This is a genomic window from Kitasatospora sp. NPDC059646, from assembly GCF_042734615.1.
GTDB lineage: Bacteria > Actinomycetota > Actinomycetes > Streptomycetales > Streptomycetaceae > Kitasatospora.
In genome coordinates this window covers 104,517-151,627 of sequence record NZ_JBHWDS010000017.1, presented here as the reverse complement: position 1 = coordinate 151,627, position 47,111 = coordinate 104,517, and the positions used below count along the sequence as shown (strand labels likewise).

At 74.2% G+C, this 47,111-nt stretch carries 40 protein-coding genes and 2 pseudogenes; 24 read left to right on the top strand and 18 right to left on the bottom strand.

The window, feature by feature from the left end:
- Positions 1-108: 108 nt before the first annotated feature.
- The 3 genes from ACFV1L_RS15175 to ACFV1L_RS15165 all read right to left on the bottom strand — a co-directional run bounded on the left by ACFV1L_RS15175 (position 109) and on the right by ACFV1L_RS15165 (position 2,550).
- Positions 109-909, bottom strand: a complete 801-nt coding sequence (locus ACFV1L_RS15175) for a family 1 encapsulin nanocompartment shell protein (protein ID WP_380365999.1) — start codon at positions 907-909, stop codon at positions 109-111.
- A complete protein-coding gene (locus ACFV1L_RS15170) occupies positions 906-1,964 on the bottom strand; it encodes a Dyp-type peroxidase (protein ID WP_380365997.1) in 1,059 nt (352 codons plus the stop codon). The genes ACFV1L_RS15175 and ACFV1L_RS15170 overlap by 4 nt, the downstream gene beginning before the upstream one ends.
- A gap of 109 nt (positions 1,965-2,073) precedes the next feature.
- A complete protein-coding gene (locus tag ACFV1L_RS15165) occupies positions 2,074-2,550 on the bottom strand; it encodes a MarR family winged helix-turn-helix transcriptional regulator (RefSeq protein ID WP_380365996.1) in 477 nt (158 codons plus the stop codon).
- A gap of 132 nt (positions 2,551-2,682) precedes the next feature.
- Here ACFV1L_RS15165 and ACFV1L_RS15160 point away from each other — a divergent pair, with 132 nt between their 5' ends.
- The gene (locus tag ACFV1L_RS15160) at positions 2,683-4,737 is read left to right on the top strand and encodes an MMPL family transporter (protein WP_380365994.1); all 2,055 of its coding nucleotides are present in this window, start codon (positions 2,683-2,685) and stop codon (positions 4,735-4,737) included.
- A gap of 7 nt (positions 4,738-4,744) precedes the next feature.
- Here ACFV1L_RS15160 and ACFV1L_RS15155 read toward each other — a convergent pair whose 3' ends face one another.
- From ACFV1L_RS15155 to ACFV1L_RS15145, 3 genes are all read right to left on the bottom strand, one after another.
- On the bottom strand, positions 4,745-5,245 hold the full coding sequence (locus ACFV1L_RS15155; protein WP_380365993.1) for a hypothetical protein: 501 nt from the start codon (positions 5,243-5,245) through the stop codon (positions 4,745-4,747).
- Between the two features lie 23 nt (positions 5,246-5,268).
- Positions 5,269-5,733 (bottom strand): hypothetical protein, encoded by a 465-nt coding sequence (locus ACFV1L_RS15150; protein ID WP_380365991.1) that lies wholly within the window; start codon positions 5,731-5,733, stop codon positions 5,269-5,271.
- Between the two features lie 70 nt (positions 5,734-5,803).
- The gene (locus tag ACFV1L_RS15145; RefSeq protein ID WP_380365990.1) at positions 5,804-8,692 is read right to left on the bottom strand and encodes a hypothetical protein; all 2,889 of its coding nucleotides are present in this window, start codon (positions 8,690-8,692) and stop codon (positions 5,804-5,806) included.
- Positions 8,693-8,833: 141 nt separating this feature from the next.
- Here ACFV1L_RS15145 and ACFV1L_RS15140 point away from each other — a divergent pair, with 141 nt between their 5' ends.
- The 3 genes and pseudogenes from ACFV1L_RS15140 to ACFV1L_RS15130 all read left to right on the top strand — a co-directional run bounded on the left by ACFV1L_RS15140 (position 8,834) and on the right by ACFV1L_RS15130 (position 9,936).
- The gene (locus ACFV1L_RS15140; RefSeq protein WP_380365988.1) at positions 8,834-9,070 is read left to right on the top strand and encodes a dTMP kinase; all 237 of its coding nucleotides are present in this window, start codon (positions 8,834-8,836) and stop codon (positions 9,068-9,070) included.
- A gap of 47 nt (positions 9,071-9,117) precedes the next feature.
- A pseudogene (locus ACFV1L_RS15135) lies at positions 9,118-9,459 on the top strand (STAS domain-containing protein); the annotation flags it as partial.
- A gap of 21 nt (positions 9,460-9,480) precedes the next feature.
- Positions 9,481-9,936, top strand: coding sequence for an STAS domain-containing protein (locus tag ACFV1L_RS15130; protein ID WP_380366009.1), 456 nt, complete (start codon positions 9,481-9,483; stop codon positions 9,934-9,936).
- Here ACFV1L_RS15130 and ACFV1L_RS15125 read toward each other — a convergent pair.
- On the bottom strand, positions 9,933-10,109 hold the full coding sequence (locus ACFV1L_RS15125; protein ID WP_380365986.1) for a hypothetical protein: 177 nt from the start codon (positions 10,107-10,109) through the stop codon (positions 9,933-9,935). The genes ACFV1L_RS15130 and ACFV1L_RS15125 overlap by 4 nt on opposite strands.
- 117 nt (positions 10,110-10,226) lie before the next feature.
- Positions 10,227-10,586, bottom strand: a pseudogene (locus ACFV1L_RS15120) (winged helix-turn-helix transcriptional regulator); the annotation flags it as partial.
- Between the two features lie 99 nt (positions 10,587-10,685).
- Here ACFV1L_RS15120 and ACFV1L_RS15115 point away from each other — a divergent pair.
- On the top strand, positions 10,686-11,897 hold the full coding sequence (locus ACFV1L_RS15115; protein ID WP_380365984.1) for a pyridoxal phosphate-dependent aminotransferase: 1,212 nt from the start codon (positions 10,686-10,688) through the stop codon (positions 11,895-11,897).
- Between the two features lie 261 nt (positions 11,898-12,158).
- Entirely contained in the window at positions 12,159-12,623 is a 465-nt protein-coding gene (locus ACFV1L_RS15110; protein ID WP_380365982.1) for a hypothetical protein, read from the top strand.
- Between the two features lie 154 nt (positions 12,624-12,777).
- Here ACFV1L_RS15110 and ACFV1L_RS15105 read toward each other — a convergent pair whose 3' ends face one another.
- The 3 genes from ACFV1L_RS15105 to ACFV1L_RS15095 all read right to left on the bottom strand — a co-directional run bounded on the left by ACFV1L_RS15105 (position 12,778) and on the right by ACFV1L_RS15095 (position 15,866).
- The gene (locus tag ACFV1L_RS15105; RefSeq protein WP_380365981.1) at positions 12,778-13,110 is read right to left on the bottom strand and encodes a YnfA family protein; all 333 of its coding nucleotides are present in this window, start codon (positions 13,108-13,110) and stop codon (positions 12,778-12,780) included.
- A gap of 154 nt (positions 13,111-13,264) precedes the next feature.
- Positions 13,265-14,887 carry a purple acid phosphatase family protein gene (locus tag ACFV1L_RS15100; RefSeq protein ID WP_380365979.1) on the bottom strand — a complete coding sequence of 541 codons (1,623 nt, stop codon included), beginning with the start codon at positions 14,885-14,887 and terminating at the stop codon, positions 13,265-13,267.
- Positions 14,888-15,086: 199 nt separating this feature from the next.
- Positions 15,087-15,866 carry an aminotransferase class IV gene (locus tag ACFV1L_RS15095; RefSeq protein ID WP_380366007.1) on the bottom strand — a complete coding sequence of 260 codons (780 nt, stop codon included), beginning with the start codon at positions 15,864-15,866 and terminating at the stop codon, positions 15,087-15,089.
- A gap of 130 nt (positions 15,867-15,996) precedes the next feature.
- On the opposite strand from ACFV1L_RS15095, the gene ACFV1L_RS15090 reads away from it, so the two are divergent.
- Complete coding sequence (locus ACFV1L_RS15090) at positions 15,997-16,497, top strand: DinB family protein (RefSeq protein WP_380365977.1); 501 nt, start codon at positions 15,997-15,999, stop codon at positions 16,495-16,497.
- Positions 16,498-16,510: 13 nt separating this feature from the next.
- Here the strand turns inward: ACFV1L_RS15090 and ACFV1L_RS15085 are convergent, their stop codons facing one another.
- From ACFV1L_RS15085 to ACFV1L_RS15075, 3 genes are all read right to left on the bottom strand, one after another.
- A complete protein-coding gene (locus ACFV1L_RS15085) occupies positions 16,511-18,169 on the bottom strand; it encodes an FAD-binding dehydrogenase (protein WP_380365975.1) in 1,659 nt (552 codons plus the stop codon).
- Positions 18,170-18,302: 133 nt separating this feature from the next.
- Positions 18,303-20,741: an endonuclease/exonuclease/phosphatase family protein gene (locus tag ACFV1L_RS15080; protein ID WP_380365974.1), complete on the bottom strand. Its 2,439-nt coding sequence runs from the start codon at positions 20,739-20,741 to the stop codon at positions 18,303-18,305.
- A gap of 329 nt (positions 20,742-21,070) precedes the next feature.
- Complete coding sequence (locus ACFV1L_RS15075; RefSeq protein WP_380365973.1) at positions 21,071-22,162, bottom strand: HoxN/HupN/NixA family nickel/cobalt transporter; 1,092 nt, start codon at positions 22,160-22,162, stop codon at positions 21,071-21,073.
- Between the two features lie 311 nt (positions 22,163-22,473).
- Here ACFV1L_RS15075 and ACFV1L_RS15070 point away from each other — a divergent pair, with 311 nt between their 5' ends.
- The 3 genes from ACFV1L_RS15070 (at position 22,474) to ACFV1L_RS15060 (ending at position 28,517) form a co-directional block, all read left to right on the top strand.
- Positions 22,474-24,786, top strand: a complete 2,313-nt coding sequence (locus tag ACFV1L_RS15070; RefSeq protein WP_380365971.1) for a glycosyl hydrolase family 18 protein — start codon at positions 22,474-22,476, stop codon at positions 24,784-24,786.
- Between the two features lie 195 nt (positions 24,787-24,981).
- Positions 24,982-26,115: an alpha/beta hydrolase gene (locus tag ACFV1L_RS15065; protein ID WP_380365970.1), complete on the top strand. Its 1,134-nt coding sequence runs from the start codon at positions 24,982-24,984 to the stop codon at positions 26,113-26,115.
- 95 nt (positions 26,116-26,210) lie between these two features.
- Positions 26,211-28,517: a glycosyltransferase family 39 protein gene (locus ACFV1L_RS15060; protein ID WP_380365968.1), complete on the top strand. Its 2,307-nt coding sequence runs from the start codon at positions 26,211-26,213 to the stop codon at positions 28,515-28,517.
- A 90-nt stretch (positions 28,518-28,607) separates the two neighbouring features.
- Here ACFV1L_RS15060 and ACFV1L_RS15055 read toward each other — a convergent pair whose 3' ends face one another.
- Positions 28,608-29,357 carry an HNH endonuclease family protein gene (locus ACFV1L_RS15055; RefSeq protein WP_380365966.1) on the bottom strand — a complete coding sequence of 250 codons (750 nt, stop codon included), beginning with the start codon at positions 29,355-29,357 and terminating at the stop codon, positions 28,608-28,610.
- 172 nt (positions 29,358-29,529) lie between these two features.
- On the opposite strand from ACFV1L_RS15055, the gene ACFV1L_RS15050 reads away from it, so the two are divergent.
- From ACFV1L_RS15050 to ACFV1L_RS15030, 5 genes are all read left to right on the top strand, one after another.
- Entirely contained in the window at positions 29,530-30,120 is a 591-nt protein-coding gene (locus ACFV1L_RS15050; protein ID WP_380365964.1) for an NTP transferase domain-containing protein, read from the top strand.
- 163 nt (positions 30,121-30,283) lie between these two features.
- Positions 30,284-31,111, top strand: a complete 828-nt coding sequence (locus ACFV1L_RS15045; protein ID WP_380365963.1) for a hypothetical protein — start codon at positions 30,284-30,286, stop codon at positions 31,109-31,111.
- A gap of 195 nt (positions 31,112-31,306) precedes the next feature.
- The gene (locus tag ACFV1L_RS15040) at positions 31,307-32,086 is read left to right on the top strand and encodes a hypothetical protein (protein WP_380365961.1); all 780 of its coding nucleotides are present in this window, start codon (positions 31,307-31,309) and stop codon (positions 32,084-32,086) included.
- 95 nt (positions 32,087-32,181) lie between these two features.
- Positions 32,182-32,988 carry a (2Fe-2S)-binding protein gene (locus tag ACFV1L_RS15035; RefSeq protein ID WP_380365959.1) on the top strand — a complete coding sequence of 269 codons (807 nt, stop codon included), beginning with the start codon at positions 32,182-32,184 and terminating at the stop codon, positions 32,986-32,988.
- A 134-nt stretch (positions 32,989-33,122) separates the two neighbouring features.
- Positions 33,123-34,115, top strand: a complete 993-nt coding sequence (locus ACFV1L_RS15030; protein WP_380365957.1) for a DUF2637 domain-containing protein — start codon at positions 33,123-33,125, stop codon at positions 34,113-34,115.
- Between the two features lie 50 nt (positions 34,116-34,165).
- Here the strand turns inward: ACFV1L_RS15030 and ACFV1L_RS15025 are convergent, their stop codons facing one another.
- Positions 34,166-36,349 (bottom strand): SpoIIE family protein phosphatase, encoded by a 2,184-nt coding sequence (locus ACFV1L_RS15025; RefSeq protein ID WP_380365955.1) that lies wholly within the window; start codon positions 36,347-36,349, stop codon positions 34,166-34,168.
- Positions 36,350-36,597: 248 nt separating this feature from the next.
- Entirely contained in the window at positions 36,598-37,131 is a 534-nt protein-coding gene (locus ACFV1L_RS15020) for an ATP-binding protein (RefSeq protein ID WP_380365953.1), read from the bottom strand.
- A gap of 475 nt (positions 37,132-37,606) precedes the next feature.
- On the opposite strand from ACFV1L_RS15020, the gene ACFV1L_RS15015 reads away from it, so the two are divergent.
- From ACFV1L_RS15015 to ACFV1L_RS14990, 6 genes are all read left to right on the top strand, one after another.
- Complete coding sequence (locus ACFV1L_RS15015; protein WP_380365952.1) at positions 37,607-38,317, top strand: urease subunit gamma; 711 nt, start codon at positions 37,607-37,609, stop codon at positions 38,315-38,317.
- Between the two features lie 34 nt (positions 38,318-38,351).
- The gene (locus tag ACFV1L_RS15010) at positions 38,352-40,073 is read left to right on the top strand and encodes an urease subunit alpha (protein ID WP_380365950.1); all 1,722 of its coding nucleotides are present in this window, start codon (positions 38,352-38,354) and stop codon (positions 40,071-40,073) included.
- Between the two features lie 31 nt (positions 40,074-40,104).
- The gene (locus ACFV1L_RS15005; protein WP_380365949.1) at positions 40,105-41,148 is read left to right on the top strand and encodes an agmatine/peptidylarginine deiminase; all 1,044 of its coding nucleotides are present in this window, start codon (positions 40,105-40,107) and stop codon (positions 41,146-41,148) included.
- Between the two features lie 174 nt (positions 41,149-41,322).
- Positions 41,323-42,228, top strand: coding sequence for a spherulation-specific family 4 protein (locus ACFV1L_RS15000; protein ID WP_380365947.1), 906 nt, complete (start codon positions 41,323-41,325; stop codon positions 42,226-42,228).
- Positions 42,229-42,307: 79 nt separating this feature from the next.
- Positions 42,308-42,469 carry a hypothetical protein gene (locus tag ACFV1L_RS14995; protein ID WP_380365945.1) on the top strand — a complete coding sequence of 54 codons (162 nt, stop codon included), beginning with the start codon at positions 42,308-42,310 and terminating at the stop codon, positions 42,467-42,469.
- Between the two features lie 71 nt (positions 42,470-42,540).
- Positions 42,541-43,161 (top strand): TetR/AcrR family transcriptional regulator, encoded by a 621-nt coding sequence (locus ACFV1L_RS14990; protein WP_380365943.1) that lies wholly within the window; start codon positions 42,541-42,543, stop codon positions 43,159-43,161.
- Positions 43,162-43,168: 7 nt separating this feature from the next.
- Here ACFV1L_RS14990 and ACFV1L_RS14985 read toward each other — a convergent pair whose 3' ends face one another.
- Entirely contained in the window at positions 43,169-44,611 is a 1,443-nt protein-coding gene (locus ACFV1L_RS14985; protein WP_380365941.1) for a hypothetical protein, read from the bottom strand.
- 231 nt (positions 44,612-44,842) lie between these two features.
- On the opposite strand from ACFV1L_RS14985, the gene ACFV1L_RS14980 reads away from it, so the two are divergent.
- From ACFV1L_RS14980 to ACFV1L_RS14970, 3 genes are all read left to right on the top strand, one after another.
- Positions 44,843-45,346: a hypothetical protein gene (locus ACFV1L_RS14980; protein ID WP_380365939.1), complete on the top strand. Its 504-nt coding sequence runs from the start codon at positions 44,843-44,845 to the stop codon at positions 45,344-45,346.
- A 111-nt stretch (positions 45,347-45,457) separates the two neighbouring features.
- Entirely contained in the window at positions 45,458-46,150 is a 693-nt protein-coding gene (locus ACFV1L_RS14975) for a DUF3105 domain-containing protein (RefSeq protein ID WP_380365937.1), read from the top strand.
- Positions 46,147-46,818 carry a DUF305 domain-containing protein gene (locus ACFV1L_RS14970; protein WP_380365936.1) on the top strand — a complete coding sequence of 224 codons (672 nt, stop codon included), beginning with the start codon at positions 46,147-46,149 and terminating at the stop codon, positions 46,816-46,818. The genes ACFV1L_RS14975 and ACFV1L_RS14970 overlap by 4 nt, the downstream gene beginning before the upstream one ends.
- Positions 46,819-47,111: the final 293 nt, after the last annotated feature.

Genomic DNA, 47,111 nt, shown 5'->3' with positions numbered 1-47,111 from the left:
TGGTCTTTACTGATCCGGCGACCAGCGAGATCTACCCGACCTTTGTGGTCGGCAGCGTCAGCTGTGTTTACGCGTGAGGGCCCGTCCCGGCCGCGCGGGCCTGCCGGGTCAGTGCGAAGTGAGGGCCACCGAGGCCTCGGCGGTGTGCAGTTGGAAGGTGAGGGACTCCTGCAGGTACAGGTGCACGGTGGTGTCGTCGTGCGAGAGGTAGCCGATGGACAGGTCCTCGCCGAGGTGCAGTTCGAAGTCGCCGCCGCGGGCGGAGAGCAGCACGGCGCCCTCGACGGCGGGGGCCCAGATGATCTCGCCGTCGAGCAGCCGGGCCAGGTGGTTGTGGACCGGGTAGCCGTGGTCGGAGGTCTCGTTGACGGCCGTGTAGGTGTCGGCGCCGAGCAGCAGCGAGTAGGGGCCGCCGACGCCGGCCAGGCGCAGCGCGGTGAGGGCGCGGCTGACGGCGTTGGGGTAGTCGCGGACGTCCTCGGGGAGGGCGACGGGGTGGTTGCTGGAGCCGTCCCGGATGCCGGTGATGCCGGCGGCGGCGTAGCCGTCGAAGATGGCGCGGTCCTCGGCGAGGGCGATGGTGCGGGCGGCGTCCTTGACCGGGTCCCAGTCGGAGTCCTTGGAGCCGCGTTCGACGTCGTCCACGGCGGCCCGGGTGACGGTGAACGGGACGCGGAGTTCGACCAGCGCCCGGCACTCCCGGGCGCGGGCCCGGATGCCGTTGCCGGGGGCGGCGATGTCGGCGAGGTGGCCGGTGCCGACCGCGGCGAGCTCCGGGCCGTCGGGGCCGAGCAGGTCGACGACCCGGCGGCCGGCCAGGTGCAGGGTGAAGGTGCGCCGGGCCTCTTCCTCGATCTCGGCCCAGGCGGCGGTGGAGACGGGCGCCAGTTCGCGGTGCAGGTTGTTCACGGTGCGGTACTCCTCTTCAGGCTGCCGATGCGGAGACTGCCGTCCCGGGCCGGCGGGGGTGCGGGCGGGGCCGGTGGCTGCGGCGCCGGCGGGGCGTCGTGCCGGGCGCGGGCGGCGGCGGTGCCGGGCGCGGGCGGCGGGTCGTCCAGGAAGTCCGCGCTGGGGACGTGGAAGAAGGTGCCGGTGACGGCGGTGGAGAAGTCCAGCAGCCGGTCGTGGGCGGCTGGCCCGCGGCCGAGGAACATGTTGCGCAGCATCTCCTCGGTGACCCCCGGGTCGCGGGCGTAGCCGATGAAGTAGGTGCCGCACTCGCCGCCTTCGGTGAACGAGCCGAACGGCATGTTGAGCCGCCAGATGTCGCGTCCCTCGCCGTCCGGGCCGGTGACGGTGTTCAGGGCGACGTGCGAGTCGGCGGGCTTGGCGGCGTCGTCGAGTTCGATGTTGTCGAGCTTGGTGCGGCCGATCACGAGTTCCTGGCGCTCGGTGCTCAGCGCGTTCCACTCGGCCATGTCGTGCAGGTACTTCTGCACGATGACGTAGGAGCCGCCGGCGAAGGCCGGGTCCTCGTCGCCGATCAGCACGGCGTCGGCGGCGTCCTGGCCGTCCGGGTTCTCGGTGCCGTCGACGAAGCCGATCAGGTCGCGGCAGTCGAAGTACCGGAAGCCGTGGGTCTCGTCGACCACGCCGACCGCGGGGCCGAGCCGGCCGGTGATCTTCGTGGCGAGTTCGAAGCAGAGGTCCATGCGTTCGGCGCGGACGTGCAGCAGCAGGTCGCCGGGGGTGGCGGGGGCGAGGTGCCGGGGGCCGGCCAGCTCCTGGAACGGGTGCAGCTGGGCGGGCCGGGGGCCGGCGAACAGGCGGTCCCAGGCGTCCGATCCGATGCCGACCACCAGGGCCAGCCCGTCGTGCGGGGCGCGGCTGCTCACCGAGCGGGTCAGCCCTGCGAGGTCGGGCAGCAGGTCGCGGACGGCCTGCTCGCCGCCCTCCTCCAGGGCGAGCACCAGGAACACGGCGGCCCCGGTCAGATTGGTGAGGACCGGTTGGGGCTGCGGCATGGAGAGGGCTCCCAGGGGCTGCCGGGACGTGCGGACGCCCGCCGACCATACCCGGCAAAAGGGTCGAGATCCTGCCACAGCGCCCGAATCGGGCGTGTCTCCGGGCAGGTCAGCGGGGCTGCTGCTGCCGGCGCTCGTGCCGCAACTGCTCCAGCTCCTCGGTCATCCGGGTCAGGAACCGCACCACGGTGGCGACTTCCTCGGCCCGGAACTCGGACCGCACCCGGTCGGTGCAGTGCGCGACCGGCGTGAACCAGTCGAACGCCAGCCGGGCGGCGTCCGGGTGGTAGTGCACGTGCACCTGCCGCCGGTCGGCGGCGTCCCGGGTGCGGTGGACGTGCCCGGCGCGCTCCAGCCGGTCCAGCACGGCCGTCACCGCACCGGAGGTGAGGCCGAGTTCGGCCCGCAGCCGCCCCGGCGTGACGCCCGGCGGGTCGGCGGCCCGCAGCACCGCCAGGAGCGCCTGCACGTCGGTGGCGTGCAGGCCCTGGGCGGCCGCGAAGTCGTGCCCGAGCAGGTTCATCTCGGACGCCAGCCCCTGCAGCAGCCGCCCGAACTCCCGGTCGCCGTCCCGCTGCGCCACCACCTGCGCTCCTCACTCCGTGTCCTGCGGCCCGCCCCACGACCCCGGTTCCGTCTTCGGACCCCCGCCTGCCCAGACCCTAGCGCCACCGGCACACCGTCGAGATCTCTCAATCATTGAGATATCCTCCCGCCCATGCCGACCTCCCCGCGCCGCGCCCGGTTCCTGCTCCCGCTCGCCCTGCTGCTGGTCTGGCTGGCGCTCGGCGGCGCGTTCGGCCCGTTCGCCGGACGCCTCGGCGAGGTGTCCGCCAATGACGGGGCGTCATTCCTGCCGCGCAGCGCGGAATCCACCCGGGTGACCGAGCTGGAGCGGGCGTTCCGCACCGGGAGCACGCTGCCGGTGGTGCTGGTCTGGGAGGCGCAGGACGGTCCGGTCGGCGACCGGCTGCGGGCCGACGCCGGCCGCGCGCTGGCCGACGCCGCCGCGGTGCCGGGCGCCACCGGGCAGGCCTCGCCGCTGCTGCCCTCCGCGGACGGGCGCGCCCTGGAGGCGGTGGTGCAGCTGCGTGCCGACCTCGGCCCGGACACCAAGGCCGCGGTCCGGGAGATCCGGGAACGGGTCCGCGTGGCGGGCGCGACCGGCGGGGTGGCCGGGCCGGCGGCCGTCCTGGCCGACCTGTCCGGGGCGTTCGCCGGCATCGACGGCCTGCTGCTGGGGGTGGCGCTCGGCGTGGTGCTGCTGATCCTGCTGCTGGTGTACCGGGCGGTGCTGCTGCCGCTGCTGGTGATCGCCGGCGCGGTGTTCGCCCTCGCGGTGGCGTGCGCGGTCGTCTACGCGCTGGCCCGGCACGGCGTGGTGCGGGTGGACGGGCAGGTGCAGGGCCTGCTGTCGATCCTGGTGATCGGCGCGGCCACCGACTACGGCCTGCTGGTGTCCGCCCGCTTTCGGGAGGAACTCGCCGCCGGCCGCGACCGGTTCGACGCCGCCCGCACTGCGCTGCGCCGCTCCGCGGAGCCGGTCGCCGCCTCGGGCCTGACGGTCGGGCTGGGCCTGCTGGTGCTGCTGCTCTCGGACCTGACGAACAATCGGGCGCTCGGCCCGGTCGGCGCGATCGGCATCGCCTGCGCCGTCCTCGCCGCGCTGACGTTCCTCCCCGCGGTGCTGGCGCTGTGCGGCCGGGCCGCGTTCTGGCCGGCCCGACCCACCGCGGCGGGCGGCTCCGGCCGGCTGTGGCAGCGGGTCGCCGACCTGGTGGCCCGCCGCCCGCGCGCGCTGTGGGTGGGCTCGGTCGCGGTGCTGGCGGCGCTCGCCGCGTGCTCCCCGCTGCTGGACGCCCGCGGCGTGCCGCAGTCCGAACTCTTCACCACCGCCCAGCCGTCGGTGGCCGCGCAGCGCCTGCTGTCGGCGCACTTCCCGGGCGGCTCCGGCAACCCGGCGGTGATCGTCGCGGACGCCGGCCGGGCCGAGGAGGTGGCCGCGGCGGCGGCGCGGGTGCCCGGCGTGGCCTCGGTGCGCCCGTACACCGGCGGCGCGCCGTCCGACCCGCCGCTGGTCGCGGACGGGCGGGTCCGGCTGGACGCGACGCTCGCCGACCCGGCCGACAGCGACCCGGCGCTGGCCGCGGTCGGCCGGCTGCGGACGGCGGTGCACGCCGTGGACGGGGCGCACGCCCTGGTCGGCGGGTACTCGGCGCAGCAGGCCGACATCCGGCTGACGGCCCGTCACGACCGGGCGCTGATCATGCCGGTGGTGCTGCTGTGCATCCTGGCGGTGCTGGTGCTGCTGCTGCGCTCGGTGCTGGCGCCGGTGCTGCTGGCGGCGACGGTGGCACTGTCCTACCTGGCGACGCTGGGCGTCTCGGCGCTGGTGTTCCCGCACGTGTTCGGCTTCTCGGCGACCGATCCCTCGGTGCCGCTGTACGGGTTCGTGTTCCTGGTGGCGCTGGGCGTGGACTACAACATCTTCCTGATGACCCGGGTCCGCGAGGAGAGCGCCCGGCTCGGCACCCGGGCAGGGGTGCTGCGGGGGCTGACCGCGACGGGCGGGGTGATCACTTCGGCGGGCGTGGTCCTCGCCGCGACCTTCGCCGCCCTCGGCGTGATCCCGCTGGCGTTCCTGGCCCAGATCGCCTTCATCGTGGCGTTCGGCGTCCTCCTCGACACCCTGCTGGTCCGCTCCCTGCTGGTGCCCGCCCTGGTCCACGACCTCGGCGGCCGGGTCTGGTGGCCGGCCCGCCGGACGGACTGACGCCGGATCAGCCGGACGCGGCGACCACGGCGACGGTCAGCGCCAGCAGGGCGAGCAGGGCGCCGTGGACGGCGAGGTGGAAGCTGCGGCCGCGGCCGGCGAACCGGAGCCAGTGGCGGCCCGGCTCCGCGACCGGCTCGCCGGCCGGCGCCCCGAACACCGCGCCGAACAGCAGCACGCCCAGCAGGACGCCGAGCAGCAGCGGGCCGGGGCGCCGCTCCCCCGCGGAGTCCCCGCCGACGACGGCGGCGTCCACGGCGAGCAGCAGGAACAGCAGCAGCGCGGCCGGCAGCGCGGGCCGCCGGTTCACCGGCCGCCGGTCCCGGCGCGTCCGCAGGGTGGCGCCCGCCGGGAGGAGCGTCACGAGGACCGGGTCGGACGGGAAGCCGCCGTCGCCGAACAGCGCCATGGCGCCCCAGGCCGACAGCAGGACCGCCAGTCCGAGGCCCGCGCCGAGCGCCGCCCCGAGCAGCCCGGCGACCGCGCGCAACCGGTCGCCCCCCGCCATGCTCGCCCCCAACTGTCCCGGCACTACTGGGCGTTGAGTACCGCGATACCCGATTCCCCGTCCTCGAACCGGGCGAACAACTCCTCCAGCGAGCCGACCGGTCCGAGGTGGTCGATCAGCAGGACGGCCTGCTTCTCGCCGTCCTGCTCGGCGGGTTCGAAGTCGGTGACCAGTTCGCGGCGGAGCAGCGTCACCCACCCGTCCTCGTCCGACTGCGGCGGCGCCTCGGTCCGTTCCTCGTCGAGCACGGCCCGCGCCGCGACCAGCGTGACGGCCAGCCGGTCGCCGGTGCGGCTGTAGCGGGCGGCGAGGTCGAAGGGCAGCAGGTGGAACACGCCCTCCTCCCCCTCGTGGCCGCGGTCCAGCAGTCGGCAGGCGAGGCGTTCGCCCGGGTCGGTGGAGCCGGTGTCCACCGAGAGCAGCACCCCGACGTCGTCCGGCCCGAACGGCGGCACGGCGGTGATCCACATGCGCGAGGAGTCGTCCATGGCGGCCAGCCAAGCACACGCCGCCGACGGCGCCGGGCGGTTCCGGCGGCACCGCCCGGCCGCAGCGGCGTCAGGCCTGCCAGGGCCGGAGGACGTCGGCCCGGGCGGCGGGCCGGCCGGCGGCGGTCAGGCCGTAGGGCCGGTGGTCCAGGTCCTGGTGGGGCGGGCCACCGGCCCCGGCGACCCGGCGCAGGCCCTCCCAGGCTCCGCTGTCGCCGCCGTCGACGGCGTGGCCGTACGCCCGTCGCGCGCCGACCCGGTCACCGTCCTGCTCGTGGAGCCGGCCCAGGGCCGCCCAGGCGTCGGCGTCGCCGAGTTCCGTGCCGTGCCGGTAGGCCCGGGCGGCGGCTTCCGGGTCCTGGTGTTCGCGGACCCTCCCGAGCGCGGTCCAGGCGCCGTCACCGCCGGCGGCCACGGCCTCGCGGACGGCCAGTTCGGCGGCCGCGCGGTCGCCGGCGCGCTCGCGGATCCGGGAGAGCGCCGCCCAGGCCTCCGGGTCGCCGTGGGCGGCGGCCCGGGTGGCGGCGAGGTCCGCGCCGGTCCGGTCGCCCGCGCTCTCCCGGAGCCTGGCCAGCGCGGTCCACGCCTCCGGGTCCCCGGCGCGGGCGGCCCAGGCGGCCGCGTGGTCGGCGGCCGCGCCGTCCCCGGCGCGTTCCCGGCGGCGGGCCAGTTCCGACCAGGCGTAGGCGTCTCCCAGCCGGGCGGCCCGGGCGGCGGCGTCGTCGGCTCCGGCGGGGTCGCCGGCCGTCTCGCGGAGCCGGGCGACCTGGGCCCAGGCGAGTGCGGTGCCGAGGGCGGCGGCCCTGCGGTAGGCGGTCTCGGCCCCGGCGGGGTCGCCGGCGGTCTCCCGGAGCCGGGCCAGCGCGGTCCAGCCTTCGGCGGTTCCGGCCCGGCCGGCGCGCTCGGCGGCGGCTTCGGCGGCGGCCGGGTCGCCGGCTTCCCAGTGGCAGCGGACCAGGTCGGCCCCGGTGGTGACGGCTCCGACGACGGCGGCTTCCAGGCAGGTGAGTTCGGCGTCGGCCAGGTCTCCGTTGTTCCGGTGGACCCGGGAGAGCCCGGTCCAGGCCCAGGCGTCGCCGCCCCAGGCGGCCTCCTGGTAGGCGCGGGCCGCACCGGCGTGGTCGGCGGCGTGTTCCCGGAGCCGGGCGAGCGCCGTCCAGGCCTGCGGGTGGCCGAGGAGGAGCGCGCGCGACGCCAACTGCTCGGCGCCGCCCGGGTCCTGACCTTGTTCGTGGAGTCTGGCCAGGGCTGCCCAGGCCTGCGGTTCGCCGTGGTCGGCCGCCACCGCGTAGGCCCGTTCGGCGGCGGCCCGGTCGCCGGACGCCTCGGTGGCGGCGGCCAGCAGCATCCAGGCGCGCGGGTCGTCGGCGGCGGCCCGCTCCGCTCCGGCCCGGTCGCCGAGTTCCGCCAGCAGTGCGGTGGCGGCGGCGCGGGCGGCCCGGCTGCCCTCGTCGGCGGACCTCCGGTACAGGTGCAGGGCGTGGCCGTAGCGGCGGCGGTCGCGGGCCGCGGCCGCGACGGCGTCGAGGTCGTCGGTGGTGCGGGCGTGGTGGGCGACGGCGTCCCACAGGGTCGCGGGCGGGCAGAGGTGGCCGCGGCGGCGCCGGAGGTGCCGGTCGAGGTAGTCGGTGATCCGGTAGCCGTCCGCCGGGCCCAGGCCGGGGGTCTCGCGGACGGCGGCGAGGGCGGCGAGTCCGCGGTGCCCGTGCTCGCCGGAGGGCCGGCAGAGTGCGTCGACGGCGGCGATCAGCCAGCCGTCGCCGGTGACCCGGGCGGTGTCCGGCAGGTAGCCGCCGACGGCTTCGGCGAGCAGGTCCGGCGGGAGCGGTCCGGCGTGGCCGATCCGGCGGGCGTCGGCGGCGGCGCTGATGAGGGCGTGCTCGATCTCGGTGAAGAAGTGGCCGGGGCCCTGTTCGTAGCGGCGCACCAGGACGGGGCCGCCGGTGAGGTGCTGCAGGACCCTTCCGTCCGCGGCCGCGGCGCGCAGGGCTGCGGCGAGGCGCGGGTCGCGGGTGGCGTTCTCGGCGACCTCGGGCAGGTGTCCGGCCATGCTGTCGGGGACGTCCAGCTCGGTGAGCCAGGTGTTCAGCAGGGCCCTGGCGCGGGGGTGTCCGTCGCCGGCCGGGCCGGGCCGGTCGGTGAGCCGCCGCAACTGGTCGGTGCGGATCGTGCCGATCACCACGATCGGGGCGGCCCTGTCCAGCAGCGCCGCCAGGACGGTGGCGACCTCCTCGCCGGTCCCGCCGTCGAGGTAGCGGGCCAGGTCGTCGAGCCAGAGCACCGTGCGGGCCGGGACGGCGTCGGCGGCGACGAGGGCCAGCAGTTCCTCCGGGCCCCGGGCGGGGTTCAGCAGGGGCCAGTCGGGGAGGGCCTGCTCGACCGCCCGGTACGCGGCCCTGGTCCGGCCGGTGCCCGGGGCCCCGGCCAGGACGGCGAGGACGGAGCGGCGCTTCCCGCCCCCGGCGGCCTGCCGCAGCTGGTCGCGCAGCTCCCGGTCGTGGGCGCGTTCGACGTACTCGGTGTGGGTTCCCGGGTCGCTGCCGTCGACGGCGGGCGCCCGCCGCACGCCGAGCGCGGACTGCTCCCAGAGCCGGAGGGTGCGCGGCCGGGGCGGCCGGTGTGCGCTCGCCTCGGCCCACCGGGCGCGGACGGCCTCCTGCGCCTCCTCCGGCGACCGGCCGGCCCGGGCGGCGAGCACGGCCGCGACGGACACCGCGTCGTCCCGGCCCGGCAGGGTGTCGCCGCGGAGGATCCGGGCGACGGTGTCCTTGCCCGGGGCGCCCGGCAGGTCGTCGCACTCGCCGACCGCGGCGGCGATCCCCGCCAGGGTCGGGGCGCCCGCGTCCAGGTACAGCCGGTACAGGTACTCCTTGAACTCGCGCAGCGGCCCCGCCGGCAGCTGCGGCGGCGGCACCTGCCGGGCCTTCGCCGCCGCTCCGCGGTTCTCGTCGCTTCCCATCGCGCGCTCCCCCCGTCCCGCCCCGCTCCTGCCGCGGCCCCGTCGCACCTCGTCGCAGGGGCGCGGCGGCCCGGGCCGCGGGCTCCATTGTGGACCTGGCCGGGAGGGACCCGGTACCGATCCGACCACCCGGAGGCCGAAGTGCCCGTCCTGCCCGTTCCCCTGACCGGCCGTCTGTTCGACGCGGCGCGCGTCGTCACGGTGGTCGCCCTGCTGACGCCGCCGCTGCTGCTGGCCGCCGTGGCCAGCCTCCCGGCGCTGGTTGTGCTGCCGTTCCTCCCCGGTGGCGACCTGCGCGCCGAGCGGCTGATGCGTCAACTCATGCTCTGGACCGCCAGGTTGGTGGACACCGGCCGCCGCAGCGGCGGCCCGGCGTAGGATCCCGGCAGGTGTGTGCCGTGGACGGAGAGGAACACGTGGAGACCATCACCGCTTCCTGGGGAGGCCTCGCGGTCTCGCACGAGCACGTCTCCGCCACGACGACCGTGCTCACCGTCATCGGCGAACTCGACGTCTACACCAGCCCGACCCTGCGGACGGCCCTGGTCGGCGCGATCGACCAGGGCCACGTGCAGCTCGTCGTCGACCTCAGCGGCTGCGAGACCACGGACAGCACCGGACTCGGGGTGCTGGTGGGCGCGTTGAAGCGGACCCGGGCGCTGGGTGGCACGGTGGTCTGCGTCGAGGGCGCGCCGCCGTTGATGAAGATGTTCCGCATCACGGGGCTGACCAGGGTCTTCGCGTTCTACGACTCGGTCGCGCGGGCGGAGGAGAGCCTGCACCTGCGGGTGGACGGCGTCGGCGTCGCCTCGACGCCCCTTCCGGCCGCGGCCGCCCGGCCGGTCGACGGCCCGCCCGCCCGCCGGCACCCCGAAGTCTGCCCCGGGTTGGAGCTGTCCGACGCGGAGCCGACGGAGCAGGGCGGGCCCGGCGCCCGGTTCGCCGCCGCCGGCTGCCTCTGCCGGAACACCGCGAAGAGCCTGCGCGACCGGATCCACGACCTCGCCGACCAGGGCTTCACCCGGCTCGTCGTCGACCTGAACGGCGTCGGGCACCTCGACGGCCCCGGCCTGGGCGCGCTGGTCGGCGGGCTCAGGCTGCTGCGGCCCAAGGACGGCACGCTCGGCCTGGCAGTGGCCGACCCGCACATCCTGAAGGTGCTCCGCGCCACCGGCCTGGTGAAGGTCTTCGACATCCACCGCACCGCCCCCGAGCCCGCCCGCCCCCCGGCCCGGGCGGCCTAGCTGCCGCCGGCGCCGGGGCCGATGCTGTTGAACGGGCCGGTCAGCAGTGTCGGGCGGTGGACCTTGGCGACCGCCGCCGCCCGCTCCAGTTCGGCGCGGTGCGCGGCGGCGGCGTCGAGTTCGCTCCTGCGCCCGAACCGGCGGCGCGACCAGCGTTGGATGCCGACCAGCATGGAAATCGGACCTGACACAGCGGTACCCCCCGTCCGCCCCGGGCCGTTCGGTCGTGCCCGGACGGCCTCAGCGTACTCGCCGACGGGGAGTCATACCTCAACGGAAGCTCAGGAGTTGACGGCGTACCAGTGCCCGCGGACGGCGTCGGTGGGGCGCGGCTCGCCGAGTTCCGGGGCGCCCCAGCGGGCGAGCGCCTCGATGACGGGACGCAGCTCGGTGCCGCGTTCGGTCAGCTCGTAGACGGTGGCGTTGGCGGGGCGTTCCAGGCGGCGGCGTTCGACCAGGCCCTCGGCCTCCAGCTGCTTGAGGCGGGTGGCGAGGATGTCGGTGGAGACCCCGGGCAGGTCGGCGTGCAGGTCGGTGTAGCGGCGCGGTCCGCCGAGGAGTTCACGGACGATCAGGAGACTCCAGCGTTCCCCGACCGCGTCCAGGGCGCGGGCGACGGCGCAGTACTGGTCGTAGCTTCGGCGTGGCATGTCGTCAGCATAGCCAAGAGGTTGGACTTTCCAAGTCCTTACTTGGTAGAACGAAGCAAGCCGGCCGCAGGGGCTCGGTGACGGGTCGGGAGGCCGCTGATGGAGTTTCGCCAGTCCAGCAAGCTGAAGGACGTGTGCTACGAGATCCGTGGCCCGGTCGTCGACACCGCCAACGCCCTGGAGGAGGCCGGCCACAGCGTGCTGCGCCTGAACACCGGCAACCCCGCGCCGTTCGGCTTCGAGGCGCCCGAGGAGATCGTCCAGGACATCGTCCGCAACCTCACCAACGCGCACGGCTACAGCGATTCCCGCGGCATCCTGCCGGCCCGCCGCGCCGTGGTGCAGTACTACCAGCAGCGCGGCGTTCCGAACGTCGGCGTGGACGACGTGTACCTGGGCAACGGCGTGTCCGAGCTGATCCAGATGAGCGTGCAGGCGCTGGTCGACGACGGCGACGAGGTGCTCGTCCCGATGCCGGACTACCCGCTGTGGACGGCCGTGGTGACGTTCGCCGGCGGCAAGGCGGTGCACTACCTGTGCGACGAGGAGTCCGACTGGTTCCCCGACCTGGACGACATCGCTGCCAAGATCACCCACCGCACCAAGGCGATCGTGGTGATCAACCCGAACAACCCGACCGGCGCGGTCTACCCGAAGGAACTCCTCGAAGGCCTGCTCGACCTGGCGCGCCGCCACAACCTGCTGGTCTTCGCCGACGAGATCTACGACAAGATCCTCTACGACGGCGTCGAGCACCACTGCCTGGCCGCCCTCGCCGACGACGTCCTCACCCTCACCTTCAACGGCCTCTCCAAGGCCTACCGGGTGGCCGGCTTCCGCAGCGGGTGGCTGGTGGTCTCCGGCCCCAAGCAGCGCGCCAAGGACTACCTGGAGGGCCTCACCATGCTGGCCGGCATGCGGCTGTGCCCCAACGTGCCCGCCCAGTACGCCGTGCAGGCCGCGCTCGGCGGCCGGCAGTCCATCAACGACCTGGTCCTGCCGACCGGCCGCCTCACCGAACAGCGCGACGTCACCTGGCGGGCCCTCAACGAGATCCCCGGCGTCTCCTGCGTCAAGCCCCGCGGCGCGCTGTACGCCTTCGCCAAGCTCGACCCGGCCGTGCACCGGATCGTCGACGACGAGCGCTTCGTCCTCGACCTGCTGCTCCGCGAGAAGATCCACATCGTCCAGGGCACCGGCTTCAACTGGCCCCGCCCCGACCACTTCCGCTTCGTCACCCTCCCCCGGGCCGACGACCTGGAGACCGCGATCAACCGCATCGGCCGCTTCCTCGCCACCTACCGCCAGTAGCCGCCGGCCCCGCCGGGACGGCCGGCCGCCGGTGCGGGTCGCGGATCGGCGACACGTCGACCACTCGACCCGCCCGGTCGGGCCTCGCGCCTGCGCCTGCGCCTGCGCCTGCGTCAACTCCGGTACGCAGCAGACCCCTTCGGCGGCCGGACGGCGGTCCGATCTCCGATCGGTAACGAACTCGTCACTCGAACTCCACGCCTCGCACACACTCGGAAGGATGGCGTCCCGTCCCGCCAACTCCCTCCGAGAAGAGCCGCGTTGTCCCTCTCCCTCCGCCTGCGCCGGGCCTCCGCCGCCGGTGCGCTGCTGGCCGCCGCACTGTTCGCCACCGCCTGCGAGCCCACCGACGCCGCGCCCGCCGCGCCCACCACCCCCGCTGCCGTCGCCTCGCCCTCGCCCTCGCCCTCCCTCTCGCCGTCCCCCTCGCCGACGCCCTCCCCCGCTCCGACGCCGACACCCACGGTCGAGCCGCCGACCACGCAGGCCCCGGAGCCCGCCCCGACCACCGCCCGGCCGGCCCCGAGGACCACCACCGCCGAGCCCCCGGCCGATCCCGCCCCCACCCACGAGGCGGCCGGCTGCCACCCGCTGTCGAACGCGGGCAACTGCTACAAGGCGGGCCAGTTCTGCCGCACTTCGGACCACGGCGTGTCGGGCACGGACGCCTCCGGCCGGACCATCCGGTGCGAGGACAAGAACGGCTGGCGCTGGGTGGCCGGCTGACGGCGGCCGACCGGCCACCGTTCCCAGCGGGACGGTGGGCGGCACGGACACCCGGGGCCCCACCGCGCGGACAACGCGCAGCCCCGGCGTCCGTGCCGTCGCCCGCCCCCGACTCCGGTGCCGCACCGGCCCGTTCCGGCCCGGGAGGGCGTCCTCAGCGGCGCGGCCCGTACATGATCACGCCGACGCCGGCCAGGCAGATCAGGGCGCCGAGGACGTCCCACCGGGTGGGGCGGAAGCCGTCCACGACCACGCCCCAGAGCAGCGAGCCCGCGACGAAGACGCCGCCGTACGCGGCCAGCACCCGGCCGAAGTTCGCGTCGGGCTGGAGCGCGGCGGTGAAGCCGTACAGGCCGAGGGCGAGGACGCCGAGGCCGGCCAGCCACCACGGGCGGGACTCGCGGACGGACTGCCAGACCAGCCAGCAGCCGCCGATCTCCAGCAGCGCGGCCAGGGCGAACAGCATGATCGAACGGGCGGTGCTCACCGCCCCACCCTAGACGCCGCCCCGCCCAGGCCCGTCGCCCTGCCCCGTCGCCCCGCCCCGGGCGGCGGGCCGCCCCAGCCACCGCCCCGCCCCGGCCGGAACGGCGGCGCCCCCGGGCCCGACAGCACCGGGTCCGGGGGCGCCGACCGCGGTGTCAGTGGCCGTGCTCGCTGCGGCCCGCGCGGCGGGTGATCGAGTAGTGGTCGATCTGCGTGCCGTCCTCGGCCAGCGCGGTGACCTTCATGGTGCTGGTCGCACCGCGGTGCGCCGGGGTGACGTCCACCTTGATGAACGAGTAGCCGGTGTAGCGGACCCGCGACCAGTGCACGGTCTCCGCGACCTTCACGCTGCCCTTGTCGAAGTGGTAGGTGACCACCTCGTCCTGGTGGTTCTCGTGGCCCTCGTAGGTGTCGGGGGCGTCGAACGAGTACAGGCTGCGCCCGGCGGCGCCGGCGGTCACGTACACCACGCCGTCCTTGGCCGGGTCGATGCTCGCGCCGCTCGGCACGGCCTTGCTGACCTTGTTGCCGAGGATCGCGTCGGTGCGCTCGTACACGTGGTTGTGGCCGTTGATGACCAGGTCCACCCGGTACTTCTCGAACAGCGGCACCCAGGCGTCCCGGACGCCGCCGTCGGAGGCGTGCTGGTGGGTGGTGGAGAAGGCGCAGTGGTGGAAGAAGACCACCACGAAGTCGATCGCCTCGTCCGCCCGCAGCTCGCGCAGCTTGCGCTCCAGCCACTCGGTCTGCCGGCCGGCGGTGATGCCCAGGTTGGCGGGGATCTCGTAGGAGACGTCGTTGGCGTCCAGCGAGACGACGCCGACGTTGCCGTAGCTGAAGGAGTAGACGCCGGGCGCCTTGCGCGGGTCCGGGCCGTTGGTCGGCAGGGTGAAGCGGGCGTCGTCGCCGCCATAGCCGTTGTGCGAGTACCAGGCCTCCATGTCGTGGTTGCCGTAGGAGACCATCCACGGGACCTTCGCCGCCACCGTCTCGGTCTGCGCCAGGAACGCGTCCCAGGTCCGCGCGTTGAACGCGACCTTGTCGCTGTCCTGGCCCTGGCCCATCGGGTCGGCGTAGCAGATGTCGCCGGCGTGCAGGTGGAACACCGGCTTCTGGGCCAGGATGACGTGGTCGTTGCCGGCCGCGTGCGAGGAGACGCCCTGGTCGCCGAAGGCGGTGAAGGTGAACGGCTCGAACGGGCGGTTGTGGCGGCCGTGCCGGGACGGCGCGGTGGTGAAGGTCTGCAGGGTGGAGATCGCCTGCTGCGAGGCCGGGTCGAAGCCGTCGTGGCCGACGCCGTAGTAGTAGGTGGTGCCGGGCTGGAGGTGGTTCAGCTCCACGTGCAGGTAGTACTGGTCGACCGGGGTGCCGGTCGGGGTCAGCGCGGGGGTGTGCAGCGCCCGGACCTCGGCCTCGATCTTGTGGCTGAGCTCCCAAGGGTGGCGGCCGAAGCGCAGGAACGGCTTCTGCACCGGCGCCGGCACCTGCCAGGACACCCGCATCTGGGTGTCGGCCTCGGCGCCGAACTGCAGGTGGCGACCGACCGGGGCGACCAGCGAACCGGTCACCGCGTCCGTCGTGCTGCCCTTCGGCGCGGCCGGGTCGGCGAACGCCGTGCCGGAGCCCAGCGCCCCGCCGACGGCCAGCGCGCCGACCGTCACCGCGCTGGAGCGCAGCAGGGTGCGGCGGGAGAGCTTGCTGCGCAGGTACTCGTGCTGCTCCGCCATGTTCATGCGGGCGGCCAGCTGGGCGGGCACGCCCATGTTGGGGATATCCATGCGCGGGAGACTGTCAGCGGCCGGTGGCCGCCGACCGGATGCCCGGTGAACGAGCGTCATCGCGTCGGTCTGGGCGAGCACATGATCCGACCATGGGATGGTAAAGCCGCCGACGCCGCGGCGCGGACGGCCCGATCATGACGCACCGTCAGCCGTTGCCGCTGGTCACCGCCGCTCCCGGCCGCCGCGGGAAGGCCTGTCACAGCCGTTCCCCGGGCACCGCGAGGAACGCCTCCCGCAGCCGCGCCACCCCGGCCGCATCCGCCGCCCGGGCGTCGAACTCCCGGCCGTCCACCGCCGTGACGGTCCGCACGCCGGTGGTCGCGTTGGTCGCGAACACCGCGTCCACCCCAGCCAGTTCCGGGCCCACCCGGTCCTCGCGTCCGCCGCACGCCGCGCGCACCAGGGTCATCGCGGTGCCGGTCAGGTACTCCCCCCGCGGCCACACCAGCTCGCCGCCGCGTAGGAACCCGACGTTCCACGTCGCGCCCTCGGTCAGGCCGCCGTCCCCGTCCACGAACAGCGCGTCGTCGAACCCGGCCTGCTGGGCCAGCCGCCGCTGGCGCAGCACCCCGAACAGCGCCACGCTCTTCACCTGCGGAAGCTCCCGCCGGTGCCGGACCGTCCGCACCCGCAGCGGGCCCGCGGGCCCGGCGCCCGCCGGACGGGCCGTCACCAGCACCCGCGGCTCGGCCGGCCCGCCGATGGTCCCCAGGTCGATCGCCGGATCGAACAGCGTCACCCGGAGCACCGCCGCCCCCCGCGCCGGGGCCAGCCGACGGGCGAACTCCCGTACCCGGTCCCGCTCCGGCCGCACTCCGAACAGCACCTCGCAGTCCTGCTCCAGCCGCGCCAGGTGCAGCCCCAGGCCCCGCACCCGCCCGTCCTCGACCACCATCGTGGTGAAGTGCCCGTAATTGGTCAGCGCCAGGGCCTGCCACTGCCCACCCGTCACCGCCCGCCCGTCCAGCTCCGCCACCACGACTCCTTCGTTCACACCCCCATTCTCCGTGGTCACATCCGCCCCATCCGCACCACCCGCCGCAGCAGCCCCACCCGTCCCGGAAATCGCTTCGCGGGCGGCCCGACGGGGCGGGTAGGTTCGCGGCATGACCGAACCCGAGACCCAGCGCCGCCCCGTCCCCTTCAACGACGGCGGCGAGCTCGACACCGCACTGGCCTTCCTGGCCTTCGCCAGGGAGTGCGTGCTGAAGAAGACCGAGGGGCTGACGGAGGAACAACTGCGCCGCGTCCTGGTCGGCACGGGCACCAACCTGCTCGGGCTGGTCCAGCACCTGACCGCGGCCGAGCGGTACTGGTTCGGCCACCACGTCGCGGGCCGCGAGGAGGACGGCGAGGTCGACTTCGACATGGCGGTGCCGGCCGGGGTGAGCGCCGAACGGGTCCTCGCCGACTACCGCGAGGCCATCGCCGCCGGCGACGCCGTGCTGCGCAGCTCCCCCGACCTGTCCCGCCCGGTCGCCGTCCCGGTCCGCGGCGAACTGCTCTCCGTGCGCTGGGTGGTCGCCCACATGACGAGCGAGACCGCCCGCCACGCCGGCCACGCCGACATCCTCCGCGAACAGATCGACGGCGCCACCGGCCGCTGACGGCCCGTCAGGGCTACGCCGTGGCCTCCGCGGCCGCGCGGCCGGCGGTGCGGCCGGTGAAGAGGCAGCCGCCGAGGAAGGTGCCCTCCAGGGAGCGGTAGCCGTGGATGCCGCCGCCGCCGAAGCCGGCCGCCTCGCCGGCCGCGTAGAGGCCGTCGAGGACGGTGCCGTCGGGGCGCAGGGCGCGGGCCCGGAGGTCGGTGTGCAGGCCGCCGAGGGACTTGCGGGTGAGGATGTGCAGCCGGACGGCTATCAGCGGTCCGGCCGCCGGGTCGAGCAGGCGGTGCGGGGCGGCGGTGCGGATCAGCTTGTCGCCGAGGTAGCGCCGGGCGCCGTGGATCGCGGTGACCTGGAGGTCCTTGCCGAAGGGGTTGGCGATCTCCCGGTCGCGGGCCTCCATCTCGCGGCGCAGCGCCGCCGCGTCGATCGCGGGGGCGCCGTTCTGGCGCTCGTTCATGCCGCGGACGAGTTCCTCGACGGTGGTGGCGACCACGAAGTCGGGGCCGTGCTGCTTGAAGGCTTCGACCGGCCCGGGTGCGCCGGGCAGCGCCCGGCCGAGCACCTGCCGGACCGAACGTCCCGTCAGGTCGGGGTTCTGTTCGGAGCCGGAGAGCGCGAACTCCTTCTCGATGATCTTCTGGGTGAGCACGAACCAGGTGTGCTGGTGCCCGGTGCGCATGATGTGGTCGAGGGTGCCGAGGGTGTCGAAGCCGGGGAACAGCGGGACGGGGAGCCGGGTTCCGGTGGCGTCGAGCCAGAGCGAGGACGGCCCGGGCAGGATGCGGATGCCGTGCCGCGCCCAGATCGGGTTCCAGTTCTCGATGCCCTCGGTGTAGTGCCACATCCGGTCGCCGTTGACGAGTCCGGCCCCGGCGGCCGCGGCGACGTCGAGCATCAGGCCGTCGACGTGCGCGGGGACGCCGGAGAGCATCCGGGCGGGCGGGGCGCCGAGCCGCTCGGGCCAGGCGGCGCGGACCTTCTCGTGGTTGCCGCCGATGCCGCCGGAGGCGACGATCACGGCCTGGGCGCGGAGTTCGAAGTGTCCGGCGACCTCGCGGGAGCTGGGTTCGCCGCGCGGCACGGCGGACGGCGCGAGGATCTCGCCGGTGACGGTGTCCAGCGAACCGGCGGTCGCGGCCAGCCCGGTGACGCGGTGCCGGAAGCGGAGCACGACCCGCCCGGCCCGGACGGCGTCGCGGACCCGGCGGGCGAAGGGTTCGACCAGGCCGGGCCCGGTGCCCCAGGTGATGTGGAACCGCGGCACGGAGTTGCCGGGCCCGGTGGCCAGCAGTCCGCCGCGCTCGGCCCAGCCGACCACCGGGAACAGCCGGACGCCGAGGCCGCGCAGCCAGGCCCGCTTCTCGCCGGACGCGAAGTCGACGTACGCCTCGGCCCAGCGGCGGGCCCACGCGTCCTCCTCGCGGTCGAAGCCGGCGGTGCCGAGCCAGTCCTGCCAGGCGAGTTCGCGGGAGTCCTTGATCCGCATCCGGCGCTGCTCGGGCGAGTCGACCAGGAAGAGCCCGCCGAACGACCAGTGCGCCTGGCCGCCGAGCGAGCCGGCGGGCTCCTGGTCGAGCAGGATCACGCGCCGTCCGGCGTCGGCGAGTTCGGCGGTGGCGGCCAGGCCCGCCAGGCCGGCTCCGATCACGATGACGTCGGCGTCGAGGGCCATCAGCGGTCCTTCCGGGGGGCAGGTTTCGAGCCCCGATCCTGCGGCCAACGGGTCGTCGGGTCAACCCGTCGGTAACAACGGGAGCCCCCGCCCCGCCCGGAGGCGGAACGGGGGCTCGACCGCGCGCCGGGCGTCAGGGCTTGACGCGGACCACCTGCGGGTCGTGGTCGGAGGCCTGCGCGGCGAACTCGCTGTTGATGTGCACCACGTCGTAGCGGACGTGCTGCTGCTTGAACGCGGGGCTGACCAGGATGTGGTCGAGCACCTGCGAGTTGCCCTGGTAGACGTACGAGTAGCGCTCGCTCTCGGGCAGTTCGTTCACCAGGTCGCGGAGCACGCCGTCCTTGGTGAGGGTCTGCAGCGCGGGCGAGAACTGGTAGTCGTTGAAGTCGCCGAGCGAGACGACGCGGGCGCCGGGGTCGGCGGCGAGCAGCTTGGCCACGAAGGCCTGCTCGACGGCGGCCTGCTTGCCGCGCTGCACCTCGGAGCTGCGGGTCGGGGCCTGGAAGCGGCTGTCGATGCCCTGGTCGCCGCCCTTGCTGTTGAAGTGGTTGGCGATCACGAAGACCGGCTTGTTGTGGAAGCTGAACTGGCCGACCAGCGGCTTGCGGCTGGTGTTCCAGGCCTCGTCCTGCGGGGCGATCCGGCCGGGCGAGGCGGTCAGCGAGGTGCGCTTGCCGGTGCCGGTGACGTCGACGGCGGTGGTGGAGTCGCCGCCGGGGATGTCGGTGAAGGACACCCGGTCGGGGTTGAACAGGAAGACCTGGCGGATGTTGCCGCCGGGCTCGCCGCCGTCCTTGCCGTCCACCGGGTCGACGGAGCGCCAGTCGTAGGCGGGGCCGCCGGCGGCCTTGACGGCGTCGATGAAGGTCCGGACGGTGACCGAGGCGTCCACGGTGCCGTCGTTGACGGCGCCGTTGTTGTCCTGGATCTCCTCCAGGGCGACGATGTCGGGCGAGCGCAGGTTGGTGACGACGGCCTGGGCGAGCTCGGCGAACTTGGCCGGGCCGTCGCTCGGGTCGAGGTTCTCCACGTTGTAGGTGGCGATGGAGAGTTCGCTGGGCAGCGCCCGGTCGGCGACCTCGCGCTGCAGGCCGTTGTCCTTGACGGCGCCGACGGTGTTCGCGGCGATGGTGTAGCCGCCGAACTGGTTGTAGTCGAGCGGGCCGGCGGTGGAACCGGTCAGCTCGTCGCCGACGTTGGCGACCGGGAACGGCTGCTGGGTCAGCGGCGGCAGCGACTGGATCATGATCCGGCCGGTGTTCGGCTGGTCGTAGCCGAGGTAGACGACGCCGCCGCGCCCGGTCCGCGGGTCGGCCGAACGGGCGTCCACCCACAGCTCGTTGTACTTGTCGGTGGCCTGCACCACGGGCACGTCGCGGACCTCGACGTTCATGCCCTCCAGCGACTCGTACAGGTCGAGGGCGTACGCGGACGGGTTCAGCGGCAGGTTGTCGATCGAGCCGCCGCCGTTGTCCGGCGCGTAGGCGGCCGGGATGGTGGCGGCGTCCAGCACCACGGCGGCGGGGACGGCGTTGCCGGAGGACAGCACGGTGGTCTTCGGGCCGGTCAGCTCGGTGACCGACTGGGAGCCGCCCGCACTGTTCGGGTAGTACTCGCTGACCTTGGCGGTGACCAGCACCGAGTCGCCGACCTTGACGGTCGGGGCGGCGGAGCCGGTGTAGACGAACACGGCCTCGCTGGTGGCCGGGTCGGCGTCCGCGTCGGGGTCCTGGATCCAGAAGCCCTTGGTGCCGTAGCCGCGCACGCCGGTGACGATGCCGGGCACGTTGGTGACGGTCTTGGTGTTCAGCGGGGAGATCCGGGTGGTGCCCTGGATGTCGTGGATGCGCACGGTGCCGGGGACGGGCGGGGTGGTGCCGCCGTCGCCGCCGCCGGGGGTGCCGGTGCCGGCGCCCTTGGAGTTGACCGGGGTCGGGTCGCCGGCGGTGAAGTCCTTGGCGTTGTCGTCGGTGTCGGCGAGCGACGAACCGCGCGCCACCGAGGCGGCGTTGGACGCGCCGGCGGCCGGGCCGCCGCCCTCGCGGACCACGGCGGAGCCGAAGCCGATCAGGTCGACGATCCGCGGGTCGGCGGCGCAGTCGGCGGCGGTCTTGCAGCTCAGCGCGGCGGTGCCGTTGACCAGCGCGACGGTGCCGGAGGTGGCGGACAGCGCGAGGCTGCCGCTGGCGTCGGCGGCCGGGAGGTCCGCGGTGCCGCCGGCGCCCGGGGCCTCGGCGATCAGGTAGCGCCCGCCGGCCGGGATCGAGCCGTTCAGCGGGGTGACGCCCCACTGGGTGGAGGCGCCGGGGCTGCCGGGCAGGTACTGCACGCTGTAGCCGGAGAGGCCGAACGCGGCGCCGGTCGGGTTGCCGAGCTCGATGAAGTCGTTCTTCAGCGTGGCACCGGAGTTGCCGCCGCCGCCGTACACCTCGGCGATCACCGCGCCGGTGGACGGCGCGGCGAACGCGCCCGGCAGCGGGACGAGGACCAGGGACGCGGCGACCGCGGCGGGCGCGGTGACGCGCAGCAGGGTGCGGCGGGAGCGGCGGGCGGGGGTGGGGCTGGGCACCGTTGCGGGGCTCCTTCGTGGCAGGACCATGGCCCGGTCGCCGTCGTGCGGCGCCGGGTGGCGTTGAGGGTTCGTCAGAAGGCTGGCTGCCAGGGCCGCTCCGGTCCGCCGGACGGGCCCTGGATGGCTACTCGCGTAGATCCAGCCAGAAAGATACGCGCGTAGAGAATGACCCGACAAGGGCCTTGACATGAACTTCTGGCCATCGGGCCGGAACGTCCCGCCGCCGACCCGGTGCGAACCGGCCACCGTTCCGCCTCCGGGGCCCCGCCCGGAAACGCGGGAAGGGGCACCCGGCGGGTGCCCCTTCGGTGCTGACGCGGCGTCGGTCAGGCCTGTTCGCGCAGGCCCGCGGACCACTTCTGCTCGACCTTGCCGAACTTCCAGAACGCCATCGCCCCGGCCCAGGTGACCACGAACAGGCCGACGATCAGGTAGCCGACCAGGTTGAGGTCGAGCGAGCCGATCCAGCCGATCGGGCCGGAGGTGATGTCCAGCTTCTCGGCCAGCAGGCCGACCAGCTCGATCACGCCGATCACCAGCGCCACCAGCACCGACAGGCCGGTGACGGTCAGGTTGTAGTAGATCTTGCGGACCGGCTTGGAGAACGCCCACTCGTAGGCGAAGTTCATGAACGAGCCGTCGATGGTGTCCAGCAGGCTCATGCCGGCCGCGAACAGGATCGGCAGCACCAGCAGGGCGTACCAGGGCAGCGAGAACGCGGCCGCGCCACCGGCCAGCACCAGCAGCGACACCTCCGTGGCGGTGTCGAAGCCGAGGCCGAACAGCAGGCCCACCGGGTACATGTGCCACGGCTTGGTGACCGCCCGGGTGACCCGGCCGAGGATCCGGTTCAGGAAGCCGCGCCTGTCCAACTGCCGCTCCAGCTCGGCCTCGTCGAAGTCGCCCTGGCGCATCCGCCGGAACACCTTCAGGATGCCGTTGAACGCGCCGAGGTTGATCAGGCCGATCAGCACCAGGAAGGTGCCGGAGACCGAGACGCCGATCAGGCCGGTCGCCTTGTGCAGCGTCGAGTCGTCGGACTCCACCTGCCCGGCCAGCGAGCGGATGCCGAACGCCAGCAGGGCGCACAGGCCGAAGACGATCGACGAGTGGCCGAGCGAGAACCAGAAGCCCACCGAGAGCGGGCGCTTGCCCTGGCCCATCAGCTTGCGGGTGGTGTTGTCGATGGCGGCGATGTGGTCGGCGTCGAAGGCGTGCCGCATGCCGAGCGTGTACGCCGTCAGGCCCATGCCGGCGCCGAACACCTGGCCGCCGACGTCGTAGTGCTGGGGGGCGATGACCGCGAGCAGGGTGAACCAGCCGACCACGTGCAGGGCGAGGACGAACGCGGCCATTCCGGCCAGCCGGATCCACTCCTCGCGGGTGAGCCGGTCGCGCAGGCGGCTGGGCGCTGGCATGGGAGGTCCTTCCGAGAGGGTCGTGAGCCGGATCATCCTTCCGTTGATACGGCTGCAATTGCAAGTCATGTGCAACTGAGAACGCGGGGCGCGTGCATCCGGAAGTGGCTTTTCCGCCGACCCTCGCCGGACTCCGACCCAACCCGGTCGTTCGGAAAGCTTCCTGACGGTTCGTGGGCCGAAATCCTTGACCCGGAGGATTGGTCCAGTCCAATCTAGGTGACGCGCTCACCCCAAGCGCGCAGGCTCCCACCTGGGCCCGTCGGGCCGCCGCACCTACCGGACAACCCCACTACTCCGGAGGTTCCTCCATGCTTGAACGGGCCACGCCCGCCCCCGGGTCGCCGCGCCGGGCCCCCTCCCGGCGGCGCGCCGGCGCCCTCGTGGTGGCCGCCGCCATGACGGTCGGCTCCACCGCGCTCGCGCTCTCGCTCGGCAGCGCCTCGGCGGCCACCGTCAACCTGCTCGCCAACGGCGACTTCGAGGCCGGCTCGCTGACCGGCTGGACCTGCACCAACGGCTCGGTGGTGAGCACCCCCGTGCACGGCGGGTCCTACGCGCTGAACGGCAACGCCACCGCCGCCGACACCGGCCAGTGCCAGCAGACCGTGGCCGTCCAGCCGAACACCAAGTACACGCTCTCCGGCTTCCTCAAGGGCAGCTACGTGTACCTGGGCGCCACCGGCACCGGCGTCAACGCCTCCACCTGGACGCCCGGCGCCGCCAACTGGACCCAGCTGAGCACCACCTTCACCACCGGCGCGAGCACCACCTCGGTGACGGTCTTCACCCACGGCTGGTACGGCACCGGCGCCTACCAGGCGGACGACCTCAGCCTGACCGGCCCGGACACCGGCGGCTCCCCGAGCCCGTCGACCTCCGCCAGCGCCTCGGCGAGCACCAGCGCCTCGGCGTCGGCCAGCCCCTCGCGGAGCGCCTCCCCCAGCGCGTCCGCCTCCTCCTCGCCCTCGCCGTCCGCGAGTTCCAGCTCCGGCACCGGCAACGGCCCCGGCGGCGACGGCAAGATCACCGTCCCGGGCGGCGTGACCGTCACCCGCACCACCGCCAACGCCGTGGTGCTGAAGTGGAACGCCTCGACCGACTCCACCGACAACTACGTGGGCTACAAGGTCTGGTCGAAGGGCCAGCTGGTCGGCACCTCGATGGGCACCTCGGTGGCGATCTCCTCGCTCCTGCCGAACACCTCGTACACCTTCACCGTGCAGGCGTACGACAAGGCCGGCCACGCCTCCCAGCAGTCCGCCGCGGTGACCACCTCCACCACCGCCGCGCCGGCCGCCAAGCCGCTCAAGTCCGCCTACTTCGACCAGTGGTCGGTGTACGACGCCGCCTACTACCCGAAGAACGTCGACACCTCGGGCGCGGCCGCCAAGCTCGACGTCATCTCCTACGCGTTCGAGAACATCCACCCGACCAACCTCAACTGCTTCGAGGCGGTCAAGGCCTCCGACGCCAGCCACGAGGACAACCCGAACGCGGGCGACGGCGCGGCCGACGCGTACGCCGACTACCAGATGGACTACAGCGGCGCGATCTCCGTCGACGGCTCCGCCGACGACTGGCAGCAGCCGCTGAAGGGCAACTTCAACCAGCTGCGCCAGCTCAAGGCGAAGAACCCGAACCTGCGGGTCACCCTGTCGCTCGGCGGCTGGACCTACTCCAAGTACTTCTCCGACGCGGCGGCCACCGACGCCTCGCGCAAGAAGCTGGTCTCCTCCTGCATCGACATGTTCCTCAAGGGCAACCTGCCGACCGGTGTCGCCGGTGACGCCTCCGGCGGCGCCGCCGCCGGCGCGGGCATCTTCGACGGCATCGACATCGACTGGGAGTACCCGGGCTCGGCCGGCGGCCACACCGGCAACCACTACTCCGCCGCCGACAAGCAGAACTTCACCGCGCTGCTCGCCGAGTTCCGCAGCCAGCTGGACGGCTACGGCGCGAGCGTCGGCAAGAAGTTCCTGCTGACCGCGGCGCTGCCGTCCGGCCAGGACAAGATCCAGTACATCGAGACCGACAAGATCGGCGCGTACCTGGACTACGCCGACATCATGACCTACGACATGCACGGCTCGTGGGACGCCACCGGTCCGACCAACCTCCAGGACCCGCTGCACGACAGCCCCGCCGACCCCACCACGCCGATCACCCCCGGCACCGCCAAGTACAACGTGGACACCACGCTGGCGGCCTACACCACCGGCCTGCCCGAGTACGGCATCGCCGGCGGCTTCCCCACCAGCAAGATCATCCTCGGCATCCCGTTCTACTTCCGCGGCTGGACGGGCGTCCAGGCCGGCAGCAACTACGGCCTCTACCAGAAGGCCACCGGCGCCACTCCGGCCAAGCCCGGCAGCCAGGAGGCCGGCCTCGCCAGCTGGCGCGAGCTGACCCTCACCGCCCAGAACACCCACTGGGACCCGATCACCGAGTCCACCTGGGTCTACGACGGCACCAACTTCTGGACCGGTGACGACCCGAGGGCCATCCAGGCCCGCGCGGCCTACGCCAAGTCCAAGGGCCTCGGCGGCATGTTCGCCTTCGCCCTGGAGAACGACGACGACTCCGCCACCCTGCTGAACACCATCTCCAGCAGCCTGGGCTGACCCCTCGTCATATCCTGAAACGGACGGCCCGCCGCATCTTCCCCATGGGTGCGGCGGGCCGTCACCACGTCCGGCCCCGCCCGACGGGTCCTGGCGAGCGGGGAGTTGGTGCGCCCTTGGGCCGGGCTTGGCGAACCCGGGAGGGTGCTGGGAGGCGGCTGTGAGGTCGATGAATCCGTACCTTACGATCATCGGGTGCCGAGCCTGACCGGAGTCCCGATCCAGATCATCGCCAGCGTGCTGGCCGTCGCCGCCTTCGCGGCCACCATGTGGCTGTGGCCCCGGCTGGGCGGACGGAGCTGGCGGGCCTGGCTCGGCCGGCTGGGGGCGTTCTTCGGGACGCAGATCGCGGTGCTGGTCGCCATGGGCCTGGTCGCCAACTCGTACTTCGGCTTCTACTCGACCTGGAGCGACCTGCTCGGCCTGGACGGCAGCCCGGGCACGGTGGTCGACCACCAGCCGGGCGGCAAGGCCGTCTCGGTGACCGGCGAGCAGAAGATGTACTCCTCGCAGGGCTCCGCGCAGGACCGCTCCGGCATGATCCAGAAGGTGGAGATCCACGGCGAGCGGTCCGGACTGACCGGCACCCCCGCGTACGTGTACCTGCCGCCGCAGTACTTCCAGCCGGCCTACGCGGGCACCCGGTTCCCGATGCTGCTGGCGCTGTCCGGCTACCCCGGGACGCCGGAGAAGCTGATCTCACTGCTCCAGTACCCGGCGTCGACGCTGAACGCGATCGAGGCCAGGCAACTGCCGCCGACGGTCCTGGTGATGATGCGCCCCACCCTGGTCGGCAACCGCGACACCGAGTGCATGGACGTGCCCGGCGGGCCGCAGGTGGAGACCTTCTTCACCGAGGACCTGCCGAAGGCGATGTCCGCCAGCTACCGGGTCGAGGACCGGCCCGACGCGCGGGCGGTGATCGGCGACTCCACCGGCGGCTACTGCGCCGTCAAGTTCGCGGTGCGCAAGCCCGACTCGTACCGGTCGGCGATCGCGCTGTCCGGCTACTACGAGGTCCACAACGACCCGACCACCGGCGACCTGTTCGGCGGCAGCGCCGAGGTCAAGCAGGACAACGACCTGCTGTGGCGGCTCCGGAACAAGCCCGCCCCGCCGGTCTCGCTGCTGCTGGCCACCAGCAACAACGAGGAGAACTACCCCGCCACCCAGCAGATGGTCGCCGCGTTCAAGGAGCCGACCAGGCTGTCCACCATCACCCTGGAGAGCGGCGGCCACAACTTCCACACCTGGACCCGGGAGATCCCCCCGGCGCTGACCTGGCTCGGCGGCCGGCTCGCCCAGCCGCAGCCGGCCCCCGCCGGCTGACGCGGCGTCAGCCGTGCGGGTGACGGCGCGGAGAACACAGCCCGCTCACACTCCGGTCTCATCGTGCTCTCAGGGTCGCCGATCAGCGTGTCCCCATGACCACGTCCAGTTCCGTTCCTCCGACCAGCGAGCCGTGGCCCGACGCCGCGAAATACCCGCCGCCGGCGGTCCCGGCCGACGCCTCCGCGTCCGGCCCGACCGACCGGCCCGCGCCGCCGCCCGCCGGGGCCGGGCGCGAGCGGCCCGCTGAGACGCTGTTCCCGCCCGTCGCGCTGCCGCCCGTCGGCCCCGAGGGCACGGCCGGCCGGCCGCGTACCCTGCCCGGCCGCACCTGGCGCGGGCGCGCGGACGACCCGCGCTGGGTCCGGCCGGCGTTCCTCGGCCTGCTGCTGGCCACCGCCGTCCTCTACTTCTGGAACCTGACCGCCTCCGGCTGGGCCAACGCCTTCTACTCGGCGGCCGTGCAGGCGGGCAGCGTCAGCTGGAAGGCGATGTTCTTCGGGTCCTCGGACGCGGCGAACTTCATCACCGTCGACAAGCCGCCGCTCTCGCTGTGGCCGATGGCGGTCTCCGCCCGGATCTTCGGCCTGAGCTCGTTCAGCGTGCTCGCCCCGCAGGTGCTGATGGGCGTCGGCACGGTCGCCGCCGTGTACGCCACGGTGCGCCGCCGGTTCTCCGCGCTCGGCGGCCTGGTCGCGGGCGCGGCGCTCGCGCTGACCCCGGTGGCGGCGCTGATGTTCCGCTTCAACAACCCGGACGCGCTGCTGGTGCTGCTGCTCACGCTCGCCGCGTACGGCACCGTCCGGGCCACCGAGACGGCCTCCACCCGCTGGCTGGTGTTCGTCGGCGTGATGTTCGGCCTGGCGTTCCTCACCAAGACCCTGCAGGCGTTCCTCGTGCTGCCCGCCTTCGCCCTGGTGTACCTGTTCACCGCGCCCGCCGGCTGGGGCCGCCGCTGGCTCCAACTGCTGTACGGCGCCCTGGCGATGGTGGTCTCCGGCGGCTGGTGGGTGGCGGTCGTCGAGCTGATGCCGGCCTCCGCCCGGCCGTACATCGGCGGCTCGCAGGACAACTCCTTCCTCTCGCTGACCTTCGGCTACAACGGCTTCGGCCGGATCACCGGCAACGAGACCGGCAGCGTCGGCGGCGGCCGGCCGGGCGGCGGGGGCAACCCGATGAACGGGGGCGGCGGCTGGGGCTCCACCGGCCTGACCCGGCTGTTCGACGGCGACGTCGGCGGGCAGATCTCCTGGCTGATGCCCGCCGCGCTGATCCTGCTGGTGTTCGGCCTCTGGGCGACCCGCCGCCACCCCCGCACCGACTCGGCCCGGATCGCCTTCCTGGTCTGGGGCGGCTGGCTGGTGTGCACCGCGCTGACCTTCAGCTTCATGTCGGGCATCTTCCACCAGTACTACACGGTGGCCCTGGCCCCGGCCGTCGCCGCCCTGGTCGGCATGGGCGCGGACGGCCTGTGGAGGGCCCGTCACCGGCTGCCGTACGCGGCGGTGCTCGCCGTGACGGTCGCCGTCACCGCCTGGTGGGCGTACCGACTCCTGGACCGCAGCGCCGAGTTCGTGCCCTGGCTGCGCTGGGCGGTGCTGGTCGGCGGACTGCTCGCCGCCGTCGCGCTGCTCGCCGCGGGCCGGCTCACCGGACCGACCGGCGGCCGGGTCGCCGCCGTAGCGGGCCTCACCGCGCTGGCGGCGGGCCTGGCCGGACCGGCCGCGTACGCCGTCGACACCGTCTCCACCGGTCACCACGGCTCCATCGTCACCGCCGGACCGCAGGTGCGGGGCGGCGGCTTCGGGCCCGGCGGCGGCCGCGGCGGACCGGTGCGCGGCGCGTTCCCGGGCTTCCCCGGCGGGCAGGACGCACCGAACGGCGCCGGGGGCCTCCCCGGCTTCCCGGGCGGGGCGTTCCCGGGCGGGGGCCTTCCGGGCGGCCGGACGGGCGGTCAGCACGGCGGCGCGGCCGGCGCGTTGCCGGGCTTCCCGGGCGGCGGCCCCGGCGAGGGCCGCGGCGGCATGGGCGGCCTCCTGGAGGGCGCGAAGGTCCCGGCCGAGGTGGCGGAGCTGCTGAAGCAGGACGCCGGCGCGTACACCTGGGTGGCCGCGGCGGTCGGCTCGCAGAACCAGGCCGGCTACCAACTCGCCAGCGGCGAACCGGTGATGGCGCTGGGCGGCTTCAACGGCAGCGACCCCTCGCTCTCGCCGGACGGCTTCAAGAAGCTGGTCGCCGAGGGCAAGGTGCACTGGTTCATCGGCGGCGGCGGCATGGGCGGCGGGATGGGCGGCTCCAGCTACTCGTCCGAGATCGCCTCCTGGGTGGAGTCCACCTACACCGCGCGGACGGTGGGCGGCACCACCATGTACGACCTGACGGCGGCCCCGAAGGGCGGCTGACCGCCGCCCCCGCGACCGGGGCCGTCCGGCTCCCCCCGGGGAGACCGGACGGCCCCGGGTCCGGTCACGGACGCGGCGCCCGACGCGCCGTCAGCCGCCGCACAGCGACAGCATGGTCTTCTTGTCGGCGGGCGTCACCGGCAGCTGGTACTTCAGCGAGACCTGCGCCCACCGGATCGCGTAGGAGCAGTGCACCTCGGCGTTGGCGGGCAGCCAGGCGGACGGTCCGGAGTCGCCCTTGGAGGCGTTCTGCGAGCCGTCCGCCGGGATCAGGTTCAGCGGGTCGTTGGCGATCTGCACCCGCTTGGCCTTGTCCCACTGCGAGGCGCCCTGCTGCCAGTCGTAGGACAGCGGCATCACGTGGTCGATCTGGATCTTCGACGCCTGCTGCTTGGTCCAGTCCACGGTCTTGCCGGTGTACGGGTCCCAGATCGTCATGCCGGTGACCACGCAGGTGGAGCCGTCCTTGTGCTCGACCTTCTGTCCGTCGCGGGCCAGCACGTCGTCCCGGGTGGCGCAGCTGTTGTGGCCCATCGGGATGCCGTCCACGTTGTCCGTCCAGGCCGGGCCGAACTGGTCGCGGTCGTAGCCGGTCTTCGGGCCGGCGTCGGCGGTCTTCACCTTGGCGATCAGGTCGCGGCCGGCCTTGCGGTCCGCCTCGCCGGTGACGGGCGCCAGGCCGGGCTTGGTGCCGTCGGGGTTCTGCAGGGGGCTGACGCCGCGGTTGGCCGACTGGGGCTTGGCGTGGTCGCCCGAGGTCTTGTCGGCGCCGGTGCACCCGGCGAGGGCGAGCGATCCGAGCAACAGGGCGGCGACTACGGCGGTACGGCGGGATCGCACGGCATTCCTCTGCGGGTGGGCGACGTCTGACGGCGCACCAGGAGACCAGCCGGTCGGAGGCCGGTCAAGGCGACCACGCCGCAGCATGACACACCTCACAATCCGGGCAAACCCCAGCCGGTACGAACCGTCCGCCGGACCCGGTCGCCGGCGCGCGGGGCAGACTGACGGCATGACAGAACTGCGGGTGCCGGCCCTGGTGCTGGCCGCGGGCGGCGGGTCCAGGCTGGGCGGGCGGCCGAAGGCGCTGCTGCCGTACCGGGGGCGGCCGCTGCTGGAGCACGCGCTGGCGGTGGCCCGGGACGGCGGGTGCGACGGGGCGGTGGCGGTGCTCGGCGCGGCGGCGGCGGAGGTCCGGGAACGCGCCGACACCGGCGACTGCGTGCTGGTCGACAACCCCGACTGGCGGACGGGCCTGTCCTCTTCGCTGCGGGCGGGCCTGGCGGCGCTGCCGGCGGGGGCGAGCGCCGTGCTGGTGCTGCTGGTGGACACCCCCGGCGTGACGGCGGAGGCGGTGCGCAGACTGCTCGCCGCGCACGCCGGGCGCACGGATCTGGCGGCGTGCGCCTATGCCGGCCGCCGGGCGCACCCGGTGCTGATCGGCGCGGCGCACCTCCCGGAGCTGCTGGCCACCGCCACCGGCGACGCGGGCGCCCGGGCCCTGCTGGCGAAGCACCCGGTCACCCTGGTCGACTGCACCGGCGCGGCCGTCCCGGACGATCTGGACACCCCGGCGGACCTGGCGCGCTGGGGCATCGACTGACGCCCCGTCAGCCCGGGGGCGCTCCCCGGCGCACGGCGCCGCCCGCACCTTTCCCCCACCTGAACTGCGGTGGAGGATTGCCTCATTCCGCACCGGGCCGGGGTCCGATCGGCGAGGATGGAGGCACTGCTGCCAGCCCGACCGGAACGGACGGTGACCGCTCATGCCGCTGCCCGAGGACGCCGCCGACCCGGCCCCCTTCCCGCCCGGTTCGCCTTCGGGGGCCAGCGATCTGCGCTGCCCGGCGTGCCGGCGCGAGCACCGCTACGAGCCGCCGAGCCTGCCCTGCCCGTGCGGGGCGCAGCTGCGCGTGCCGCTGCTGCGCGGCGGGGTGCCGGTGCAGGTGCGGTTCCGCTCCTGGGAGGACTCCTGGGTGAGCATGCGCTGCCCGCACTGCGGGCGCAGCGACCAGTGGCCGCAGCCGGAGTTCACCTGCGACTGCGGGGCGACGGTGCGGATGCCGGTGGACCGCGCGCCGAAGCTGCAGAGCGCGGGCCCGCGGGCGGCCCACCGGGCGGAGGCGGCCCGGCCGTACACCACGGCGGTGCCGCCGCTCGTCCCGCCCGAGCCGTCGGCGGGGCCCGGCCCCGCCCGGGCGGCGCGTCCGCCGTTCCGGCCGCAGCCGGTGCGCACCCCGCAGGACGCGGTGCTGACGGCGGCCCGCTACCTGCAGTGGCTGGGGTTCGACGACCTGGAGCTGACGGCCGGTCAGGAGCGCGACTCGACCACCCTGCTGGGCGGCCGGATGGTGGCCCGGGTGGACACCTGGACCGAGCCGGCCGACGTGAAGGCGGTCGAGTGCCTGTGGCTGGAGACGCTGCACAGCGAGCAGGTCGCGGCCGCGATGTTCACCGTCTCGGGGTTCTCCCGGCAGGCCACGATCCGCGGCGAACAGCTGCTGGTGGCGCTGTTCACGCTGGACTCGGCGGGCATCCCGCAGCCCTCGAACGGCGCCGCGGAGGCGCTGATGGAGACCGGCTGGACGTCCTGACGCTCCGTCACCGAGAGGTCACCCGGAGGCCGGGGTTCCGGATTTCCTCGCGCTCGTGATCTGGTGCACAAGCTCCTGCGCGTGTTGAATTGCCGCCACGACGCGGGCTCTTGGGGGTTGGGGAGAGCCGGCGGTTCGCTGCATGGCGCGCACAAGGAGGTGGCGTTGTCGGTGCACGGGACTGCCCCGGGGGGCATGGCGGACGTCGTCTGGCGGCTGCGGTCGCGCGGCTGCTGGCAGGAGGCGGCGGACCTGCTCCGCCCGCAGGCCGGCCGGGACCCGACGGCGGCGCTGCAACGCGCCGAACTGCTGATCGAGCAGTGCCTGTTCACCGCGGACCACTGGGAGCGGGCGGAGGACGCCCTGCGCCAGGCGGAGGCCTCGGTCGCCGGCACCGAGCACCGTGCCTCGGCCTCCTGCGCGCGCGGCTACCTGGCGTACGTGGCCAGCGTGCTGAACCGCCGGGACCGGCTGGACGAGGCGCAGGCCGCGCTGGGCCGCACCTCGGCGCTGCTGCCGCCGAAGGCGCCGGGCCGGCCGCTGCTGGACTTCCGGCGCGGGCTGGTCGCGGAGAACCTGCTGCACGACCCGGTGGCGGCGCAGAGTGCGTACACCCGGGCGCACGAGGGCGCCAAGGAGCGCGGCGACGACCTGCTGCGCTCCTCGACCTGGTGCCACCTGGCCGGCCTGGCGGGCGCGGCGGGCGACCTGGAGCGCGCCCGGGAGGGCTTCGCGGCGGCACTGAAGCTGCGCGAGCGGCTGGGGTTCACGGTGGGAGTGGCGCCGGCGCTGGCCGCCCTCGCGGAGGTCTCCGAACCGGCCGAGGCCGAGCGGCTGCGCGCGGAGGCGACCCGGCTGGTCCAGGCGCTGGGCGGGGTTCCGGTGTGGCTGGCGCGGCGGCTGGGGCACCTCCCCGCCCAGGCGGTGGCCCCGGACGGCGGCACGGTGCGGGACCTGCGACACGGCATCAGCTAAGGTGAGGCTTACCTGTCCGGGCGGAGCAGCGGCCCGGACAGGTCCACCGCGCCGTGCCCGGGCCCCGCTCCCGGGGTACCACCCAGGGAGCCCGCGTGACTGCCCGCCAGGTCGAGCAGTGCCCCCCGCCCGCCACCGCCGACTCCCTTCCCTGCCGGGCGAGTTGGCAGCGCCTGACCGAGGTCTTCCCGGACCTGCGGATCCACTGCGCCACCCCCCGCACCGGCCCCGGCTGGACCACCGCCGCGGCCCTCGCCGCCGACCCGGCCGCCCTCGACGCGATGATCGCCTTCGACGAGCGCCTCGGCCTCGACCTCTACGGCACCGCCGCCCGCCCGGACGTGACGGCCGGCTTCAGCCTGCACCGCTACGCCTGGCCCGCCGCGCTGGCCTTCACCCTGCCGTGGTTCCTGGAGCGCCGCGTGCCGGTGCTGCCGGTCGAGCGGCTCGCGATCAGCCGCTCCACCGGAGAACTGACGGTCCGACCGACCGCCTTCCACTGCCTGCCGGACGACCCGGCCGCCCACCGTCCGGACGCCCTGGTGGTCCCCGACCGCCCGGCGCTCGACGCCGCGTTGCGCGCCGCGCTCGCCGGGCATCTCGCGCCGGTGCTCGACGCTTTCCGCCCCCGCGTGCGACGCGGGCCGCACACCCTCTGGGCACTGGCCACCGACGACGTGGTGGACGGCCTCTGGTACCTCGCCACCCTGCTCGGCGAGGAGCCCCGGGCGGTGGCCGAACTGACCGCCCTGCTGCCGGGCGGCGCCTCGTCGGCCCCGTTCGTGGGGGCGCCGGGCTTCCGCGGGGAGGGCGGCAGCCGGACCAGGACCAGGGCCGGCTGCTGCCTCTTCTACACGGTCCGGCCGGCCGAGATCTGCCTCAGCTGCCCCCGCAACAAATAGATCTGACTATCTTTTGATTTTCTGCCGGAATTCCCCCCTGACGGTGTATTGGTCCCGTTCCGGTCATCACGCCCGAATTTCTCCGCCATGATGGTCCCCCCATCAAGACGCGGAAAGCGAGGCTGGATCAGGTCATGAGACTGTCGGACATACCGCTTGGCTGGGTCGTCGCCGGCGCGGCCGCACTGGTGGCCGCCGTCGCCCTGCTGGCCTTCGCCCGCAGCCGCTCGGCCGCAGCCGCCAACAACGCCGGCACGGACTCCTGGGAACGCGCCGAGGAGCGCCGCCGCCGCACCGAGTCGCTCTACGGGGGCGCCTCCTACCTGCTGCTCTTCTGCTGCGCCGCGGTCGCCGCCGCGCTCTCCTTCCACGGACTGGTCGGCTTCGGCATCCAGAACCTCGGCCTCTCCGGCGGCTGGGAGTACCTCGTCCCGTTCGGCCTGGACGGGGCCGCGATGTTCTGCTCCGTCCTCGCCGTCCGCGAGGCCAGCCACGGCGACGCCGCGCTCGGCTCCCGCCTGCTGGTCTGGCTGTTCGCGGCGGCCTCCGCCTGGTTCAACTGGGTGCACGCGCCCCGCGGTTTCGGCCACGACGGCGCGCCGCAGTTCTTCGCCGGCATGTCGCTCTCGGCGGCGGTGCTGTTCGACCGCGCACTGAAGCAGACCCGGGTCGCCGCCCTGCGCGAGCAGGGCCTGGTGCCCCGTCCGCTGCCGCAGATCCGCGTGGTCCGCTGGCTGCGCGCCCCGCGGGAGACGTACGCCGCCTGGTCGCTGATGCTGCTCGAAGGCGTCCGCACGCTGGACGAGGCCGTCGAGGAGGTCCGCGACGACAAGCGCACCGCCGCGGAGAACCGGGAGCGCCGCAGGATGGCCTCCCGCCGGGAGCGCGCCGAGATCAGGGCCATCGGCCGCCAGCCCGGCAGCGGGTGGCGCACCCGCCACGCCCGCCAACTCGAACCCGCCCCGGCGCCCCCCGCCACGACGGAGCCCGCCATAGCCCCCGCCGGCCTTCCCGCCACCCCCGCCCACCGCAGCATCGACCTCACCGCCGAGGAGGACACGGCCCCGCTGCCCCGCCTGGCCTCGCTCGAACAGAAACTGAAGGACCTGGAGCAGCAATTCGGGTAGCGGAATTCCGGCGGACCCCGAAACGCCCGGGAAACGGAGCGGGCGAGCCGCTAACTGCTCAGCTCGAACCACATCCGCTTGCCCGAGCCGCGGGGCTCCACGCCCCAGGTGTCGGCCAGCGCCTCGACCAGCATCAGGCCGCGGCCGGAGGACGCCTGTTCGCCGGGGGTGCGGCGGGTCGGCCAGAGGTCGGACTCGTCCTCGACCTCGACGCGCAGGCGGGCCCGCCCGCCGTCCTGGTAGAGCCGCGCGGTGAACATCGCGTCCCGGTCGGTGTGCCGGATCGCGTTGGTGACCAGCTCCGAGGCGAGCAGTTCGGCGGTGTCGATGAGCTCCGGCACGCCCCAGCGCCGCAGCGCGTCGCGCAGTTCGGCGCGGAGTTCGGAGATCCGGGCGAGGTCGGCCTGGCCGATCCGGCGGCGCAGCTGCTGCGCGGCGCGCCCGCCCGCGGGCCCGTCCCAGCGCAGCAGCAGCAGGGCGATGTCGTCCTCGCGTTCGCTGGTGTCGGCGGCCTGGGAGGCGATCCGGTCGGCGAGTTCCTCGAGCGGTTCGCGCGGGGACTCGCCGACGGCGGGGAGCGGTGCGGAGACGGTCTCGCAGAGCCGGGCGAACCCGGTGTCGAGGTCCATGTCGCGGGCCTCGACCAGGCCGTCGGTGCAGAGCAGCACGGTCTCGCCGGGGTCGAGGCTGAACCGGGTGACCCGGTACTCCTCGTCGGGGGCGACGCCGAGCGGCAGCCCGCCCGCGACCGGCACCGCGTGCGCGGTGCCGTCGGCGCGGCGCACCACCGGGTCGAGGTGGCCGGCCCGGACGGCGTAGACCACGCCGTAGTCGACGTTGACCTCGGCGTAGGTGCAGGTCGCGAAGTGGTCGGTGTCGAGGTCCGCGAGGAAGCGCGAGGCGCGGGCCATGACGGCGGCGGGCGGGTGGCCCTCCGCCGCGTAGGCGCGCAACGCGATCCGGAGTTGGCCCATGATGCCGGCGGCGTGCACGTCGTGGCCCTGGACGTCGCCGATGACCAGGCCGACGTGGCCGCCGGGCAGCGGGACGACGTCGTACCAGTCGCCGCCGATCTGCAGGCCGGAGCCGGCCGCGAGGTAGCGGACGGCGGTGGTGACGCCGGGGACGGCGGGGACGGTGCGGGGCAGCATGACGCGCTGGAGGCCGGCGGCGAGCTCGTGTTCGGCGTCGTGCAGCCGGGCCCGGGCGAGGGACTGGGCGACCAGTCCGCCGAGGGTGGAGAGCAGGGTGCGCTCGTCGGCGTCGAGTTCGCGGGCGTCGTCGAAGGAGACCACGCAGACGCCGGTGGGGCGGCCGCTGGCGATCAGCGGGAGGAACGCCCAGGAGGAGCGTCCGCTGTTCTCGGCCCAGTCCCAGGCGTCGGGGTAGCGCTCGCGGTACTCCTCGCGGTTGGAGACGAAGATCGGGGCGCGCTGCCTGATCGCCTCGGCGGCGGGGTGGCTGGGCGAGAGCGGGATCCGGTCGAACTGGTCGCTGAGCGCGTTGCGGTAGCCGCTGGAGCCGAGCAGGGCGATCCGGCCGGCTTCCAGGGAGGCGAGGGCGAGGCCGTCGGGGCCGAGGCCGGGCAGCGGCAGTTCGGTGAAGACCCGGGCGACGTCGCGGACGGTGACGGCCTCGGACAGCGCGCGGGCGGCCTCCTTGATGAACCGGGAGCGCTCCTCGCGCAGGACGGCGAGTTCGTCGGCGCGTTCGCGCTTGTGGAGTTCGACGGTGGCGTCCCAGACGAAGCCGACCATCCGGGAGGGGCGGCCGAAGGCGTCGGCGAGGACCCGGCCGCGGAAGCGCACGGCGTGCAGTTCGCCGTTGGGGAAGACCGTGCGGTAGTAGGCGCCGCACTGGCCGAGTTCGGCGACCGCGCGTTCGACCCGGCGGCGCACCACGGGGGCGTCCTCGGGGTGGAGCAGGGCGAGGAAGGAGCCGGAGGTGCGGTCGAAGGACTGGCCGGTGAGTCCGAGGATGGCGCAGGCGCGCCGGTCGCCGACCAGGATGTCGCGCCGGATGTCCCAGTCGTAGGAGCCGATGCCGTTGGCGGCCATCGCCGGTTCGAGCCACTCGGGGGTGGAGTCCCCGGTGCGGGTGGGCAGGCCGCGGGCGGTGGTCGGCACGGCGCGGCCGGCGGCGGTGCGCAGCGGGTTCGCGGGGGTGCCGTTCCTGGTGGCCTGGGCGGGCGGGGTTCGGCGGGCGGGCCCAGGCGCCTCGGGCTCGGTGGCCATGCTTCTCCTGCCGGTGCCTTGCCTGGCGGTCGCTGGTATCCGTATCCCCTGGTGGGCCGGCCGGACCGCGATGGTTTGCGTGTGCCTACTGGCACACATTCTCACTAGCCTCTCGTATGTTCGGCAAGGCGGCAATGCCGGTGCCCCGGACGGTACAGATCGCACACGATCCCGCCCGGCATATTCACCCGTTCGGACCCGCGCAGTGGCCGGTGCGGAATTGGTTCCGCCGGTTGGGGGTGGGCCGCTCAGAGCACGGACAGCTCGAACCAGGTGACTTTTCCGTCGCCGCGCAGTTGCACGCCCCAGTCGTCGGCGAGCGCCTCCACCAGCAGCAGGCCGCGCCCCGAGGTGGCGCTCTCACTGGGGGGACGGCGGCCGGGCAGCCGGCTGGTGCGGTCGTGCACCTCGACCCGCAGGCGCTGTTCGGCGGTGAGCACCGCGTCGAATTCGGCACCCTTGCCGGTGTGCACCAGCGCGTTGGTGACGAGTTCGGAGGTCAGCAGCTCCGCGGTGTCGGCGAGCTCGGGGACGCCCCAGCGGTCGAGTGCGGCACGCAGCCGGCGCCGGACGGCGCCCACGGCGGGCAGGTCCGCCGCGTCCAGGGTGGCGTGCAGGCGGCGGTGCAGGGCGCACTCCGGCTGGTGGACCGGGGCGGCGCTCTGCGCGTGCGGCTGCGGCCTGACCGGTGGGTGCGGTGGGAGGTGCGCCGGCCCCTGCTGGTCGGTCTGCTCCCGGCGCGAGGCCGAGCGCTGCCGCGGGAATCTTGCCTGACCGTCCATCACCTTCGTAAGCCCCCGCCTTCGTTCCGGACGGCCGCTCCGGTCCCCCACCGGCCCTGCGGCCACTTCTGGTCATCCTCATGCCCACTCGGCGGCGTTTGCAACAGTGATCCGCCCCTACGCCCGTGGTGAACGGTGCGCAAGGGCGTGCGCGGGCACGCGGACGAGCCGGGGCGCGCCCGCCCGGCCCGGGGTGCCGGGCGGGGTGTACGTGACGGTGCGTCAGCTCGTCCTCGGTGCGATCCTCGCACGATCGGATCGGCGCGCCCGAGCGGTGCAGACGAATTCCGCACACCTTCCGACCGGTTCTCCCACTCCTTCCCCGTGCGCCTGCGGGGCGTCCCGGGTCTGCGGTCGGACGCTGGACACGACGGGCGGCCGCGGGTTCAATGGGGCTCACGTTTGAACGTCGTTCTAAACTGCTCCGAGACGCTTCACCGACCACCCTCCGTCCCCCCTCGACGAGCGAGGCACCGTGAGACTGACCCCCACCGAACGGGACCGGCTGCTGATCTTCACCGCGGCCGAGCTGGCCCGCGCCCGACGGGCGCGCGGCGTGCGACTGAACGTGCCGGAGGCGACGGCCCTGATCGCCGACACCGTCTGCGAGGCGGCCCGCGACGGCCGCCGCCTCGCCGAGGCGATCGAGGCCGGCCGCTCCGTGCTGAGCGCCGATGACGTGCTGCCGGGCGTGCCGGACGTGGTGACGGTGGTGCAGGTGGAGGCGGTGTTCGACGACGGGACGCGCCTCGCCGTGGTCAACGACCCGTTCCGCGGCGCGGGTTCGCTGGGCGACGGGGCGCCGGGCGCGGCCCTGCCGGGCTCCGGCGCGGGCTACGACCCGGTGGAGGAGCAGCTGCTGCTGCCGGTGCACAACACCGCCTCGGTGCCGATCTCGGTGACCTCGCACTTCCACTTCTTCGAGTCCAACCCGCGGCTGGCCTTCGACCGGGCCGCCGCGTACGGCATGCACCTGGCGGTGCCGGCCGGCTCCTCGGTGCGCTTCGACCCGGGGACCACCGTCGAGGTGGGCCTGGTGCCGATCGGCGGCGAGCGGGTCGCGATCGGCTTCGCCGGCCTGGTCGACGGACCGCTGGACGCGCCGGGCGCGAAGGACGCGGCGCTGGCCAAGGCCCGGGCGACCGGCTACCTCACCGAGTTCGACGACGCGGAGCCCGCGCAGTGACCGCCACCCCCCGCCGCCGCAGGAAGGACCGCGCATGAGCGCCATCACCCCGCACGACTACATCTCGGTGCACGGCCCGCGCGCCGGCGACCGGGTCCGGCTGGGCGACTCCGGGCTGATCGTCCGGGTCGAATCCGACTCACAGGCCCCGGGCGACGAGTTCCTCGCCGGGTTCGGCAAGACCGCCCGGGACGGGCTGCACCTGAAGCCGGCCGCGGTCCGCGAGACCTGCGACGTGGTGATCTCCAACGTGCTGGTGATCGACGCGGTGCAGGGCATCCGGAAGACCTCGATCGGCATCCGGGCGGGCCGGATCTCGGCGATCGGCCGGGCCGGCAACCCGGACACCCTGGACGGCGTCGAGGTGGTGGTCGGCACCGGCACCACGATCGTCTCCGGCGAGGGCCTGATCGCCACCGCGGGCGCCATCGACACCCACGTGCACCTGCTGTCGCCGCGGATCATGGAGGCCTCGCTCGCCTCCGGCGTGACCACCGTCATCGGCCAGGAGTTCGGCCCGGTCTGGGGCGTCGGCGTCAACTCGCCGTGGGCCCTGCGGCACGCGTTCAACGCCTTCGACGCCTGGCCGGTCAACATCGGCTTCCTGGGCCGCGGCTCGTCCTCCGACGCCGCACCGCTGGTGGAGGCGCTGGCGGAGGGCGGCGCGTCCGGCTTCAAGGTGCACGAGGACATGGGCGCGCACACCCGGGCGCTGGACACCGCGCTGCGGGTCGCCGAGGAGTACGACGTCCAGGTCGCCCTGCACACCGACGGGTTGAACGAGTGCCTGTCGGTGGAGGACACCCTCGCGGTGCTGGAGGGGCGCACCATCCACGCCTTCCACATCGAGGGCTGCGGCGGCGGCCACGTGCCGAACGTGCTGAAGATGGCGGGCGTGCCGAACGTCATCGGCTCCTCCACCAATCCGACCCTGCCGTTCGGCCGGGACGCGCTGGGCGAGCACTACGACATGATCGTCTCCGCGCACGACCTCAAGCCCGACCTGCCGGGCGACGCCGCGATGGCCCGCGACCGGATCCGGGCCGGCACGATGGGCGCCGAGGACGTGCTGCACGACCTCGGGGTCATCGGCATCACCTCCTCGGACGCCCAGGGCATGGGCCGGGCCGGCGAGACGGTGCGCCGCACCTTCGCGATGGCCGGCAAGATGAAGGCCGAACTCGGCCCGCTCGACGGCACCGGCTCCTACGGCACCGCCGAGGGCGGCGACGACAACGAGCGGGTGCTGCGCTACATCGCCAAACTCACCATCAACCCGGCCATCGCGCACGGCCTTTCGCACGAGGTCGGCTCGATCGAGGTCGACAAGCTGGCCGACATCGTGCTGTGGCGACCCGACCACTTCGGCGCCAAGCCGCAGCTCGTGCTCAAGGCCGGCTTCCCCGCGTACGGCGTGGTCGGCGACCCGAACGCCTCCACCGACCGGTGCGAACCCCTGGTGCTGGGGCCGCAGTTCGGCGCGCACGGCGCCACCGCCGCGGACATCTCGGTGGCCTTCGTCGCCCAGGCCGCCGCCGACGCCTCCTACTTGGACGTCGCGGGCGACCAACTGCCCACCCGGCGACGGCGCGTGGGGGTGCGCGGCACCCGCGGCATCGGCCCGCGCTCGATGCTGCGCAACGGCCGGCTCGGGCACGTCGACGTCTCCGCGACCGGGCTGGTCTCGCTGGACGGCGAGCCACTGCGCTCCGCACCCGCCGACTCGGTCTCCCTCAGTCGCCTGTACTTCCTGTGAACTCCCCTCACTCCCTTAGGACTTGCACCCCATGACCTCCCCCGCTCCCGCCTCGCTCGGCTTCCGGATGCCCGCCGAATGGCACCCGCACGAGCGCACCTGGATGGCCTTCCCCACCCCCAACCCGACCTTCGACGGGGCGGAGCAGCTGGACGCGGCCCGCCGCGCGTGGGCCGAGGTGGCCAACACGATCGTCCGCCACGAGCCGGTCACCCTGGTCGTCAACACCGGCGAGACCGAGCAGGCCCGGCCCTACCTCTCCCCCGAGGTGGAGATCGTCGAGCGCCCGCTGGACGACGCCTGGATGCGCGACATCGGCCCGTCCTTCCTGATCTCCGCCGACGGTGAACCGGCCGCCGCCGACTGGGTGTTCAACGGCTGGGGCGCGCAGTCCTGGGCCCGCTGGGACAACGACCGGCACATCGCCGAGCACGTCACCGAACTGGCCGGCGTCCGGCGCTTCGCCTCCCGCCTGATCAACGAGGGCGGCGGCATCCACGTCGACGGCGAGGGCACCGTCCTGGTCACCGACACCGTCCAGCTCGGCGAGGGCCGCAACGCCGACTGGACCCGCGAGCAGGTCGAGGCCGAGCTGCACGCCCACCTCGGCACCACCAAGGCGATCTGGCTGCCGCGCGGACTGACCCGCGACTACGACGAGTTCGGCACCCGCGGCCACATCGACATCGTCGCCGCGTTCGTCCGCCCCGGCACCGTCGTGGTGCACTCCCAGCCCGACCCGGCCCACCCGGACCACGAGGTCTGCCAGGAGCTCGCCGGGATCCTCCGCGCCGCCACCGACGCCCAGGGCCGCCCGCTGGAGGTCATCGAACTCCCCGCCCCCACCGTTCTGTTCGACGAGGACGGCGAGCCGGTCGACTACTCCTACATCAACCACTACGTCGCCAACGGCGTCGTCGTCCTGTGCGCCTTCGACGACCCGCGCGACCAGGAGGCCAAGGCGATCCTGGAGAAGGCCTACCCGGGCCGCACCGTCGAACTGGTCGACGCCCGCGAGATCTTCGCCAACGGCGGCGGCATCCACTGCATCACCCAGCAGCAGCCGAAGGCCTGACGCCCCGACGGCCGCGGGCGGAGCCTCCCTTCGAGGTTCCGCCCGCGGGTCCGTCCGGCCGCCGGTGAACACCCGCAGACGATCTCCGACATCCGGCCTCCGCACGCGGGTCGCCGGTTAGCATGCCCGTGCAGGCGTCAGGGGGACGCCCGCCCAGCATTGGGGGATCCACGCATGCGCATCCGCGCGAAGGGGCTCGCTGCCCTGTTCCTCGGCTCTCTGCTCGCCGTCGGCGCCACCGCCGCACCGCAGGCCGGAGCCGCCACCACCGCGCAGACCGGCGCGACCCGCGGCCTGGAGATCGGCGTCCCGGCCTACGCCTACCCGAACCAGCAGATGCTGCTCGACGTCCAGGCCGCCCAGCCCGCGGCGTCGATCGTCATCCTCAACCCGAACAACGGCGACAACCCGTTCGACGCCTCCTGGCAGGCCCGGGCCGACGCGCTCCGCGCCCGCACCACCGCCACCGGCGAGCACACCCGGGTGCTGGGCTACGTGCACACCGAGCGCGGCAAGCGCGACAAGGCCGCCGTGCTCGCGTCCGTCCGCAACTACCTGGTCACCGGGGACGGCAAGCTGCACGTCGACGGCATCTTCTTCGACACCACCAGCCGCGAGTGCGGCGACAACAACGCGGAGCGCGACTACTACCTCGACCTGCGCCAGCAGGTCCAGGCGATCGTCCACTCCATCGACCCGGCCGCGCAGGAACTGGTGGTGAACAACCCGGGCACCGCCGTCCAGGACTGCTTCCTGGAGCCCGGCAGGCGCACCGCCGACACCTTCGTCACCTTCGAGGGCACCTACGCCGCCTACACCAGCTCCTACCTGGGCGGAAACGTCTTCAACCTGACCGCCGGCTACTACCCGGGCGCCGCGTTCGACCCGAACGGCACCTCGTACTGGCACCTGGTCCACGCCGTCCCGGACGCCGCCGCGATGCACACCGTCCTCGACACCGCGTTCACCCGCGGCGCCGGGTACGCGTACGCCACCGACGACGTCCTCGACAACCCGTGGGACGCCACCCCCGCCTGGGGCTTCGGCGCGGAGACCTCCTACGCCGCCACCATCGGCTGACCACCCGCCGACCGCCCGTCCGGGCCCGCCCCGCCGCCGCGGAGGGGCGGGCCCGGCGCTGACCGGGTGTCATGGAACCATGACACCCGAAACGCTCGACGACCTCACCGACGAACTGCTGCGCCTCGCCCCCGGGCTGGACCGCGAACAGGCCGCCGCCGTCCTCCGCAAGGCCTACCGGGCCGGCCTCGACGACGGCCGGCAGGAGACCGCCGAGGGACGCGAACACACCGGCTGGTGACCCCCGGCCACACCCCCGCCCCACCCCGTGCGGGAGACTGGACCCCGGACAGCCAGCAACGAGGAGAGCGGATGGCCCCGCCACGCACCCGCCGCCCGGCCCGCCCCAGGGAAGAGGTGTACGCGGCCGCCCGCGCCGCCATCGCCGAACACGGCCTCGCCCGCCTCACCATGGCCGGCCTCGGCCAGCAACTCGGCATGAGCGCCGGCCACCTGCTCTACTACTTCGGCAGCAAGGACCAGCTGCTGCTGGAGACCCTCCGCTGGAGCGAGACCCAGCTCGGCGAACGCCGCACCCGCGAACTCGCCCGCCGCGACCTGCCCGTCCTCGAACGGCTCGGCCGCTACGTCGACCTCTACCTGCCCGAGGGCCCCGGCGACCCGCGGTGGATCCTGTGGATCGAGGTGTGGAGCCGCTCCCCCGGCACCGCGGAACTCCGCCAGGGCCAGCTCGACATCGAGACCCCCTGGCAGGACGACCTCACCGCGCTCATCACCGAGGGCCTCGCCACCGGCGTCCTCGCGCCCGTCGGCGGCGTCCCCGCCGCCGAACGCGCCGCCCAACTCCGCGCCCTGCTCGACGGCTTGGCCGTCCCGCTCGCCATCGGCCTGCCCGCCACCAGCCGCGAGGCGGCCACCGCCCACGCCGTCTCGGCCGCCCGCGCCCTGCTCGGCGCCGCACCGGACTCCTGACGGGGCGTCACTCCGTCCAGACGGCGGCCGCGGTGCGGTCGTCGGCGTAGCCCTTGGCGCGGACCTGGATCTGGCGGAGGAAGTCGACCGTGCCCGGCGGGTGCGGGTGGGCCCAGTGGCTGGACAGGAAGTGGGCGACGGCGGGCTCCTCGGCGATCGGATCGGCCAGGCCCGGGGTGCACAGCAGCAGGATGTCGCCCGAAGTGGCCGGGACCAGCCGGAACCGGAACGGGCGCGGCGCGGGGAGCGCGGCCGGCGGCAACGGCGGGTGGCCGTCCGGGTGGTGGAGCAGCCGGGCCGCGTAGGCGTCGATCCAGTGCCCGGACCGCAGCAGGTACAGGCCGCCCGGCCCGGTCCCGAACGCAACCCGGTGGGTGGCCGCCGGGTCGGTCGACATCAGCAGGCAGTGCAGCGACGCGGTCTCCTCCGGCACCGGCGCCGGGTCCGGCGCGGGCTCCGCGCCCTCGGTCCGCAGCCGGGCCGCCGCCTGGAGGGCGATCCGCTGCAGGCCGTACCGCAGCCGGTCGCGGGCCCCGGCCCGCAGGTCGGCGGCGAGCTCGGCCCGGCTGCGGCCGATCGCCGCGGCCAACTGGCGGGCCGCGTCCGCCGCCGCCGCGCAGCCCCACTCGGGGTCGGCGCGCCGCGCCGGGCCCGCGAGCACCGCCAGCACCAGCCCGTCCTCGGCGTCCCCGAACCGGACGGTGAGCAGCGCGTCGCGCCGCGGCTCACCTCGGTAGCGGGCGGAGTCGCCGCGGATCGACACGGCGCGCAGCGTGGTCGCCGCGAACTGGGCGCCGTCGATGGCGGTGTCGGGCACCACCGACGCCAGGGCGGCCGGGTCGGACACGGGCAGCGCGGTCGGCTCGGCCGCGTACGTGGGCGGCCGCTCCCCGACGTGCGGCACCGCCGGCGCGTCCGGCCCCCGCCAGGGCGCACCGCGCTCGGACGGCGGGGCCGCCGGCGCGTCGGGTTCCGGCGCCGGCACCGGCCCTGCCACGGGCTCGGCCTCCGGCTCCGGCTCCGGCTCCGGCTCCGGCTCCGGCTCCGCAACGACCGGGGCCTTCACCAGGTTCGGCGGCTCGGGCGGCGGCGCCTGTCCGACGGGGTCGGACGGCTCGTCCTCGGTGGGCCGGAGTTCGGGCCAGGCGGCCTCGGCCCAGCTGCGCGGGGGCGGCACGGGGAGCGGGGTCTCGTCCCGGACGGGCGGCGGGGCGTCCTCGACGGGGCCCCGTTGCGGAGCGTCCTCGACCGGACTGCGCTGCGGGGCGTCCTCGACCGGACTGCGCTGCGGGGCGACGAGTCCGGCGGCGGTGGTGAACCAGTCGTCCACGGAGGTGGTGTCGGCGGTGGCGTCGGGAGTGTCGGGGAGGGTGTCGGCGGGGCCCGCGTAGACGGTGTGCCACCAGGCGTCGTCGGGTCGGGTCGGCCTGGGTGCGCCCTGCTCGTTCAACTGACGGCTCCTGATCCGTGGGGGTGCCGGACGTCACGCCATTCTTCCCAAGGACCGAGGACGCTGTCCGCGAATCGGAACATCGCACGGAAGGCCGGGGAGGGTTCCGGCCATTGCCGGTCGGGGTCGGCCACCAGCGGGCCTCCTGGGCCCTTCGATGGGCTGTTCGGACCGAAAATCGGAGCCCAAGGGGGGCATCGCTTCACCCGATCGGCTGATTAATATGTGCGCATGACCGCGCCAGGACTTCGCACTCGACCCCGGGAAGGGACCGCGTACGCGGCACTCCGCCCGGTGGCGGTGCTGTGGTCCCTGCTGCTGGCCGCCCTGCTGGCGCTGCTGCCGTGCGCGGCGAACGCCGCCACCACCACCAGCACCCCGCCGGCCGGGCCCGTCACGTCCGTACAGGCGGTGCCGGCCGTCCCGGCGGCGGCCGCCGTCACGGACCGGACCGGCGCCCCGGCCGCGCACCAGCACGCGTGGCCGGCGGCCGGCACCGGCGTGCGCATCCTGTGCACCGCCGACGGGCCGTCCAGGATCCCCGGTCACGGCTGCTCCAGCCACTCCTTCTGCGGCCCGGAGTCGCAGTTGCCGAACGCGCCCCCGCAACCCGGCGCGGTCGTCCTGCCGCAGTTGGTCGCCCCGGCCGCCTCGCCCGCCGCCCCGGTGTACGAGGTCCGGACGGGGCCGCACCACGCGCCCGATCTGCACGTGCTCCAGGTTCACCGGTCCTGAGCGGAACCCACCGCCGGCCCGTTCCCCGTGCGCGGGGCGGTCGGCGGCTCCGCTGCCCCCACCTCACCGCAGACCGCCGTGCGCGCCACGGCGGGGACAAGGAAGACAACCATGGGTTCCGCCTCCAAGCAGTCCGACCAGAGGCCCACCGGCAAGCAGCCCAAGCCGGGCAGCAAGGCCGCCCAGCAGGCCGACCGCCGGGCCCGGATCGCCGAGCTGCGCGCCGCCGAGCAGCGCCGTGAGCGCCGCAACAAGATCCTCACCATCGGCGTCTCGAGCGTCCTGGTACTCGCCATGATCGGCGGCGGCACCTGGCTCGCGCTGGACGCCAAGCACAAGAAGGACCAGAAGGCCGCCCAGGCGAAGTCGCCGATCGAGGGCGTCAAGACCTGGGACAACCTGTCCCGCACCCACGTGCAGACCGAGGTCAAGTACCCGCAGACCCCGCCGGTCGGCGGCGACCACAACCCGGTCTGGGCGACCTGCATGGGCAACGTCTACGACCAGCCGATCAAGAACGAGAACGCGGTCCACTCCCTGGAGCACGGCGCGGTCTGGGTCACCTATAACGGCAAGGCCACGCCCGACGACATCAAGACCCTGGGCGACAAGGTCAAGGCCACGCAGTACAGCATGATGAGCCCCTACCCGGACGAGGAGGGCACCATCACGCTGTCCGCCTGGGGCACCCAGCTGGTGGTGGACTCCGCGAAGGACCCGCGGATCGAGCAGTTCTTCACCAAGTACGTGCAGGGTCCGCAGACCCAGGAGCCGGGCGCCTCCTGCAGCTCGGGCACGATGTGACCGGCGACGGGACGCAGCCGGCGGAGTCGGCCGGCGGTCGGCGGCGCCGGGCGCTGTGGTGGCCGGCCGCGCTCGCGGCCGTGGTCGCGCTCGGCCTCGGGGTGCCCGCGCTGGTCTCCAGCAGCACCCCGGCGGCCGGGAGCTCCGCGTCCGCGCCGAGCACCGACTCGCCGGAGGCCGGGTTCGCCCGCGACATGGCCGCCCACCACCAGCAGGCGATCGACATGTCGTTCATCGTCCGCGACCGCACCCAGGACCAGCCGGTCCGCACCCTGGCGTTCGACATCATCAACACGCAGGCGAACCAGCGCGGCATGCTGATGGGCTTCCTCGACCAGTGGGGCCTGACCCAGGCCAGCGCGGCCAAGCCGATGGCCTGGATGGGCCACAGCTACGAGGCCCACGACGGCTCGCTGATGCCCGGCATGGCGACCAACACCGACCTGGAGAAGCTCCGCACGCTCAACGGCCGGGACGCCGAGGTGTTCTACCTCCAGCTGATGCTCGCCCACCACAAGGGCGGCGTGGAGATGGCCCAGGCGTACGTGGACGCGGCGAAGAACGACGTCGAGAAGCGACTCGCCCAGACCATGGTCAACGGCCAGAAGGCCGAGATCGACCTGATCACGGGCATGCTCACCGAACGCGGTGCCCAGCCCGCCTCCTGACACCCCATCACCCCGAGGGGCGCCACCCGGTAATCCACCGGTCGGCGCCCCTCCGGCATTCCCGCTCCGCGAGGCCGACCGGACGGCGGACCGGCCACGCGACAAGCGAACACTCGGACGAATTGCGATCCTTGACGCCCCAACGGCGAAGCCCCCGGCAAGCGCCCACCGACCAGGACGACCGGCAGACGCCCCGCTCGCACCGAACGAACGGCACGCCGCGGACGCGGGCCGCCCGTCGGCAGCGCGGCATCGTGACAGCGAGCCAACACACCCACCGGGATCCAGCCGTT

What these genes read in the sequence shown, in the direction of transcription:
- ACFV1L_RS15170 (WP_380365997.1), bottom strand. Translation starts at nt 1,964, where the DNA reads ATGCCGCAGCCCCAACCGGTCCTCACCAATCTGACCGGGGCCGCCGTG.
- ACFV1L_RS15160 (WP_380365994.1), top strand. Translation starts at nt 2,683, where the DNA reads ATGCCGACCTCCCCGCGCCGCGCCCGGTTCCTGCTCCCGCTCGCCCTG.
- ACFV1L_RS15155 (WP_380365993.1), bottom strand. Translation starts at nt 5,245, where the DNA reads ATGGCGGGGGGCGACCGGTTGCGCGCGGTCGCCGGGCTGCTCGGGGCG.
- ACFV1L_RS15150 (WP_380365991.1), bottom strand. Translation starts at nt 5,733, where the DNA reads ATGGACGACTCCTCGCGCATGTGGATCACCGCCGTGCCGCCGTTCGGG.
- ACFV1L_RS15145 (WP_380365990.1), bottom strand. Translation starts at nt 8,692, where the DNA reads ATGGGAAGCGACGAGAACCGCGGAGCGGCGGCGAAGGCCCGGCAGGTG.
- ACFV1L_RS15125 (WP_380365986.1), bottom strand. Translation starts at nt 10,109, where the DNA reads ATGCTGGTCGGCATCCAACGCTGGTCGCGCCGCCGGTTCGGGCGCAGG.
- ACFV1L_RS15115 (WP_380365984.1), top strand. Translation starts at nt 10,686, where the DNA reads ATGGAGTTTCGCCAGTCCAGCAAGCTGAAGGACGTGTGCTACGAGATC.
- ACFV1L_RS15100 (WP_380365979.1), bottom strand. Translation starts at nt 14,887, where the DNA reads ATGGATATCCCCAACATGGGCGTGCCCGCCCAGCTGGCCGCCCGCATG.
- ACFV1L_RS15090 (WP_380365977.1), top strand. Translation starts at nt 15,997, where the DNA reads ATGACCGAACCCGAGACCCAGCGCCGCCCCGTCCCCTTCAACGACGGC.
- ACFV1L_RS15085 (WP_380365975.1), bottom strand. Translation starts at nt 18,169, where the DNA reads ATGGCCCTCGACGCCGACGTCATCGTGATCGGAGCCGGCCTGGCGGGC.
- ACFV1L_RS15075 (WP_380365973.1), bottom strand. Translation starts at nt 22,162, where the DNA reads ATGCCAGCGCCCAGCCGCCTGCGCGACCGGCTCACCCGCGAGGAGTGG.
- ACFV1L_RS15070 (WP_380365971.1), top strand. Translation starts at nt 22,474, where the DNA reads ATGCTTGAACGGGCCACGCCCGCCCCCGGGTCGCCGCGCCGGGCCCCC.
- ACFV1L_RS15060 (WP_380365968.1), top strand. Translation starts at nt 26,211, where the DNA reads ATGACCACGTCCAGTTCCGTTCCTCCGACCAGCGAGCCGTGGCCCGAC.
- ACFV1L_RS15050 (WP_380365964.1), top strand. Translation starts at nt 29,530, where the DNA reads ATGACAGAACTGCGGGTGCCGGCCCTGGTGCTGGCCGCGGGCGGCGGG.
- ACFV1L_RS15045 (WP_380365963.1), top strand. Translation starts at nt 30,284, where the DNA reads ATGCCGCTGCCCGAGGACGCCGCCGACCCGGCCCCCTTCCCGCCCGGT.
- ACFV1L_RS15040 (WP_380365961.1), top strand. Translation starts at nt 31,307, where the DNA reads ATGGCGGACGTCGTCTGGCGGCTGCGGTCGCGCGGCTGCTGGCAGGAG.
- ACFV1L_RS15030 (WP_380365957.1), top strand. Translation starts at nt 33,123, where the DNA reads ATGAGACTGTCGGACATACCGCTTGGCTGGGTCGTCGCCGGCGCGGCC.
- ACFV1L_RS15025 (WP_380365955.1), bottom strand. Translation starts at nt 36,349, where the DNA reads ATGGCCACCGAGCCCGAGGCGCCTGGGCCCGCCCGCCGAACCCCGCCC.
- ACFV1L_RS15020 (WP_380365953.1), bottom strand. Translation starts at nt 37,131, where the DNA reads ATGGACGGTCAGGCAAGATTCCCGCGGCAGCGCTCGGCCTCGCGCCGG.
- ACFV1L_RS15010 (WP_380365950.1), top strand. Translation starts at nt 38,352, where the DNA reads ATGAGCGCCATCACCCCGCACGACTACATCTCGGTGCACGGCCCGCGC.
- ACFV1L_RS15005 (WP_380365949.1), top strand. Translation starts at nt 40,105, where the DNA reads ATGACCTCCCCCGCTCCCGCCTCGCTCGGCTTCCGGATGCCCGCCGAA.
- ACFV1L_RS15000 (WP_380365947.1), top strand. Translation starts at nt 41,323, where the DNA reads ATGCGCATCCGCGCGAAGGGGCTCGCTGCCCTGTTCCTCGGCTCTCTG.
- ACFV1L_RS14995 (WP_380365945.1), top strand. Translation starts at nt 42,308, where the DNA reads ATGACACCCGAAACGCTCGACGACCTCACCGACGAACTGCTGCGCCTC.
- ACFV1L_RS14990 (WP_380365943.1), top strand. Translation starts at nt 42,541, where the DNA reads ATGGCCCCGCCACGCACCCGCCGCCCGGCCCGCCCCAGGGAAGAGGTG.
- ACFV1L_RS14980 (WP_380365939.1), top strand. Translation starts at nt 44,843, where the DNA reads ATGACCGCGCCAGGACTTCGCACTCGACCCCGGGAAGGGACCGCGTAC.
- ACFV1L_RS14975 (WP_380365937.1), top strand. Translation starts at nt 45,458, where the DNA reads ATGGGTTCCGCCTCCAAGCAGTCCGACCAGAGGCCCACCGGCAAGCAG.